Origin of the sequence: Aliikangiella sp. G2MR2-5 (genome assembly GCF_015687155.1) — a bacterium.
Lineage (GTDB): Bacteria > Pseudomonadota > Gammaproteobacteria > Enterobacterales > Kangiellaceae > Aliikangiella.
This window is the reverse complement of the sequence record NZ_JADPQF010000004.1, coordinates 461022-518692: the sequence shown is the minus strand read 5'-3', so window position 1 is coordinate 518692 and position 57671 is coordinate 461022. Positions and strand designations below refer to the sequence as shown.

Sequence of the window (57671 nt, the reverse complement as noted above, 5' to 3'; positions counted from 1 at the left end):
TTACTTCCAGGCTCAACTTCTGTCGGCTCCTGATTAACGCTGAGTTTTGGCTTACCTAGAATACCGCGCACATCCTCTACGCCGAAACTTAAATAGGCTTTTTCGACCCGGCGGACAGATTCTTCCCGAAAAAAAGCCTTTACAGATTCCAGGTTAAAGCTGGCATTCACATCTTGCAAAGATGTATAAACGGGTACCGGATAAATACCTTTTTTCAGTGTCTGGGTTCGAATATTCACGCGGGATGACTGAGATTCAGCCGCCACCGGCATCAAGACTTTATGCCACCTTTCTTCGGTTTTAAATGTACCATCGCCTAAAGCAATACGAACATTGCTTTTTTGCTCGTAGGGAATAACCAACAAAGGCCCCAGCACTTTCTGAGCACCGGTCCAGCTTCTGGCTACGCTGGTTTTAGCGGTGTCCCTTTGCATGCTGCGTTCCTCGACCTGATGCTCAATCATTTCCAATGGAATATTCAGGGCGAAAATAATGAAGAGCAACCAAAGATATTTATTCGTTAATAATGATTTCATGAAGAGCTCCTTGTAAAGAAGCCTTCAAGCTTAAAACCAGGATGGGGAGCTAATCTACTCAGAATATGGCTTTAAACAGACCAATCATGACGAAAACTTGACAGTTCGGTAGCATCCCCTTAACTTGGCAACATCAGATAAAATCCCGATAAAAGGACTTCATTTTGAGTAACCACTGCGCTAATTGTGGCTCGGCGATAACACCAGGAGCTCGCTTTTGTACAAACTGCGGAACCGCGGTTTCACCTAATAACGACAATTCCCCCTATTCAGCGCCTGCGGCACAAAACTATCAATCCCCTAATATGGCGGCAGAGTTTATTTATGCGGGATTCTGGAAACGGCTGATCGCTTATATTATCGATGCAATTGTTATCTTTATTATTACTTTCCTGATTGCAATGTTTGGCCTGGGGATCTCGCTAACTTCATTTGGTAGTTCCGATGCTGTAGCAGTGGGGCAAAAAGTCTTGCTGCTGTATTTCGGTTTTTTTATTCTTAGGTGGATGTACTTTGCGTTACTGGAAAGCTCTTCTGGTCAAGCTACTCTGGGAAAGAGAGCTCTGGGAATCAAGGTAACGGATATACAAGGACAGCGACTGAGTTTTGTCCACGCCGCAGGCAGACAGCTGGCAGGCGTAATTTCAAACATGACCTTGTTGATAGGTTATCTGATGGCGGCTTTCACCGGTCGAAAGCAGGCTTTGCATGATATGATCGCTAACTGCGTTGTTGTTAATAAACATTTCGACTCAGCGCAGATCTATAATGCAAATATGAATCCACCAAGAGGTATGGGAGCAGGTGGTATTATCGCTATCATTGCGTTAGTACTCATTATTCCAGTCGGCGGCATTTTGGCTGCAATAGCAATTCCTGCATATCATGATTACACAGTGAGGGTTCAGGTTAACGGAGCCTACTCGCAAGCAAGAGAACTGTTACCTGCAGTAACAGAATTTGCTCTGGAACAAGGAACCTGGCCATCAAGTCTTGAGCAAACCGGCCTCGATTCCAGCAATTATCAACATGCTGACTATCGAATACAGCTGGAAAGAAATGGTACGATTGCAATCTATTTGAACAAGCCTCAAGCTGTGAGTAATGGCATGATCTATCTAGCACCGGAGCTTACTTCAAGTGGTGAATACGACTGGAAATGTTTCGCACAAAACCTGAAAGACAGTTATCTACCGGTAGACTGTCGGGAATAGGAAAGATCCCGGTTTTGTGGTAAAAACTAAATAAAAAAACGTGCATTAAAAGCGCGTTTTTTTATCGATAGAGATTAGTGTGCTTGAGACGAAATCCATCGTTCCAACATTGACTTCATTTGTTCGAGCTGAACCGGCTTGTTTAAAATATCGTTCATACCCGCCTTTTCGCATTCACCATTAATCCCGCAAACCACATTGGCGGTTAGGGCAATAATCGGCACTTGCTGATTGGGCCCTTGCTCGACACGAATTTTTCTTGTGGCCTCAAACCCATCCATCACCGGCATCTGACAATCCATAAGAATCAGTGCATAGGTATTTTCGCTGGCCAGAGAGACCGCGGTTTGTCCATTCTCGGCAATATCGACCTGATAACCAAGTTTCTTAAGAAATAAAGTGGCAACCCGTTGGTTAGCAAAGTCGTCTTCTGCGACCAGGATCTTTTCAGACGATACTACTTCAGACATTGATAATCCTATAATGCTAATAAAAAACTATCGACCCTCGCCTTCTTCTGGCATCTAAACGCTTCCCTACTAGGTCAACCTCGCTAAAAGAATACCACAAAAAATGCTCGCGCCGACCCAATTATTATTCAGAAATGCTTTAAAACAATCTTCTCGTTTGCGCTTTCTACATGAATAGAGTTGCCAGACAATTAACCCCGCAGCCAGGGCAAGACCTAAATAATACCAATAGTTAAGTTCAAACCGTGCACCGACCAATAACATACCAAACAGAAAAAATCCCTGGATGGTGGCAATAATCTGCAAATCAGCCTCTCCAAAAAGAATCGCGGTTGATTTGATACCGACTTTTAAGTCATCTTTTTTATCAACCATTCCATAAAGCGTGTCATATGCCAGCACCCATAATAAGTTAGCAACATAAAGTAGCCACCCAGCCATAGGAACCTGATTTTGACTGGCAGCAAACGCCATAGGAATTGCCATCGAAAACGCAGCGCCCAGAACAACCTGAGGAAAATAGGTTACGCGTTTCATAAAAGGGTAGATGGTAGCAATCGCAATCGCGATTACAGATAGAGCAATTGAGAAGGTATTCAAAAAGAGAACTAAGCCAAATGCGGTCAGGGAAAGCCCCAGAAACAACATCAAAGCTTCTTTTTCAGTGACTCGTCCATTAGCCAGAGGACGCTCTTTAGTGCGCTCTACTTTTCCATCAAAATGGCGATCGGCAAAGTCGTTGATTACACAACCGGCAGAGCGAGTCAAAAATACTCCAAGGGTAAATATCACTAACAAACTAACCGGAGGAAAACTTTCATTGGCAAGCCAAAGTGCCCACAGTGTTGGCCAGAGTAGTAATAATGTCCCTATCGGACGATCGACACGCATCAACAGTCCATACTGTCGAAGACGTTCCTGCCAATAAGGTGAAGGAAGTAGTTTTTTACGCAACTCCCACGTCTCCTTGGTCATTTCAAGGAGCGTTCCCCAAAAGGTAATGTTTGATTTGCGCTTATTAGAGTGCATCGAAAACTCATTTTTTGATTGCCAACCAGACCAGCTTGTAATCGATTCTTAATTGAACCTATTCAAACATCATATATTGGGCAGTCAGGTAAAAATACTTCAGTAACTAATAATGGGCCACTTGCAAACTCGAAAATTGATTGGCGCTGCCATAGCGGGTGATGCAGTTCAATCCTCAATCGTTCAATTTGAACCGGTAAATTCTCGGTTAACTCGACATTCAAACTCGTACGGGATGCCCCTTGGCGCCCAAACAGAATCTTACCAATTGGAGTGTTTTTGAGTCCAATAATTCGCCTCGCGGAACCTCTCAGTGTAGAGTTCGGAACGACGGTTCGGGCGAACAACCAGTTGTTTTCACCTTTTCCCATTTTGATCTCTCTAACAAGTGCCATTTCACGTTCAGGAATACCTAAAATTTCACGCTCTTGCTTTGAGACAAACTCTCTTCCCTGGCTAAGTCGCGTAAGCCTGGGTTTTACCCCCATGACTTGTTGAAATCGCCCAGTTAAACTCCCACGATCGGAAAGTAATGCAAATATCTCTGGCTTCAAAAGTTACTAAACCTTAATTAAACTGCGCGAATTATATCAAAAGCCAGGAATTTGCTCACCCCATTTAGGCTCTCATCATTTTCCCAATTTCAAAATCTTTGCACAATTTTGATAAGATTTCTAAAAACCTGTATGAAATTACGCAAACGTCGGCTATTTTTCCTGCCTGGCTTGCAGTTTCTGAAAAAAATCTATATAAAGTCGCCTAACTCAATTCCGTGTTTAGTGAGATATTAATGAAAAAGTGGGAATGTATTGTCTGCGGCTGGATTTACGATGAAGAGAAGGGCTGGCCTGAAGATGGTATCGCCCCCGGAACTCGTTGGGAAGACGTCCCCGGCGACTGGCTATGTCCCGATTGCGGAGTTGGCAAAGAAGATTTTGAAATGGTCGAAATCTAGGTCGACCATACTATTTTTTGATACAAACAGTCCCAGGCATTATTTGATAATTTTCTATCGCATTCGCAGTTTAAAACTATGCCAGCACTTGCATAGCCCCTATTCCAACCTGGCAACGAGTTTGAAGTAAGTAGGTAGTAGCAACAAAGCTAAAAACACGGCAAAGGAAAAATTTCAGACTATACTTACAGCTAAAGACCTCGAAAATTTAAGAAAATCAAAGGGTTTGCTTCTCTGATGGATATGCTGAAACAACTTCTTATTTCGTCTTATGTCAAACTTGCCTTACTAATATTTCTGCTCACGCTAGCGGCTTCTTTTCCCCTGGTCTGTGCTGCTGAAGAAGCAGCACAGACAGAAGAAAACAGTGAGGAAGAGGGTAAACCTCAACTTCCACTACAGTACTATCTGGTAACGCCCAACGTCATGACCTTCTATCAAAACAGTGGCCGCCGCCTTGGTTATATTGTAGTTCAGGTGCAAATAGTGGTCAGAGGCGATGAAAAATATGAGCTACTGGCTACTCACCTACCATTGATTCAGGATGCCCTTACCGATTTCTTTAATCGACAAACGAAAGAAATAGTGACTGACCTTAACCAACGAGAAAATTTACGTATCCAGGCGAAAGATCGAGTCGCTTCGATTCTCGAAGCAGAACTGGGCGAACCAATCGTTGAAGACTTGCTGTTTACCCAGTATGTTTACCAATAAGACTGCACCAGATGCTTTAATTAAATCCAGGTGCAGTCCTTGGTTACCATTCAAGTATAACCTTACCTGATTTGCCTGATCGCATGATATCGAAACCCTGCTGGAAATCATCCACTTTAAATTTGTGAGTAATGATTGGAGAAATATCGAGGCCAGACTGCAATAGTGAAACCATTTTATACCATGTTTCAAACATTTCCCGGCCATAAATCCCTTTGATTACCAGGCCTTTAAAAATCACCTGATTCCAATCCACGGCCATATCAGAAGGAGGAATACCCAACATTGCGATCTTGCCACCATTGTTCATCGTTTTTAGCATTGACTGAACAGCAGAAGGCACGCCCGACATTTCCAGGCCAACATCGAATCCTTCGGTCATACCCAACTCCTTCATAACCTCTTCCAGTGATTCATTGGCAACGTTAACCGTCCGGGTAGCTCCCAACTTTGTCGCAAGCTCAAGGCGGTATTCATTAACGTCGGTGATGACCACATGGCGCGCACCAACATGGCGACAAACAGCTGCCGCCATAATACCGATTGGCCCGGCCCCGGTAATCAATACATCTTCACCAACCAGATCAAAAGAAAGTGCGGTATGTACAGCATTACCGAAAGGATCAAATATCGACGCAAGATCATCACTGATATCATCAGGCAGTTTAAATGCATTGACCGCTGGAATTACCAGATATTCCGCAAAGGCCCCTGCACGATTAACTCCGACACCATAGGTATTGCGACATAAATGGCGACGACCGGCACGGCAATTCCGGCAATGGCCACAGGTAATATGGCCTTCGCCTGAAACACGATCACCGATTTCAAATCCCTGTACTTCCTGACCGACGGCCTCAATGACGCCAACAAATTCATGGCCAACGGTCATTGGTACCGGAATAGTATTTTGTGACCATTCATCCCAATTATAAATATGAACATCAGTACCGCAGATTGCAGTCTTCTTTATTTTGATTAATACGTCATTGTGGCCAACTTCCGGAATGTCTGCCTGTTCCATCCAGATACCTTCTTTAGGATGGGATTTTGCCAAGGTCTTCATTGATTTAGCCTCATCAAATTAATTTATTATTGTATTTTTCGAACATAATTACAGTCTAGCTGATGACACCCAGCTTTTTGCCAACTTTTTCAAACGCTGCCACGGCTTTATCTATATGCGAAAAGTCATGTGCTGCAGACATCTGCGTTCTAATCCTCGCCTGTCCTTGCGGAACAACAGGGAAAGAAAAACCGATCACATAAATGCCTTCTTTTAGCATTTCATCTGCAAACTTTTTAGCTAAAGCTGCATCACCTAGCATTACCGGAATAATCGGATGTTCACCAGGTAACAAATCAAAGCCCAGTGCGCTCATTTTCTCTCTAAAATAAGAGGCATTGCTGCGCAGCTTTTCTCTAAGTTCGCCACCACTTTCCAGCAGGTCAAGGACTTTGATTGAAGCTGAAGCGATAACCGGTGCTAAAGTGTTTGAAAACAGATAAGGGCGAGATCTTTGACGAAGCCACTCAATGATTTCTTTTTTTCCAGAAGTGTAGCCACCAGATGCACCACCCAGAGCCTTTCCTAAAGTCCCGGTAATGATATCGACGCGCTCCATTACATCGCAGTGCTCATGTGTACCACGCCCTTTATCACCGACAAAGCCCACAGCATGCGAATCATCCACCATCACCATCGCATCATACTTGTCAGCAAGATCACATATGGCTTTTAAATTGGCGATATAACCATCCATTGAAAAGACACCGTCGGTAGCAATTAATTTATAACGAGCTCCGGCTTCATTGGCTGCAATTAACTGCTTTTCAAGATCCACCATGTCGTTGTTGGCATAACGAAATCTCTTTGCTTTGGACAAACGAACTCCATCAATGATAGATGCATGGTTTAGAGCATCCGAAATAATGGCATCATCTGCGGTTAGAATCGTCTCGAAAAGTCCTCCATTCGCATCGAAACAGGAAGAGTAGAGAATGGTATCTTCCATTCCCAAGAACTGGCTGATACGAGACTCGAGCTCTTTGTGCACAGCTTGAGTTCCGCAAATGAAACGAACAGAAGCAAGGCCGTATCCCCAATGCTCCAAACCTTTCTGCCCAGCTTGAATTAGCTCAGGATGATTGGCTAAGCCCAGGTAGTTGTTTGCACAAAAATTAATAACATTTTCACCGCTGGTGACATGGATATCAGCTTGCTGCTGTGAATCGATGACTCGCTCGTCTTTGTATAACCCGACTTGGTGAAGTTCATCAATTTGTGCCTGTAAATTCTCTAGAAATGATTTGCTCATGGAAGGCTTCCTGGTTAAAAGGGTGACTATCTTTTTAATTAGGGGCAATTCTACCGAAAAATAGCCAATAACCAAACTATTCAAGCTTTGGTTCAACCAGGAGCCTTACAATAAGAGTGTGTGAACACTGGAATATAAAGGTTAGGCTCTATAAACGCTATGATATTGACACGTTATCAATAATCAACAATATCTCTACCAAAAGGAGTGAATGCCAGCTTCATAAGTTTGAAATGTTGAAGACCAAATGGTATTCCGATAATGGTTACGCAGAGAGCAATTCCCCAGAAAAGATGGCTAAATACGACCCAGATCCCTCCAAATATCAACCAGATGATATTTAGCAATATATTGATACCGCCCGTTGGTGCAGACTGACGATAACGACTGGTGACCTCTGAACCAAATGGAAACAAAGCCAGAATAGCCAGTTTAAAGCACTGTATTCCCCAGGGTATTCCAATAATAGTTAAGCAAAGCGCAAGTCCGCCGGCGATGTATCCCATAAAAACAAAAAAACCACCAAAAATAATCCAAAGAATATTGAGTAGTATCGACATGTAATATTTCCCAAAAGAGCAAAGCAAACTCTTTTAGTCTATACAAAAAGCGAGCCAATTAATATCTTCCTATAACTCAAAGAGTTACCTTAAAAACAGCTCAATTACTTTTTTTAAATAATTAACAATTGAGCAAATAAATTAATAATTACGCTTTCTGACTAAGCCATTATATAGAGATCGACTTTGGTGCCGCGTACTAACTGACTTTGCGGATCGACTTTGGTGCCGCGTGCTAACCGGCTTTGCGGATCGACTTTGGTGCCGCGTGCTAACCTGTTTTGCGGATCGACTTTGGTGCCGCGTGCTAATCGGCTTTGCGGATCGACTTTGGTGCCGCGTGCTAACCGGCTTTGCGGGTCGACTTTGGTGCCGCGTGCTAACCGGCTTTGCGGATCGACTTTGGTGCCGCGTGCTAACCGGCTTTGCGGATCGACTTTGATGCCGCGTGCTAACCGGCTTTGCGGATCGACTTTGGTGCCGCGTGCTAACCGGCTTTGTGGATCGACTTTAGTGCCGCGTGCTAACTGACTTTGTGGATCAACTTTAGTGCCGCGTGCCAACTGACTTTGCGGATCGACTCTAGTGCCGCGTGCTAACCGGCTTTGCGGATCGACTTTAGTGCCGCGTGCCAACTGACTTTGCGGATCGACTTTAGTGCCGCGTGCTAACCGGCTTTGCGGATCGACTTTAGTCCCCCTGCTAAGCATATGACTAACAAATAATTCCTTATTACTGGCGAGTTCCTTCTCTAGGCTATGACTTCGTGCATCTACCGCAGCGTCGGATTGAAAACTGGCGCAAACAAGCACAACTAGTCCAGAGAGAGCTTTTTTCATGACAAATTCCTCAAATAGTGGAGTACAAAAAATAACGAATAATTGAACGTGATTAAATATTAGATTTTGCGTTATAAAAAACCATTGATCTTGATCGCGTGCGAGAAAAGATTCACAAGAATCAATAAGTTATATCTCTTATAGAGATTAGAGAGTTAGTTTAATTGAGATGGTATAGCTTTATGTTTAGCCTAACCCAAAATTGTGACATTAGATGACAACTTGGACAGATATTCTTTCTTTTGCCATTGTTTTTTAAGTAGCTCGGATACTTGCTGCTTAGGCACCGGACGACTGAAATAAAATCCCTGAACAATATAGGCTCGATTAAGCCACAAGTGTTGGCATTGCTGCTTACTCTCAACCCCTTCAATAACCACCTGCATCTCCATGGTTTTTGCAATGTCGATAATCGCCTTAACCACTTTGGCATCCTGCTGATTGGTATCAATATTATCAATAAAACTCTTATCAACTTTTAAGGTATCAAATGGCAATTTTTTAAGTTGAGCCAATGAAGAATAGCCTGTACCAAAATCATCAAGCGCCAATGAAAGTCCTAGTGACTTCAAAGCATCCATCTGTTCTCGGGTCTCTTCAATATCCTGCATACAGGCGCTTTCTGTAATTTCTAATTCGATAAACTCAGAAGACAAAGATTCGTTAACCAGTAACGCCCCGATACTATCAACTAAATTCTTGTTCCAGAACTGTACTGCAGATAAATTAACTGACGTTCTTCCCTGTAACTCATCATTATCAACCCACTTTTTGGTATCTTTTATTGCTTTGGTTAATATTAGATTTCCTAGAGGTAAAATAAGTCCGGTTTCTTCAGCTAAAGGAATAAACTCTGCGGGAGAAATGAACCCCAGGTTTTTATCCGTCCATCGGGCGAGAGCTTCAAGTCCACAGACTTTGCCGGTAGAGAGATCAATTTTTGGTTGATAATGTACTTCAATGGTCTGTTCTTCTATCGCTTTTCTTAATGCATTTTCCAGCTCAAGACGCTTGCGCGCTCTTTCGTTAAATTCAACTGAGAAAAATCGATATGAATTCTCTATCGACTTCTTCGCTTCGTACATAGCCGTATCAGCGTTGCGCATCAATCTCTCAGCGACTATAGCATCATCCGGACCAAGAGTGACACCGATAGAAAAGTTTAGCTTTAGTTGTTGCCCCTTAATAAATATGGGTTGATTTAATTCTTTCAGTAAAAGCTCAGAAAAAGCTGCTACAGCAGAAGATGAACGAATGTTCTCCATCACGATTACAAATTCATCACCGCCTATTCTTGCAACTGTATCACCTTCTTTGTTACAGTTTACTAAGCGCGACGCAACTTGCCTGATCAAAATATCGCCCACGCTATGACCTAAAGAATCGTTGATTCGCTTGAAGTTATCGACATCAATCATAAATAAAGCGAACCGACTTTTATCTCGACGAGTTTTTTCGATTGTTTGATTTAGTCGATCATACAAACAAGAACGATTCGGTAGCCCTGTAAGCGAATCATAGTTGGCTAGACGACGAAACTCTTCTTCTGTTCGTTTGTGGAAAGTAATATCGGAAAAAACGCCAACATAATACTGAATATCCTGGTTAACGTCTTTTAATGTATCGATACTAAGCTTCTGCGGAAACGGTTCACTATTTTTTCTTTCCGCCCAGACTTCCCCTTGCCAGCTCCCTTTATCGTCAATACTCATTCGAATTCTTTGCAACAAGTTTTCAGGCTGTTCTTGATAGTCAGGAAACCAAAGTACTTCTCCATATTTCTCGGATAGCGAAAATCCGCTAATCCTCTCAAAAGCCGGATTACATTGAATCAGTCGCCACTCACTATCTCGAATCCAAACACCATCAGAAGTCGAGTTAAAAGCTTTACCAAACATTTCAAATTGGGCATCGCGCTGACGCAAATCGGTTATGTCTCTTTGAGTTCCTGCCATTCGCATCGCACTACCATCGGGATTAAATGAAACCACTTTTCCTCGATCCTCAATCCAGCGCCAACCGCGAAAAGCATCAACCACTCGGTAACAGATATCAAAGAACTTAGTATTTCCAGCAATATGATTGGTCAATTTCTCCCGAACCATATCCAGATCGCTTGGATGTATGTAACTTGCCAATTCAAGCAGATTGCGTGACAGCCGATGACAATCGATATGAACTCTTTTATATTCGTTTGATCGCGAAACTTTACCTGTGTTCAGGTCCCAGTCCCAGAACTCATAACCACTGCCCCACAAACTAAGCTTCAATCGCTCTTCACTCTCCTGAAGCTTCTGGCGCGACAGTTTTTCCTGATACCTCCTCCGATAAATCATTCCGACGATAAACATCAATATCACCAGAGCAGTAATCACATAACTAACTTTGGCCTTGGTTGTAAACCACCACGGAGGATTAACACGAATTTGTAGCTCTTTAATATCGGCAGACCAGCTCCCACTTTGCGTTCCCACCTGAAGCTGAAATTGATAATCTCCTGCAGGAACATTGGTATAGATAGCTTTTCTTTCGTTGCTTTGTGCCAGCACCCATTTATCACTTAATCCAACAAGACGGTAACGAAACTGCAATTGTCGAGCATCAAAAAATTGCGGGCTGGTATAGCCAATGCTAAAAGGCAACTGCCAATGTTCAAGGGTTACTTTTTTGGTCAACATCAATGACTGGCTCAGCAGACTATTCGGGCCAATTGCAATTTTTTGATTGGCTACGGAAAACTCTGTGAGCAGAGGAGCTAGCATTACAACAGGCTCTTTCTTTACCGTTGGGAAAAAGCGATTAAAACCACTTACTCCTCCAAAATAGAGATACCCATTGCTGCTTTTTATTCCCGGCAGATTAAATTCATCGCCCTGCAAGCCATCAAGTACGGTAAAAGATTCTAGCTCCAGATTTTCAGCGTTAATTGCCGTAACTCCCTGGTTGGTTGATGCCCAGATTTTTTTGGTATTGCGATCAGCCAGTAAAACATAAACACTGTTGTTAGGTAATCCTTCTGACTCACCCAGTGAAATTGGCTTGGTATCATTTTGATAGATTTTAATTCCACTCGATTGAGTTGCCACCCACAAACGTCCCTGCCAGTCCATCGCCATATTGGTAACCTGAATATCTTCAGAACCGACTACCGACTTCAACTTTTGAAGACTGGCTCCGTTTGTTTGCGGCTGGTCATTTAACTGCAAATATTGAATTGGCTCCTGATGACCTGCAAATATCAACAGATTATTATTTGAAATTAACAAAGCTTTAGGTGAAGGCGAGGAAATAAATAACCCCTTAATAGCTTTAAGTGTTCCACCCTGCATCAAGCGATAAGCCTGTACACCTTTTTCATCAACACCTACCCAAACCCTTTGTTCTCCATCAAGAAGCAAGAACATGATATCTTGCTCCGCCATCAATAATGGATCTGCATCATCCGTGACACGAGAAAACTGTCCGTCAGTCAAGCCGTACCGATAGAGTCCATCTTCTGTACCAACCAGGAGAGTTTCTTCGGAAATTTGCAGCAAGTGACGGATGGCTGAATGGTAGTCTCTGCCTTCAAGTGTTAAAGGAAAATGCTTAAACCTTTTGCTTGAAGGATCGAATAATGCGAGCTGGCCACTTTCACTCCCAACCCATATTTTACCGTTGCTATTTTCACTTAGCGCGTAAGTGACCGGGTCGATCAAGCCTTGTTGCGAATCTCGATGGATTCCGAATGATTCAAATTGGTGACTGCTTGGATAATAGCGACTAATCCCGCCTCCATAAGTACCAATCCATATTGTTTGATCTCGGCTTTGGAAAATTTGTTGAATAGCATTGTTAAGTAGAGACCACTGATAACGATTATCTGCAATTATAGTTCTTTCAACTTCACTAGCTTGATCGACAACCAGAATCCCCATACTGGTTCCAAACCATAAAAGGCTGTCTGCATCCTGAAAAATGGTAGAGACATATTGGCTAGGTAGATTTATCTGATAGCGCGAAAGTTTACGCTCGTCGCGTTTGAGTAAGAAAACCCCTTCGCCCCAGGTTGCTACGAGAATTCTTCCAAATGAGTCCTGATAAAGATCCACGACATAATTAGCACCCTCAGAAATAGACGCTTCATCTGGTAACAAAGAAACCGGAAGAAAACTTTCTCGACTTCTATCCAGTAAAAAGACTCCTCCTCCCAAAGTCCCCACCCAAAGTTGTTTTTGCTCGTCTTCAAGTAGGGCCCTGACCTTGTGGTCAAATCCGGAGTAACTGAATATTTTGTTGGTGCTCAAATCAAGCGCATTTAATCCTGCCGCGGTGCCAACCCAGATAATGCCATCAGAAGTTTGGTATATGGTGCGGATAACGTCTGAATCGAATCGAGTCCCCGGCGCCTTTCCTGTTCCCACTCTTCGAAAGTCATCACTTTCTCGTTGATAAATGTTTACGCCGCTCTCGGTTCCGACCCATAGAGTGCCTGTTTTATCGATGTAAAGACTCCTAACCAGGTTGCTGGAAAGTGAGTTGGGTTTTTCTTTATTGTGACGATAGGTGATTAATTCCGCCCCATCATATCTTTGCAACCCATCTTCAGTTGCCAGCCAGATAAAGCCATAAGAGTCCTGAACGGTGTCGAAAACAACGCTGGAAGCCAGTCCATCTTTCTTAGTCAAAGAGTGGAATTGATAAAGAGACTCTGCTCTTAGGTAAACGGGGCTCGACAGCACAGCAAGCACAATGAGCATTAGCCCAATGAGATTGTGCTTGAAGTATTGATGCTCGGTCGAAGTTAAACCCATCAGAAAGGAGCAGGAAGAAATTAAGTTATCAGTTAGATTAAATATAACCGACCTTCTCTTTTAAGTCAGTCATTTACGACAATTATCTCAAATTTATATTAAGTTCAGCACGATTAGTGTTATATAAATACTATCGATTTCATAGTTCCATTGAATTAGACTAAATTAAATTGTTTGGTATTCTTTGCAACAACAACGCAATCACATTTAACGCGCATACTGTTAGAGGAAGTTTACGAATGAAAAAATTTACCATTTTCGGCCGCCCCGGTTGTGGTTACTGCCTTCGAGCTAAACAGCTTTGCGAGATCAAGTCTTTCGATTATCGATATGTCGATATCTGGGAAGAAGGTATCAGCAAAGAAGATTTGGCCAAGACTATTGGCAAGCCTGTTCATACCGTCCCACAGGTTTTTCACGGTGAGACCCATATAGGAGGCTTTGACGACCTGGAAGCTTATGTTTCAGCTATGGCATAGTAGGTGAGCAATAATTCTATCCATTTACCGAAAATATAATTAGCCTTCCCCAGATTAAATTTTTAGCGCCTTCGAAACTGTGATGCCGGGCACTGATTAGCCTGGCATTAACAGCACTTTTTTTGCATAATAGACCCTTTTCTGTCTCGTCAAAAGAAATCAAATTAACTTTTAAGTTTAAGTTTTTGATATTTAAGGTATTTAATTAATGAAAGCCATCGTTGAGGGCTGGCTCGAACAAGCCATAGCCGAACTCAAATCTCAAGAGGTCGTACCCGAGTCATTTTCAGCTAAAGCTCAGGTTACTCATACTAAAGACAAGTCCCATGGTGATTTCGCTTCAAACGCAGCACTAATGATGGCTAAACAAGCAGGCAAAGCACCGCGAGAAATAGCACAGTTAATCATTGACCTGATTGGTAGCAGACCGGAGATTGCCAAGCTCGAAATTGCCGGTCCTGGATTTATCAATTTTTTTCTTAGTCAGGCAGCAGCTACCCAGGTTGTTAAAGAGGTACTCGAACAAAAAGGCTTGTTCGGTCACAATAATTCAGGTGAAGGCAAAAAAGTCCAGGTTGAGTTTGTATCGGCAAACCCAACAGGTCCGCTACATATCGGACATGGTCGAAATGCCGCTTTAGGCGATTGTATTTGCCGTCTGCTGGAAGCAACTGGCTGGGATGTAACGCGAGAATTCTACTACAATGACGCCGGCGCCCAGATCGATAACCTCGCCATATCAGTTCAGGCTCGTTGCAAAGGTCTTGGACCTGATAGTGAGTCCTGGCCAGAAGACGGCTATCGCGGGGATTATATTATTGATGTAGCAAACGATTACATGAATGGCGAAAAGGTTGATGCTGAAGACAAACATGTAATAGGTAAAGGCGATCCGGAAGACCTTCAGGCTATTCGAGAATTTGCCGTTGCTTATCTTCGTAGAGAACAAGATCTGGACCTTAAGGCTTTTGCAGTTAAGTTTGATGTCTTTTTCCTCGAGTCATCCTTATACGAAAACAAGGCCGTGGATGATGCAGTCACCAGAATGATAGAAAATGGCCATACCTATGAAAAAGAAGGTGCTCTTTGGCTGAGAACAACCGAATTCGGTGATGACAAAGATCGGGTAATGCGTAAAACGGATGGCGGTTACACCTACTTTGTGCCTGATGTTGCCTATCACTTGAATAAATGGAATCGAGGCTTCGAAAAAGTCATTAACGTACAGGGAGCCGATCATCACAGTACGGTGACCCGTGTGCGAGCGGGACTACAGGCACTTGATGCCGGAATCAGTCAAGGCTTTCCAGATTACTCTTTGTATCAGATGGTTACCGTAATGCGCGGTAATGAAGAAGTAAAAATATCAAAACGAGCAGGAAGCTATGTAACTTTGCGCGATATTATTGAAGAAGTCGGTGGTGATGCAACTCGCTACTTCCTTGCAGCACGACGTGGTGCTTCGCAAATGACATTTGATCTTGAATTAGCTGCGTCGCAAACTACCGAAAATCCCGTATTCTATATTCAGTATGCGCACGCTCGGATTTGCTCAACTTTCCGCAAGCTAAAAGAATTGTCTCGCAGCCACAATAGCGACAACGGACTGGCAAACCTTTCATTACTCAAGCTAGACCATGAAATGGCATTGCTTGATCGAATGACTCAGTTTCCCGAACTGGTCAAGGTTGCTGCCAACAATCTGGAGCCGCACGTAATAGCTCACTACTTGCGCGATTTGGCTGCTGATTTACATGGCTATTATCAGATTGGTAGCGATGATGCGAGCGCGCGCTGGATTGTTGATAATGTTGATCTAAGTGACGCCAGACTCTGCCTGATTGATGCAGTTAGGCAGGTTCTTGCAAACGGGCTAACACTACTGGCTGTCAGTGCTCCGGAACAGATGTAATTAACCGGTGGCGTTGATATCACCATAGCAAATCTATTCAGGCTACTTGGTAAGGTTGTACAAGCAAATATGGCAAAAGATTACGCCAAAAAAAGAAAACCCAAAAAACGTGGTGCCAGCAGAAAGGCAGGAAACAGCGGCATACCCGCTGGTGTTTGGCTGTTGGCTATCATTTTTGTTGGCGGCTTGATCGGCGGACTGACCTATCTCAAATTAATGCCTCCACAAAAACAGTCAACAAAGTCCTCGAGTACGAGCACCAATAAAAAAAGCAACATAAGTCAGCCGCGCAAGGAAGTTGCTCAAGATAGTTCACCCGACAGCCCAGAAATTGATGATGACTTTCCGATCTATAACGTCCACGAAGATCTAGTCAATCGAAAGGTTGAAATCCCGGAAGAAGACCTAAAACCTTCAGAAGATATCAACAAATACATTTACCTGATGCCATGTGGTTCATTCCGCGAAAGAGAACGGGCAGAAGAACTAAAGGCCACTATCGCAATGACGGGAAATTCATCCGATATTAATAAAGTGAAATATAAAGGCGAGGACTGGTACCGGGTGGAGCTGGGTCCATTTAACCGTAAAAGACAAGCGGAAAAAGTAAGACACCGCCTGCAAGATAATAATGTCCATGATTGCCGAATAATACCTCGCCTCAGATCAGGCAACTAAACCGATATAGAGAGGAATAATTCTATGGAATTTTTCCTCTTTCACCTTGAAATAATCTCTTTTGTACCCACATATCCAGGATATCAATTTTGATAGCTTATTTTTAACCTGGGAGTCTCTTTTTGGAACAATACAGAGGAACAACCATATTGTCAGTTCGTCGTAACGGCAAAGTGGTGATAGGTGGCGACGGTCAAGTATCTTTGGGAAACACCATAATGAAAGGGAACGCCAGAAAAGTGCGTACTCTGTATAACGGCAAAGTTATTGCGGGATTTGCTGGAGGAACCGCAGATGCCTTCACCTTGTTTGAGCGCTTTGAAGCTAAGCTTGAAAAACACCAGGGCAAACTGATGCGCGCGGCGGTGGAGCTTGCAAAAGATTGGCGCACAGACAAAATGCTACGGAGATTGGAAGCTCTACTTGCAGTAGCGGATAAAGAACACTCACTGATTATCACCGGTAACGGTGACGTCATAGAACCGGAAGACAGCTTGATGGCAATCGGATCAGGCGGACCTTTCGCTCAGTCTGCAGCACGTGCACTTTTAGATAAAAGTGATCTCTCAGCTCGAGAAATTGTTGAAACTGGTTTAAAGATTGCCGGTGATATTTGTGTTTATACCAATCATCACCACACTATCCAAGAACTCGATTGCCAATAGATAGAGTACTAGGGTTAACCTTTGATAGTTTTGAATCATTGAAAATTTACACGCACGGCGCTAATCACATAGCGTAAATTGAAAAGTTAACTGGATTAGATTTATGTCACAAATGACCCCGAGAGAAATTGTCCACGAATTGGATAAGCATATCATCGGACAGGACGGAGCCAAAAAGTCTGTCGCTATCGCACTGAGGAATCGCTGGCGACGAATGCAGGTCGAAGACAGGCTTCGCAACGAGATAACACCTAAAAATATATTAATGATTGGCCCCACCGGGGTTGGTAAAACAGAGATAGCACGCCGATTGGCAAAGTTAGCCAATGCCCCTTTCATTAAAGTCGAAGCAACCAAATTTACGGAAGTAGGCTATGTTGGTCGTGATGTTGAATCTATTATTCGGGATCTCGCTGACTCAGCATATAAGATGCTGAGAGAGCAGGAGCATCACAAAGTTAAAATGCGGGCAGAAGAAGCAGCTGAAGAGCGTATACTGGACGTATTACTGCCCAAACCTCGAGGATTTGAAAATGAGCCTCAGGAAACCGACAGTTCTGCTGCTCGCCAGATGTTTCGTAAGAAGCTCCGAGAAGGTAGCCTTGACGAACAGGAAATTGAAGTCGATATCACCGGCCCAAGTGTCGGTATTGAGATTATGGCACCTCCGGGGATGGAAGAAATGACCAGTCAGTTGCAGGATATGTTTCAGCACTCTGCCCCTAGTAGAAAGAAAAAGCGTAAACTTAAAATCAAAAACGCTTTAAAGCTACTAACCGAAGAGGAAGCAGAAAAGCTGATTAATCAGGAAGACCTGAAAAACATGGCAGCGGAAGCAGTCGAGAACAATGGCATCGTATTCCTCGATGAAATCGATAAAGTCGCTAAGGGCGATCGCGGCTCGAGTGGTGAGGTATCACGTGAGGGAGTACAAAGGGATCTTCTTCCGCTAGTCGAAGGGTGTACTGTATCAACCAAGTACGGCATGATTAGAACCGACCATATTTTATTTATTGCTTCTGGAGCTTTCCACCTGTCAAAACCTTCCGATCTTATCCCGGAATTGCAGGGCCGCTTGCCAATCAGAGTCGAGTTGCAATCTTTGACTGCCGATGATTTCAAGCGTATTTTAACTGAACCCGACGCAGCACTAACAAAGCAGTATGTAGCATTAATGCTGACAGAAAATCGGGAAATCGAATTTACCGAAGAAGCCATCGAAAAAATTGCAGAAGTTGCATGGCAGGTTAACGAAACAACAGAAAATATTGGAGCAAGACGCCTGCATACAGTAATGGAAAAGCTGCTCGAAGAAATTTCGTTTTCCGCATCTGACTCAAGCGATAAGCTGGTCATCGATGCAAATTATGTTAGCCAGCAATTAGGAGAGCTTTCTCAAGATGAAGATTTAACGCGCTTCATTCTTTAGGTCTCAATTGATTGTTCCGTCCTGGAACAGGTTGACGGTTTTCAATAAGAAGCCAGCGATTGAACAGCTGGCTTTTTTATATTCTTTGCGCTCTAGGCGCGCTCTTTGATGTAGTGTTGCAACGATAAGAGCGAGAAAAAATAAAACCGGAGCAGTGTAGCTGAACTCCGGTTTATCGCTTAAAGCAATAGACTATAGGAAAATTCCTTTAAACATAAAGAAGAACAACATAGAAAGTATAGCGCCAGCAGGTAGGGTAACTACCCATGAAACAGCTATGTTCTTCAGAACAGCCAGATTAAGAGCGGCAATACCACGCGCCATTCCAACCCCAAGAACAGCACCAACAAGTGTATGAGTCGTTGAAATCGGCAAGCCAGTTCCTGAAGCAATAACAACCGTTGAAGCCGCCGCTAACTCTGCTGCAAAGCCTCTGCTTGGAGTAAGTTCAGTGATCTTTTTACCAATAGTCGCCATAACTCGACGGCCATAAATTGCCAGACCAACGACAATTCCGAAACCACCAACCAGCAAGATCCAGATAGGTAGTGCTGATTTCTTAGCAATTTCGCCGCCGCTTTCAACAACGCTAACAACAGCTGCTAGCGGCCCGATAGCATTGGCCACGTCATTTGAGCCATGCGCGAAGGCCATCCCACAAGCGGTCACAACCATTAATACAGCGAAAACTCGCTCTACACTGGCATAGTGAAAATCTTTATCTTCACTTGGCGTCGCTTTTTGGCGACTAATAAAATATTTGCCAACAAACATTACCAGGATACCAAAGGCGATAGCGATACCAATGCTTGTTAATGGTGATTCAAACTTAACACCTACGTGCTTTAACCCTTTAAATAAAGTAACCAAAGCAATCATAAAACCTGCAAGGAACATATAAAAAGGAACATACTTTTTGGCATTTTTAAGCGGATCGTCTGTATTAAGAATCAGCTTTTGAACGCTGGTAAACAGCATAAATGCGATAGTTCCCGAAAGTACTGGAGAGACTACCCAGCTTGCGACGATTGAACCTACTTTCCCCCACTTGACCACTTCCATACCAATACCAACTGCGGCAAAACCAACAATAGCACCGACAATAGAATGAGTGGTAGAAACAGGCCAGCCAAAGTAGGTCGCAATAATCAGCCAGATACCAGCTGCCAATAACGACGCCATCATACCGAAAACCAATAGCTCGGGAGTTCCGGTCATTGCGCCAGCATCAATAATGCCTTTTCGAATGGTTGAAGTTACCTCTCCACCAGCCAGAAATGCTCCAGCAAATTCAAATACCATAGCAATGATAATCGCTTGCTTGATAGTTAATGCTTTTGAGCCCACAGAAGTTCCCATTGCGTTGGCTACATCATTCGCCCCAATACCAAACGCCATAAGCAAGCCAAAAATACCTGCCAGGGAAATCAGGATCATATTATATTCAGTAAAAAAACTTTCCATTCTTCTTCTCTCTTATTGGTTTAGGCTTCTTATCTAGCTAGAAGTAGCTCTAAACGAGAGCCAACTTGCTGCGAAAGATCAGAAAGATCACCTATCCAATCGATGGTTTTGTACATAAAAATAACGTCAACAGGAGGTAATTCTTTTTCCAGGTTGAAAATACTACGGCGAAGTTTAATTTGCAGAACATCTGACTCGTTTTCTAAAGCATCTAATTGTTCAACCATTTCTTCAGCAATTGTTACTTCTTTACCTTTAAAGCCTGACTCAAGAAGCTCGTCTAGCTGTTGAATAGCTTTACCTGCTTGATGAGCTGTATCGACACTTTTCTGGATATACTCTTTAAATTGATTTTCAAGAGACTCTGGAAAAGACATTTGGCGACCGGTAATCAAACCTGCAACATCTTTTGCTTTATTGGCGATTTTGTCTTGTGATGCCAATAAAGCAAGTAGATCTGCTCTGGCAACAGGCATAAATAAACCTGTAGGCAAATGCAAACGCAGTGCTTTTTTCAACTCATCAGCCTCGTTTTCTAACGCGCGTATGTGTTTTTGAGTTTGTTCAACTTGTTCCCAGTTTTTAGCAAATACTGCATCAATAAAAACCGGTAGTTGATCTACACACTCCTGAACCTTCTGCATGTGAGTTTGCAATGGCTTCATGGGAGAGCTTGCAAATAAATCGAGTATTGGATTCATCGCTGTAACCTTTATGTCATATTTGTGAAGCGAATTTTAAGGATTGCTCAAAGAATAGTCCAGAATCTCAAAATCATGTCATATTACTGTCATATTTTGAAATAGTGGATTTTTTATATATTAATCAATAGATTAGAGGATTACCTGCGCATTTGGCGAGTATAAAAAGAATTGGGCTGGTGAATATATCACGCTATTAACGCTCACATGTTAATCAAATAATCGAGGTTCAACAGCAGAAAGTCTAAGCCTTTCACCAAAGAAAGGCTGAAAAGTGTGACATGAACATTCGTGTACAAAGTCAAAATGAAGCCCTAAGGCGCCAGCCGGTTTATGTCCCATCCAAACGCTGAAGGTGTATATTGAAAACGATCATGTAGTCTGGCACCGCCACCTTGCCAAAACTCAAAGAGTGTCGGCTTAATTCGGTAGCCCCCCCAAAAGTCGGGCAGGGGAACTTCACCATCAGAAAATTTCGACTTCATCTGCTCAAATGCATTTTTTAACACCTGACGAGAGCTAATAGGCTGGCTTTGATTGGAAGCCCATGCAGCAAGCTGACTATTACGCGGACGAGAAACAAAATACTTGAAGGCTTCAGCATTGCTAATTCTGCTCGCAACGCCCTGAATCTTTACCTGTCGTTCTAGCGGCAACCACGCAAAGTTAGCACTTACTTTGCTATTTGCTTTAATATCCTGAGCTTTTTTACTATTCAGATTGGTATAGAACACTAAACCATCCTGGTCCAACTGCTTAAGTAGAACAACTCTTTGACTAGGTTGGCCATCAGCATCAACGGTTGCTAATGTCATCGCGGTATTATCAGTCAATTCCAGATTAGCAGCTTCTCCCAGCCATTTTTCCAGCTGCTGTACAGGGTCTTCATCGAGCTCGCTTCTCTTTAAACCTTTTTGGAGATATTCTCTACGAACATCATCTAGTTTCATCTAACTACCTCTGAAAATTATCGAATACTTTTTAGTGCATTAAATTAATAGAACTCTCTACTGCAAACTCGAAGTAATACCACAGAACTAAAAAAGGCATCCTATGAAATTCTCATTCATCAGATGCCTTTCTCTGCACACCTCGAGTGTTCGAGATGACTTAACTTTATGAGAACTTAAGGTTGTTCGGCTGGACCGCCGATTGGGCCCTTGTTCTCTTTACTTTCCTTTTTTTCGCTTGTAGTTGGCGCTGTCGGTTTATCATTATCGTTCCAACCTTCTGGCGGTCTCGGTGGCTTGCCTTGCATAATATCGTCAATTTGCTTGGCGTCGATAGTCTCATACTTCATCAAAGCTTCCGCCATAATCTCCAGCTTGTCACGATTCTCCATTAACAAGCGTTCAGCGCGCTGATAGTTTTTAGCGATAAGATCTTTGATTTCCTGATCAATGATCTTGGCAGTATCGTCAGATACGTGTTTGGTTTGGGTTACTGAGCGTCCAAGAAACACTTCACCCTCATCTTCAGCATATGTCAATGGCCCCAGCTTTTCGGAGAATCCCCATTGAGTAATCATGTTACGTGCGATATCGGTAGCTCTTTGAATATCGTTAGATGCTCCGGTAGTAACCTGATCTGGACCATTTAACATCTCTTCAGCAATACGCCCACCATAGAGCGAAGATAGCTGGCTCTCGAGGTATTCTTTACTGTAACTAAACCTGTCCTGTTCGGGCAAATACATAGTTACACCAAGCGCTCGTCCGCGTGGAATGATAGATACCTTGTAAACCGGATCATGGCTCGGTACCAATCGACCAACAATTGCGTGTCCGGCTTCATGCCATGCAGTATTCAGCTTTTCTTTTTCATCCATAACCATAGAACGACGCTCGGTTCCCATGAGTATTTTGTCTTTAGCTTTTTCAAAGAACTCCTGGGTAACGGTTCGACTGTTGGCTTTAGCAGCAAACAAAGCCGCTTCATTCACCAGATTCGCCAGGTCTGCGCCTGAAAAGCCTGGAGTGCCTCGAGCAATAGCATTGGGATCAACATCGTCAGCTAATGGCACTTTCCGCATATGTACTTTAATTATTTGTTCACGACCTTTAATATCAGGCAGGCCAACAGTTACCTGACGGTCAAAACGCCCAGGTCTCAGTAGCGCAGGATCGAGAACATCAGGGCGGTTTGTTGCAGCGATAACAATTACACCTTCGCCACCGTCGAATCCGTCCATTTCAACCAACAACTGGTTTAAGGTCTGTTCACGCTCATCGTGACCACCACCAAGACCAGCACCACGATGACGTCCTACCGCATCAATTTCGTCAATAAAGATAATGCAAGGAGCCTGTTTTTTGGCTTCTGCAAACATATCTCTCACACGAGAAGCTCCAACACCAACGAACATTTCGACAAAATCAGACCCGGAAATAGTGAAGAACGGAACTTTGGCTTCTCCTGAAATAGCTTTGGCTAAAAGGGTCTTACCGGTTCCTGGAGGCCCCACCATGAGTACTCCTCGAGGAATTTTGCCACCTAGCTTTTGGAATTTGCCCGGCTCTCGCAAGAAGTCCACTAGCTCTGCAACTTCTTCCTTAGCCTCTTCACAGCCTGCAACATCAGCAAAAGTGGTTTTGATTTGATCTTCACTAAGTAGCTTTGCTTTGCTTTTACCAAAGCTCATTGCGCCGCCTTTTCCGCCACCTTGCATCTGACGCATAAAGAAAATCCAGACTCCAATCAACAGCAACATCGGGAACCATGAAATAAAAATGGTCAGCAAAGTACTGTCACCTTCTGGCTCTTCACCGGTGTATGAAATCCCTTTTTCTATGGCTTTTTCGGCAAGTTTCTCCTGTGCGCCATAGGGAATTTCAGAAGTAACTTCCTGACCCGAAGTCAATTTAGCTTTTATAGATAAACCTGACACCTTGATATCACTGACTCGTCCACGATCGATGTCTTTCATTAACTGGGAAAAAGCTACCTCGCCAGACTGGGTTTGTGCGCTTTCAAAATTCTTGAAAACGGAAACCAGGACTAGTCCAATTACTAGCCAGAGCAAGATATTCTTGGTCATATCGTTCAAATTCTGTTCCTCTATTCACTCTCTTTATGTCGCCATTTCAACAAGTTCGAACCTCATTCCAGGTCGATTACTAAAAAGGGGGCGATTATCCCTTCATTATCAACTTTTTAACCATCGATTCACAATAAAAACAAACTATAAATTGTTTCGCAATGTGTTATGTATCGCTTGTTTTTAATAAAAGTTTAGTCTTTTTAACATTCCTGGGCTTTGTTTAATCTTGCTTTAGAATGTAATTCGATTCATAACGCTTTGTATGGCACTTGCCATCGAGCTAACCGGTAAACCCAACGCCTAACAGATAGACCTCTCGTGAGCGAGCTCTGGAGGCTTTTGGTTTTCTCACCTTAACGACTTTAAAGCTACTGGCTACATCTTTCTTGTACTGGTCAAACCCTTCTCCCTGAAAGACTTTAACAAGAAAACTGCCGCCGGGTTTCAGTATTTGACGTGCCAAATCGAGTGCAAGCTCTACCAGATACATAGACGCAGGCTGATCTATCGCTCCTACTCCGCTTATATTGGGGGCCATATCAGAAATTACAAGGTCAGCATTTTCATTATTCATCGCATCCAAGATAGCCTCAAGTACCTCGTCTTCTCGAAAATCGCCCTGAATAAACTCGACCCCATCAAGATAATCCATTGGCAATATATCGGTCGCAATGATTTTACCCTTACCACCAACCTTTTTTGCTGCATATTCCGACCACCCGCCAGGTGCCGCCCCCAGGTCAACCATTGTAATACCAGGGGCCAGAAGTTTATCTTTCAGATCCAGCTCTTCCAATTTATACACAGCACGAGAGCGTACCCCCTCATCCTGAGCCCGTTTGACAAACTCATCGTCAAAATGTTCTTTAAGCCAGCTTTTGCTACTTTTACTTTTTGCCATAATTATCTAACAATACGTTATTTGTTCAGATTCAGATCTTCATAATAGTGGATTATTCAGTCGCTCAACTATTTTGAATTGATAACTAAACTTCGACCTCAGACTGAAATAAATTGCCGATTTCTTCCACTCACCGCAAATTATTATCTCAAATTAAACGGATAAATGTTAAAATTAGCGCTAATTTCCGTAATTTTATTATTATTAACATGAGTAAACTAACCAATAAGCAAATTCGTCACCTGCGCGGACTTGCTCACGATCTAAAACCAGTTGTAATTGTTGGCGACAAAGGGCTTACTGAATCTGTAATTGAAGAAACATTAGTAGCGCTAAACGCCCATGAACTTATTAAAATCAAAATTCGCGCCGAAGAACGAGAAGAGCGCGAACAGATGATAGAAAAGCTCACCCAAAAAACAAAAGCGAGCTTTATTCAGCGAGTCGGTCATGTGGTTACGCTTTTTAAGCGCAATAAAGATGCGAAAATTGCACTTCCCAAATAAGCCCTCTTTCAACTGATACCCAGGATTTAGCCAATGAGCGATACTATCCCACCTTGCCCAAGCTGCAACTCAGAATATGCCTACCCTGATCGTGACTTATTTGTTTGTCCGGAGTGTGGCAACGAATGGAAACCTGGTGCAGAATCAGATAATACAGAGCAGCTTATCGTAAAGGATGTTCATGGAAACCAGCTACAAGATGGAGACCATGTCACACTAATCAAAGATCTTAAAGTCAAAGGTTCTTCTTCTGTCGCCAAAATCGGTACTAAGGTAAAGATTAATCGATTGGTCGACGGAGATCACAATATAGACTGTAAAATCGACGGCATCGGCCAAATGATGTTGAAATCAGAATTTGTTAAAAAAGCCTGATTGCAGTTACGCCAGCCTTTCGCATTCTGGCTGGCGACACTCATTCACTTCAACAGTAATGTGCTCGAGTGAGGTAAAGTCGCTCAATAGCTCCTTATAGTGTTCCACGCGATTAGGTGAATGAGTCACTATCGATAATATCAAAGCATAGTGATTAGAACCGATTTGCCAAATATGACAGTCAACGACCTGATTATCGGCATCGGCTTCGATAGCAGCGACTACTGCCGACTTATCTGGTGTAGTTGCGCTCGCGTCCAGCAAAATTGGTCCCGTTTGCCTTACCAGTCCAAAAGACCAACGAGCAATAATAATCGCGCCGACAATACCCATTGTAGGATCCATCCAATACCAGCCGAAATATTTACCGGCGAACAGTGCGACAATTGCCAGAACAGAAGTAAGCGCATCAGCCAATACATGCATATAGGCAGCCCGTAAATTGTGATCGTGTGAATGACCGTGTTCATGAGCATGCTCATGATGGTGGTCCATTAACAAAAATGCACTCACCAAATTGACGACAAGCCCCAAGATAGCAACACCTATAGCTTCGTTGAATTGAATACTATGCGGTTCAACTATTCGAAAAATGGATTCGATAGCCATAACCAGGGCAACTACAGCTAACGCCACCGCGCTTGCGAAACCACCTAGCACGCTCACTTTTCCGGTACCAAATGTAAATGCAGGATTGTTGGCATTTTTACGCGCATATCGATAGGCAAATAGAGTAATCATAAATGCCGCAACATGCGTTCCCATATGCCAACCATCTGCCAGTAGGGCCATTGAACCAAACAAGCTACCAGCTAATATTTCTATCAGCATCACTACCGCAGTTAGATAAAGCACATACCAGGTTTTCCGCTCCCCTGTTTGATTATGCAAAGCGAAGCTATGATCATGTTCCCAGGATTTGATGGAATGATTGTTTTTATTCATTACAGAGTGCTACTAACGCTAGAGTATCCGGATAGTAATATATTACCTCATATTGAGAATGATTATCATTAGATCAATTAAAGTTTATCATCGCAAAGCGAAATGATACAGGTCAACTATACTCAGTGATAAACCCTGGCAAACCCAAATATATTGTATCGGAATCCCATGGAATTACTCGACTACCTAAAAATATTGACCGAAAAAGACGGCTCGGATCTCTTTCTTTCCACAGGTGCGCCACCAAGCGCAAAATTTCACGGCAAGTTAATGGCGTTAGAAAAAAAAATCATGGCGCCGGGAGAAGTCAAAGAAATGGCTTATGCTTTGATGAGCAAAGAACAAATAGAAGAGTTCGAACATAAGCCCGAAATGAACCTGGCCATATCAGAACCCAATGTTGGCCGCTTCAGGGTCAATATCTTTCAGCAGCGCAATCAAGTTTCAATGGTAATCCGGTCGATTAAGGTCGATATCCCAAATTGGCGGTCTCTCGATCTACCAGATATTCTGCCGAAACTGATCATGCAGAAACGAGGATTAATTCTGTTTGTAGGAGGAACTGGCTCCGGTAAGTCCACCTCGCTTGCTGCGTTGATTGACTATCGTAATAGCAATTCCGCCGGACATATTATTACGATTGAAGACCCGGTAGAATTTGTCCACAAACATAAAAAATCTATCGTTAATCAACGAGAGGTAGGAGTCGATACCGACAGCTACGAAGATGCCCTGAAAAATACTTTACGCCAAGCGCCTGATGTTATCCTTATCGGCGAGATACGAGATGCAGAAACCATGGAGCACGCACTTGCTTTTGCTGAAACCGGACATCTTTGTATTTCGACTTTACACGCCAATAATGCAAATCAGGCGCTGGACCGAGTAGTCAATTTTTTCCCTGAAGAAAGACATAAACAACTTTTCCTTGATCTTTCTCTAAATCTTCAGGCCTTTGTTTCACAGCGATTAATTCCTACCATTGATGGCAAACGCTGCGCAGCAATTGAAATCCTTTTGGGTACACCGAGAGTGTGTGACTTAATAAAGAAAGGTCATGTCGACGAAGTTAAGGAGGTCATGACCAAATCTGAAAACCAGGGCATGCAAACCTTTGACACAGCGTTGTTTAAACTCTTTAAGGCAGGCAAAATATCCCAGGAAGAAGCACTTAAAAATGCTGACTCGAAAAATAACCTCGCTCTCAAAATCAGACTCTCGGCAAAAGAAGGAGAATCGGAAGCGTCTTCTGAAAGGCCTGCTGCGCAACAAGTTTCAACAAACGCTAATGCTTCAACCAATGATTCGCCGCCCAAAGCGCCGCCACCAAAACTAATGGAATCAGCACCAACTCAATCTTCAAATGTGGAAACTCCTGAGGAGAAAAAACAAACCACTCCATCGCAGTCCAGTTTTTCAACTGGAGGCTTAAGTCTCGAACCTATGGAACCGAAAAAAGATGAAAAGGAGGATGAGGAAAAACAACCTGATATGTGACTTCCAGAAATCGATTTATAATCTATGTTAGAAATAAGCCTCAACAGCTGTTCGCTTAAAGTGTACTCGAGTACACTTTAAGCTTCATTTTTAGCGAATACCAACGCTATTTACTATTTCTAATTGCTTTAAACCAGGCCACCAAGTCTTTCACGTTAATTTTCTGATCTCGATAGAAATCAAACCTTCGTTTTTTTCCTGACGCATTTTGATTAAAGTGGTGAACCAGCATCAACAGATCTTTAACATCTAATCGTCCGTCATTGTTGATATCATTTTCGGGTTTGAGATCGAGCCCAACAATGACAGGGTCATGATCTGAGGCTCGATAGAAATCTGCACTATATAAACTATTCACCTGCTCACTGGACTTATACTCAATATTGTAGTCAAGTACCTTGGGCTCATCAGTATTGATATGCCACTCGGTTGCATCAACAATTTGTCGTTCCAGGTTAGGACTTGCTAGCGCATGATCAAGTGACCCTGCCTGGCCATAAAAAACATAAGAATATGCTTTATAGCCTCCGAACTTCTTAATTAGGTTAACATAGCCTTTTGCTTCAATGCTGGTAACCGGGTCTTCCATAGCGTAGGCGTTAAGATCACCGATAATCAGTACGTCTTTATCTTTAATTCCAGTGGGGCTGTTTTTCAACCAGCTAGTTAGCTGAAGCGCACCTTCTGTTCTTTTCCAATTCCAGCATCCCTGACCATCTTTCTGATCCGAGTTTTCATCACTTGAGCCACTCGGACAGCTTCCCTTGGACTTAAAATGATTGACCACAACTGTAAACTCGCCATTGGATTCGATTTCGCGGAATGAATGCGCCAGAGGTTGTCGATTTTTGTCAGCAAAAGCCCCCGAATTAAGCGTCGCAGCTTGACCTATAGGAATAACTCTGGAAGTGTTATAGATCATTCCGACTGCGATGGCATCGCCTCCTAATTGACTTTCTTGCGGACGGATATAATTAAAGACCTCCCCACTTGATTGATTGAGGGCCTCGACTAGATCAGCAATCGCACTACGCCTATCATATCCATCGTTTTCCAATTCCATCAGACCAATAATATCGGCTTCCATTGCAATCAGCGCAGCCACAATTTTTGCCTTTTGTCGCGTGAATTCTTCATAATTTGTAGCACCGCGAGCAGTAGGAAAACCGCTACCTTGTCCATCACCGTTAAAGTAATTCAGCACGTTGAAACTGGCTACTTTAAGTGGCGCGGCTTTAATCAATGCTTTGTTTGTTCGAGGATTGCTTGCAACAAAATCAGGTGTAGTTGTCGGTTGAATACGATACGCACCAAACGCATCCTGTATAACACCTGCGACATTTTCAACACTATCACCACCACGAACTGAATTAAATGCAGAAAGTTCCGGCTGGGGATGGATAATGTTTTCCGGGTTTTGAGTACGACTACCATCATCCAGGATAATACGATTGAGATCATTTGCATGTTGCATGATATTAGCTTCAGTTCCCGGTGCTACCACATTGGTCGGATTATATAGCCGGCCGTTTGAAAGCACTAACTCGCCGTAACGCCCAAGATTATAGTTTTCCGAAACCGTTAATGTTTGTGTAAAACGAACATGCATGCCCTCAACCGATTCTAAAGATTTGACCGATTGTAATGGTAAACTTAAAGTTCTGGTTTCATAAGTCATGTCATAGTCACAGACTAATAAGTCGGTTATAGATGAAACTTGGGTCATTCCGCCGTACTCGCCAGCCTTTCCAGCAACTCGAACGCGATCGCCGATATTTACATCAACCCCGAATGAATGATCATAAACAAAAATCCCTTCCGAAGTTGAATTATCATCATCGTAGTCAACAATTTCTTCCTGTAAGAAAAAACCGTGTAATTTGTCACTCCCCTGAAAATCTCCTACAACAATACCTTCAACAACAACCGATTGGCCAAACATCGTCGTCGAACTGGCATTTCCCTGAAGTTGATGAATATAATCAGCAGGTTCTCCACAAGCAAAAGTCGAGTCGCCCCCTCCACTATCGTTGTCAGAAGAGTCCAGCTTGCCAAGTCCATCAAATGTGTTTTGGCTGAAACCATGCCACTGCTGCGCTGGAATAAATGTATCAGAGGAATCAATATCACCACTGGAAAGAGGCATGACTCTTCTCAGTGTATTGTCTTTGGTGCTTTCGTTAGCCGTTCCCCACTCAGCGCCGGGATCAACACCAACCTGTCCCAAAGAGTCTACAAGCAGACCATTTTTAACCAGCTCCACAGCATCATTGCCATTAAACCAGCTTCCCCCCTGAATTTGATTTGCTATCGACAGAACTGCACTATCTGCGTTTGCATGGGCAATAACATAGGTCGTATTACGTTCCAGTACTCCATGAAGATCAATAGTCATGCCTGCGGAAGCGCTACCATTGAAATAAAATTTAACCTGATATGAAGAAAGATCAATTGGGTCATCAGATAAGTTTGCAAACTCCAACGCTTTATTGTAACTACTACCCTCGATGTACTCAGAGATGAACAGTTCATTCGGCGCGGCATTCACAACCGACGTCCACAAAGCGCCGATCAAGACCAGATAAGTTTTTTGTTTCATTCTTTTCTCCGTTTTCGATCAAGACGCTTCATTGCGTTCTTTGACACGCATACCTTGCAAGAAAAAAATGAATGGATAGTGACGGCAAATTTAAAGTTTAATGACAGTCCTGCAAAATGATGCAAAAAGTGAAGCAAACCACTGGGAGTAATTTATAGTAGATAACCTTGTTATCTTGTCATATTGCGGAAATATTGAAACGATAGCATAGCAGCGAGAATTAGCATTGAGTTATTGAAAACTGTAGAAATTGTTTTCACATAATCAACTGCAATTTATTCAAATTCTTTTTGAGACCCTCCCTTTTCGCGCAGAGCACAGCTCTGCGCATTTTTAGTTTTCGATTAAGCATCGGTGATTGTAACTTTTTGTCCATCGCTCAAACGTTCAGCTCCTCGTATTGCAACTTTGTCTCCGCTTTTAAGATCACCTTCTACGGTTACCCGATCGCCATTACCTCGACCGACTTTGACTTTTAATTTGTGTGCAGTATTGTCTGGATCTATTCTAAAAACATAAGTTCCATCGCGTCTTAAAATTAATGCATCACGATGTATCGTAACCGTATGCCGTGTTGACTCAATTGGTAAATATACCTTGAGAATCTGTCCAGACGCCCAGAATTCTCTACCTTTTTGAGGCATAGAAATACGAATTTCAAATGTTTGCGATTTGGGATCTGCGGCTGGAATAATCACACTGGCAAAAGCAGATACAGTTAAAATTTCCCCAGATTGACTTTTGCTTGCCAGAGTGAGTTGGCTACCAGGCTTGGTATAGCTCAGGTACTTTACCGGAACAAAAGCTCTAACTTCTAAATTTTCAGTATCCAGCAATTGGACCAGAGTTTCCCCTCTATTCACATCTACTCCAGCTCTCCTATTTCTATCAGTAACGACTCCATCAAAAGGAGAAAGAATAGTTGCCCTGTTTAACTCTTCATTGATTTGCTTAAGTTGTAATTGAGCAATTTCCAGATCGGATTGTGCAAGCTCAAACTGAGACTCTGTTTGTTCCAATTGATATTGTGATGCACTATTTTTCTTTCGCAAAGCTTTCTGTCTTTCCAGTTCGCGAGACAGATATTGTAAATTGATCTTAGCTCTTTTAAGTTGGGCTTTTCTCTCAGCCTGCCTTAGTTGCAATGGAAGTAGCTCTATCTGTGCAACCTTATCACCTTTGACAACAAAAGTGCCGGGCTCAGCCACCCATTCAAGTCTCCCGGCGACACCCGCAGTTACCGGAATTTGATTTCGACTATATACCGTCCCAAGCATTTCTGCTTGTGGCTGACTAACCAACTCAGACACCGATTCAACTTTTACCGGACTGGGAGGCGGTCCGTCAGCAGCATATGCGCTCATGTAGTTTGAAATCAGTGAGATCAGGATAAAGGCTTTTGTCATACTCTTCATAACGTATAATTCCTGCATATTAAATCTGGCTCGTAGACGATACAGACCGCGACTCGTCTACTCTTGTTGTTTCACTTTCACGCTGGCTATAAATTTTATTTCGACCAAATTCCAGTTGAAGCAAACTCGGCATTAGGATTAAGGTAAAAATGGCACTAATCCCCATTCCACCAACAATTACGGTTGCAAGTCCTCGATAAATTTCAGCACCAACACCTGGAATAAGCATCAGCGGTAACATACCGAAGAGGCTGGTGAGAGTACTCATGTAAACAGGTCTTGCTCTTACCCTTACCGCATGGCTCACTGCCTGCGACTTGGTCATTCCTCTCTTTTCTGCAACGCGAGTTTGATCAACGAGTAAAATAGCATTGTTGACAACCAGTCCCAGTAGAATAATGAATCCGATCATTGTTAAAAGATCGAGAGACTGAAATGTAACCAGGTTAAGTAGCGCCAATGCAATGACTCCTCCGGCCACTGCGAGCGGCATAACAAGAAGAACAAGTACACTGTCCTTGGCGGATTTAAAAAGTGCCCCCATAAGCAAAAATAGGATCAGTAATGCCAAAACAAAGTTCTGTCCCATTTCCTTAATTGCCTGCGCCATACGATTGGCATTTCCGGACAGCTGAATTGCGGCATTTTCCGGCAATAGTTTATCTATTTCAGGAATAACTTTCTGTTCCAGAGACTCTATCGCTTCTTCAAGTGACATGTTTCCAGGCGGAGAGACAATCAGACTAACGGTACGCTTGCCATCAACTCGTCGTAGTTGACTCGGTCCGACGGTTCGCTGAATATCTGTCAGCTCGCCAATCGTTTGAATTCCGGCATTGGGAGTGTAAATTGGCATACTTGCCAATTCATCAGGATTTTGCCATTTATCAGCTCGCAGGATGACATTCATCCTTTCATTACCATTAAAATATTCACTGACAAAAAGGCCACCGGTAAACGCTCGCACAGAATTGGCAACGGTTTGTCTGTCAATCCCGGCCTGTACTATACGGTGATCTTTAGGCAACAAACGAAGTTCAGGTTCTGCCAGAGCTAGTCCGGGTACTGGACGCGCGCCAACTCCTGGCAAGGCCTTGTTAATTTCTGCGAGCCCTACCCGTGCTGCATCCATCAACTTTTCAATATCGGGTCCTTGCAAATCAATAGTGATGTTGCGACCGTTACCACCACCGTTTACATTTATCATTGAACCACGAAACAAAAAGACCTGAGTATCCGGCAAGTCACTGAAAACCTGAGTTCTTATTACTTCCATCAACTCTTCAACGCGTCGAGGATCATCGGAATAGATAAATCCTCCGGAAGCACCAGGACCAAAAGCATAAAAATTATAGCTTTTAATTTTGGGCTCTTTCTCTCCCTGATAATAGGGGGCCAGTCGCTCTTTTACCCTGGAAGCTAACTCAGCTTCAATGAACTCCAGATTTCCGCCCGGAGGCATATTCAACGAGTAAAAGAAACCATCAATAGGTGCGCGCGGCATAAAGTCGGTTCTAGGTAACAAGGTTAGAGTCACCAGAGCAGAACCACCAAGTAACCCTGCTATCCAGCCGACCCTTTTCACATTGGTATTGCTTAAGCGCATAACTAACGCAGTAATTTTATCCCAATAGGAAGCAAAAGGATCAGTCGAGTTAAAACGGGTTAACCAAAAATGGCTGATTACCGGTAATAAACTGATCGCGGTAACTAGAGACGCCAAAACAGCCACTGAAAGAGTCAGAGCTAAATCAGAAAACAGTTGTCCCTCTATTCCCTGCATAAACATGATCGGTAAAAAGATCGCAATACTGGTTGCGGTCGATGCAAAGAGTGCTCCTGTGACCTGCATTGTTCCCCTTATAACGGCTTTACGATCGCTCATTCCTTCGGCGCGAAGCCGAACAATATTTTCCTGAACGATTATTGCTGCATCTAAAACTAACCCTACAGAAAATGCTAAACCGGCTAACGAAATCACATTAAGACTTCGCTCGAATAGATTCAAAACCAGGAATGCCACCGCGAGAGAAACAGGTATTGTTGTAGCGATAATTAGTGTCGGTTTAAGACCCCTTAAAAACAGCCAGAGAATACCTAGCGCCAATAAAACTCCAAGTCCAAGATTGGACTTCACCAGATTCAGCGCATTGCGAACATGAACCGAAGCATCAAAGCTCAAATCAATGGCCAACCCTACTTCCTTCAAGGGTCCCTCGTTTAACTCCTTAATCGCTCGATTAATTTCATCCAATACCACAACAGTATTGCTACCATTAGCCTGCTGCACAGTAATATAGTATCCAGGCGCGCCATTTCTTAAAGTGAATGCCACGCGATCTTGCCGAGTTTCCTCCACTGTTGCGACATCTTTTAGATAAACAGGACGATCATCACTGTATCCAAGAATCATTTCTTCAAGATTATCGACCTGAAACTGGCCCGCAAACCGAACGGTATAGTTGCGCCTGCCCACTTCTGCAAATCCACCTGAAACATCATTGGCGCGCGAAATTGTATTAGCTATTTGTCCTATTTGAAGCCCAAGAGAAGCTGCTTTATATGGGTCAAAAGTTATCCTTAGCTCCTTTGGACGTACAGAGTTCAGGTTAACTCGGGCAACACCTTGAATTCTGGCTAACCTCGGTTGGACAACATTATCAATTAGAGACTGATAAAGAGTTATATCCTCAATTTCGCTGCCTTCAGCGGGACGAATTAAAAGTGAAGCAGCATTGGGCGCCTGTGGTCCTGTACCTGCGGCAGAAACAACAGGCTCGATCGCATCCAGCGGCAGAGGAGGCGCTTGATTTAAGTTATTAATGACATCAAGCATAGCGCGTTGCATGTCTGCACCGGTTTCGAAAGTCAGCGATATATTGCCACCACCACGGCGAACATTGGTCGTGACATCAATCACTCCGGGCGTATTTTTTACCGCATTTTCAAGCGGCTCAATGATGACGGATTCAACTTCTTCTGGTGCAGCAGCTCGCCATCCCGTACCAATATTAATTTGAGGTTGTTCAATATTCGGCGTCAATTGAATTGGCAGGCTAATCATACCGATAAAGCCAAAAACCAACACCAACAGGGTAACCACTAAAACCACCGCGGGGTTATCAACAGACGAGCGAGAGAGGTTCATGCAGAAGACAATCCAGAAACTGAAAACTTAATTCTGGTTGATTTAGGGGAAATGATCTTCTCTATTGTTGTTACTTGTTATACAAAAACGTAACAAAATTATTCAAATATCTGCAGCTGCTCGACAAAACTGGAAGCGACAGCCTTGTTTCTTACCACAACTCGATTTCTTCCCAAGTGTTTAGCGTGGTAAAGCGCTTGATCACCTCTTTTAACCAAATCATAGATATCGTCGTCGTCAAACATTGATATACCAATGCTCACGGTCAGATCCCCAACGGGTCTGATTTGACTGTTTTCTATAGTTCTACGAATACGCTCACATACGAATGAGGCGTGTTTGGCATCAAAGTTTTCCAGGATAAGCAAAAATTCTTCTCCGCCCCAACGGCACATCATATCTGTGGGTCTCAAATTTTGTTCGATAATTTTACACACAGATTTAATAACCTTATCACCTATATCATGGCCGAACTTATCATTAACTCGCTTAAAATGATCGATATCCAGCATGGCAATGGAGAATACTGTCACGCTTCCTTTTTCTCGATTACATAGCCTTTCTAACTTAGCTTCACCTGCGCGTCGATTCCAGACACCGGTTAGCGGATCTATTTTGCTTTGCTTTTCAAACATAACCGCTTGCTTTTTTGAATGGCTAAATCGGCGGATAAAATATACCGTCATCAAAATAGCAATTGTTGCTACAGCAATAAAGAAGTTCTTAAACCATGCTTCTCGTTCAGCAGCAAGCGTGGCAATTTTTTTCTCTTTTTCCAATAATGCTCTTTCACTTTGTTCTTTTAAACGGGTTGTATACCGGTCCAGACGTGACAAGTTTGCCGCAATCCTTGTATTCCCCATTTCCTCAAAATAGCTTTCTGACTTTAGTTTGGCTTGATAGGCAGCTTCATAGCGACTCAACAAAGCTTCAATTTTCGCCAGTAATGCAAAACTTGCGGCTAACTGCTTTACCAGCTGGTATTTCTGTCCGATTTCGATCGAAAGTAGAACATTTTGTCGTGCCCTTTGTACTTCATTCCGAGAAACATATAGCTCCGCTATTTCTCTTCGAATTTCACTTTGCAAGTGAGGTAACTTGGCTTTTTCCGAAGTGGAAAGAGCTAACTCAAACTGTACCAGCGCATCTTCAGAGTTTCCCATCCCTAACTCAATTTTCCCGAGATTCTTGAACAACACTGGAAAATTTGAGGTTAGCTGTAGCGTTCTTGAAATATGAATAGCTTCGACAAGATCAGCTTTTGCTCTGCTATATTCTTTTTGAAGAATTCTCATAAAGCCACGATTTTGCAATAACTTTGCTAGTGTCATTTTATCGTCGGCTTTTCGGTTAAAACTGATCGCTTCTTCGAAATATGGACTCGCCAAACTGTACTCACCTAGTTCGACATAAATCAATGCAAGTCCACCTTTAACCTTTGCCTCTTCTTTTGGGTATTCCCCATTTTGCAGACTTGAGAGTGATAACAACAGTGCGTCAAGAGCCAGATCCTGTCTCCCAGATAGCGCGTATACAGCCCCCCTGTTATAATAAGCATGGCTCATGTGTCGGGCGTCGTTTAACTGACGAGATTTGTCTAACAATATTTCTGTCAACTCTAAAGTGAGCGGAATGTCTACCGTAACGGCACTTGCATAACTCAGCTTTGAAAGTAGTTGAGGAGAAAAGTCGGAAAAGGAAGCATGGGGTAACTGTTTCAGCTTATCGACTATATCTGCAGGTTTATTCTGGTTATCACGAACAAATTCCTGCAAATTTTCTGCTTTTACCAAGCCATTGGCCAACAAAATATTTGTTAACAATATCCAGAAGAAAATGGTAAAAACGCGGTCAGACAATCGCTTCCCCTAAACAACAGGTTGATTTGCTCAAATATCAGTCAATCATACCAGTAATAAAAGCTTGGGTCGATAATCGAAACTTCTGAGTATGTCATAAAACTCATTCTCAGATTGACAGCAAAAGATGCTGAAAGTATAGTTCGCGAGCTGCAGCATGGATTACCAGTCCCTAACCTTAGACATGGGAAGCCTGGCTTCATCCAATAGCAGATGTTTTCTATAGGCAAAGTAATAGATAAAATCCACTAAATATGCCCAGGTGGTGAAATTGGTAGACACGCCAGCTTCAGGTGCTGGTGACCTTCTGGTCGTGGCGGTTCGAGTCCGCCCCTGGGCACCATGTAAAGGCTCTGAGCTCAAGCCAATCATATTTACCCCTCCAGAAGTACACCTCAAAACTATCAGCACACTTCTGGAAGACAGGTTTAACCTTTGTTATTTAAATTGAGCCGGCGCAGCTGGTGCCTTAATGCTCGATCTGGGGTTTTCTTGCAACGCTTCAAGCAACTCGCTGACAGCTTTTTCAAGGCTTGGGTCTTTCCCTGCATGGATAAGTTCAGGTCGATCGATGACTTCAATATCGGGTGAAACGCCTTCATTTTCAACTACCCACTGACCTTCTGTGTTCATAATCCTGAAGGTAGAGGCTAGCAAAAGACCACCATCTGCAAGTCCTGGATTACCACTAATGCCAATTAACCCGCCCCAGGTTCGAGTGCCTATGAGCTTGCCGAGTCCCTGTTTTTTGAAATAGTAAGGCAATGCGTCGCCACCGGAACTTGAATAGCCGTTGATCAACATAACTTTAGGGCCATCATGCGCAACAAGCGGCGTTGCGTTCGGTTTTAGTCCTCTGAACTTCCAATAATTTAAAGTTTTTCTGGAAAGAAGCTCTATCATTCGGTCGGGAATAAATCCTCCGCCATTGTAGCGATCATCGATAATTAGTGCGTCTTTGGTTATCTGCGGCAAGAATCTTTTGAACAGCTCCCGATTGCCTTCCACCGCAGTGTTGGGCAAGTGTAAATATCCAATTCGCCCAGCTGACAGTTTCTCAACCATAGCAGCTCGCTCGTTGACCCAGTTCAGATAACGAAGGTTTGTTTCGCGCGCAATCGGCTTGACATAGGTTGTCCAGCTTCCTTTATTACGAGGGCTGGAATTTAGCTTTAGTTCAATAGTCCTTCCCTGCGTATCCCGCATAAGCTGATAGAAGTTATTTACTGTTTTGGTCGAAACTCCGTTAACTGCAAGAATGTAGTTTCCTTCAGCAGCTCTGACACTGGGTTCGGTCAAAGGAGAACGAAAAGCATCATGCCAGTTCTCACCTGAAAATATTTTTTCTATTCTAAAATACCCACTTTTATCTGCAACAATTTCAGCCCCTAGCAAACCATGACTGCGGCTTTCTGCTCTCGGCATATCACCATGATTTACATAAACGTGTCCAGAATTGAGCTCGCCGGCGATCTCGCTGAAAGTGTAATCCATATCCGTACGGTGAGTCGCCGCATCAACCCAGGGTTGATATTTATTTTTTACGCCAACCCAGTCCATGCCATGAATATTAGGATCATAAAACCAGTCTCTTAATATTCGCCATCCATCCACATACATTTGCTGCCATTCAACTTTAGGATTAATGAGCATAGATAAATGAGAAAGATCTAACTTATTCTCGGCAACATTCTGCTTTGCTTTTGCATCCAGAATTGCGTAATCATTTCCGGCCCTCACCAGTAATTTGCCACCGTCTTGCGCGAGAGAATAATCATTAACGCCTTCAGCGATAACCTGACCTTTTTCTTTGCTTTTCAGATCAATCAACAGCAAAGCATTTTCGTTATTGTTATTTTTAATAACAAATACTTTATCGCCCTGAGTTTGTAGGTTGGTGTAATTTCCAGCATCCCCCGGAAGAGCAATAACTCTGGAGGCAAAGCCCTTGAAATCTATTTTTACTTCTTTCGATTTTTTTTCTTTTGTATTTGGGTCATTGTTTTTACCAACTTCGTCACTTTCAAAGGGATAGAGAGGCGGAGCCAGACTATTTAACTGAGCCGCATAAACTCGAGTCGCCTGGTTGTACAAATAATCAAATTCATAGCTACTAAATTCCAGATTGTAGTCTCGATTAGATAAGAAAAATAGATATTGACCATCACTTGAAAAAACAGGTTCCTGATCGCTAGTACTTTCATCTGTTAACTGACTAGCCTGTTTACGATTGACATTTGCCAGCCAGATCGATCCGTAGCCGCTATCCTCCAGTTTGGTATAGGCAAGCCACTGACTATCAGGAGACCAGCGATAGTCCACAATATCATTAGTGTGAGACCTGTCGAGCTTGCTAAGCTTTCCAGATTTAATATCAACCACCCAGAGCGTCTGGTTTTTATCACTAAATGCAATTTTTTTACTGTCTGGAGACCAGACAGGGGCGAACCGCCAAATATTTCCGTCAGTTGTTAACCTTTTCGCTTCACTCTGTCCGTTTTGTGAGCGGATATAAATTTCATATTCGCCACTTTTATCACTCAAATAGGCAAGACTTTGTCCATCAGGCGACCAGCTCACGCTAATCTCTCTGGCTGCTGGAGACTTGCTTATATTTCTTATTTCACCTTTGCTGGCAGGTACGCTAAAGATTTCTCCTCGCGCTCCAAATACCGCTCGCTTACCGTCGTTACTTATATCCATCGACTCTATTTGGGCGGCAACATTTTTATACTGCGGCATCAAATGCTGTGAGTTTCCTTCGACCTTGATATTCAATTTTTTGCTTGTTCCACTCTCTGGATCAAATCGCCACAAAAATGCATCATTTTCATACACTATCGCTTCAGGTCCAGCTGATGCCCACAAAGAGTCATGATTTTTGTGATTGGTTACTTTCTTCGGCTTCTGTCCTTTTTGATATTGATAAAGATTCAATGTGTAATCTCGATCACTGAGAAAATATATTTGATCACCAACCCATACAGGCTGATTGTCAGTACCTTTAAAAGTAGTCAACTGCTCGCTCGAGTTCTTTTCCAGATCATAAATCCAGACATCCTGAGCACGACCTCCGCGATAGCGTTTCCAGGTTCTAAACTCTCGATCGATGGGAGTATAAATAAACTTTCTCCCATCCGGCGAAAGCATGCCACCTCCAGTCTCAGGAATTGCCAACGGCTTTGCCATTCCGCCATCGACAGGGACCAGATAAGGTTGCCCCATTCTCGGCCCCCACGGCAGTCGGTTTGCCCTGACCAAAACATGTTGATTATCTGGACTCCAGTCCATCACACGATAATCGTAGCCACCTCTAGGTGGCATTGGCCCGACATCATTGTAATAGGTCAACTGTTTAATGTTACTACCATCAATATCCATGGTATAAACCTGACGCGAACCATCAAACTCGGCGGCAAACGCGATTTTTTTACCGTCTCGGGAAAACTTTGGAAAGGTCTCGAAGCCAATATGCGAAGTTAATCGAGTTGATTTGCCACTATCAATGTCGGCTATGTAAATATCTCCAGAATAGACAAAGGTAACCTTGTCTTTATGGATATCTGCAAATCTTAATAAACGAGTTGATTCTTCAGCTTGCGAAATACTGCTCATAAAACCTAAAGAGCCAGCAACCGCAATAGTGACAAGACTATTAGGGAGCCCAAAATTTTTCATTATCCCTTCCTTTGATTTAATTGTTAATAACTGACGAGAGTCGAGCAAAACACCGTTTATAACTCGAAACTTGACAGGATACCATAGGCTTCAGCTTAAAAGGCCCCGGTTGACACAGTTCTGAGTCAGTCAGACACAATAAAGTTAACCGCGAACTCATTGCAGCGCCGCAAAAAACTACTTATACAAGTAGTTCAATTCAAACATTTGTGCTAAGCTTTGAATATGACGTCCAGTAAATATAAGACCCGGGCTACCCCGCAAAATATTCATCATCGATTTGAAAAGAACGAGACTGTTTCGCTCGATTTAGTCGAAGAACAGGATATCTGGTGGTTTACAGAAAAAGACTGTGACCAGTCAGATTTGACCGAGCTCATAAGAGAAGAAAGTAAAACCATCATATCAAGCAATCGCTCTCCCGATGTTCCATTTGAATACAGCATTAATCCGTATCGAGGATGTGAACACGGTTGCATCTATTGCTATGCCAGACCTACACATGCTTATTGGGATTTTTCCCCAGGCTATGATTTTGAATCAAAAATCATTTACAAATCAAATGCAGTCGAATTATTGAAAAAAAGATTTCAGTCAAGGGGCTATCAATGCAAGCCCATATGTATCGGCGCAAACACCGACTGCTATCAACCCGCTGAAAAAAAACTGGAAATAACCAGAAACCTGTTGAAGTGCTGCCTCGAATATCGGCACCCTGTTTCGCTCATTACTAAAAGCCAGTTAATCTGTAGAGATATAGATTTACTTTCAGAACTTGCAAAACAAAACCTGGTCTCTGTAGCTGTCAGCATGACTACACTGAACAATAATTTAAAAAGAAAGCTTGAGCCCAGGACAGCGAGTCCAAACTCGAGGCTGGCTACTATTCAAACCCTTGCAGCTGCAGATATCCCTGTCACCGCATTAATCGCTCCAATAATTCCAGCGATTAACGATCATGAACTGGAATCAATTATTCAAATAGTTGCTCAGCAGGGAGCATCAAAAGCGGCCTATATTATCTTGCGCTTACCGCATGAGGTTCGCCCCCTGTTTTTAGAATGGCTCGACAATCACTACCCTTTGAAAAAAGGAAAAGTATTAAACTACCTGAAGTCATTGCGTAAAGGTCAGCTAAACCATACCGAATATGGCAAACGAATGTCCGGTGAAGGCATTTTTGCCAAACTCATTGAAAAACGCTTCTCTCTGGCCTGTATAAAACATGGCATAGAGAGAAGACAAAATGAAATATTAAACACTGCACAATTTTCTGCTGAGCTTAACCACAACCAGTTAACTTTGTTTTAGCTAACTTCAGAAGGCTGGCAAGATATTATTAGGTAATCACAGATTAATATTGAACAAACAGATAACCCTAGTTTGAGTTGATACTAATCTGTTGGGAGTGGTAACGACCTTTTCGATCGACTTCTCCTTTATTCAGACTTAATTGAAAATCGAAGCAGGGTGCGTCATAAACCAGTGTATGAAACTCACCGTCTTCACCGCAGGGATCAATGTTATCGGGAAGCTTGTTGAGAAACGATGAATCATATTCACAGCCAACAAAGTTTCCATCAAGATGTTTTGTGTCTACCGTTGAAAGAAAAGTCTTGATATTTCTTTGAATAATTTCCTGTGCCAGATCCAAAGGCTTTTCACCTAGCAATGGAAATATACATTGCCATCCGGCCGGTTCGATATAGCTACGCCGATAGTCAGCGATTCCATTATGAAACATATCTCCGAAAGCTACAGCTTCTACATCTAATCCGCAACATCTTATTGCGTCAACGACTAATGATTGATAAATGTCATTTGAAGGAAAAACTTCTGGCAGCTCCTGAAGTATCAGAGGTAATCCAACTGCTTTGGCTTGTTCTTTTACCACATCGACTGGTGTCGCCTGAAACGGAATGCTCTCACCTACATGAGTTGTAAGAAGAGCAACAACTTCTATTTTTGAATTCTCGAGTAATCTAAGCAAGGTCAAAGTAGAATCTTTTCCCGATGACCAGCTAACGACTGTTTTCAATTTTTTCATAAAATATTTCAATAAAGTTAATCGATTTTTGCACGCATTCTTACAATATGTTCGTAAAACCCTGCCTTTTTATAGGCCCGGATAGCGGCCTCATTTTCAGCATAAACTTCCAGTCGAATCTCGCTGATATCTCTGGATTTAGCCCATTGAGTCAGTCCGTCAATTATCATCTGATTGACCCTTTTTCCTCTAAACTCCGGCAAGACAAACATAAAGCCAAGAAAAGCGTGACTTTCATGCTCGACGTAATCTTTAGATTGTTTGATCTTGGCATAACCTGAAGCAACAATATTATCTTCTGCGGTAACAACCAGCACTTCGGCTGTATCACTGACTATCATTTCACCAATGTCGTAATAATTGATGTGCCCATTTTTTAAAGTTGGGTCAAAGGGCCTCTCAGCGGCAATAATCCCCTGTTCAAACTGCAACAAAACTGGCATGTCGGAAGGTTCTGCTCTTCTTAAGATTAAGTTATTCATAGAACACCTGGTAAAAATAGATATCACTCAGATTAATTCAGCACCTTCCCAAAATCAACGGCTATCAGAAGTTCTCATATCAGATATAAGTATTCTGTCGTTGTATATAAAATCAGCTCTGCTAAGCTTTTAGGCAATCATCCTTATTGGAAAAAAGTATGAAAATAGTAGAAATACTTCTCGTTGAAGCCCCTCATCAACCAGGGAATATGGCCAAAGTCTTAGCCATCGTTGGAAGCTTTGGTATTACTGTTGAAGGTTTGAACGCGGTAAGACGCCTTTATCGAGACACAATTTGGGAGATCACTATTGAGTATGATGATACCTTTGATATGCAACTTCTGGTGGATGAAATAAACAAGTTGCCTGAGACCCAAATAGTCGGTAAATCTGACCGAGTATTTAATCGCCACAAAGGCGGAAAGATCAAAACCCAGTCAAGCATTGAGCTTTCTTCACTAGATGTTCTACGTGATGTGTATACACCCGGCGTTGCCCGAGTTTGTCAAGCAATTCAGGCCGAACCCGATAAAATTAAAGATTATACGAATCGACAAAATACCGTTGCTATAGTAACAGACGGCTCAGCAATTTTAGGCCTTGGAAATATCGGACCAGAAGCAGGATTACCGGTAATGGAAGGCAAGGCAGCAATCTTTTCAGAGCTGGTTAATATTTCAGGAGTTCCCATTTTACTTAAAGAAAATGATCCCCTGCGTATTATAGAAACAATCGAAGCAATATCTCCTTCTTTTGGGGCCATTTTGCTTGAAGATATTAAGGCCCCGGAATGCTTTCAAATTGAAGAAGAATTAATGCAACGTCTGAACAAACCTGTTTTTCATGATGACCAACATGGCACAGCAATCGTTGTTCTTGCGGCATTGTTAACGGCAACGAGAAGACTAGGAATAGATATTAAGGATAAGGTTTTTGGTCAAATAGGCCTTGGCGCCGCGGGAATGGGAATTTGTAATTTGCTTCTCGACTATGGCGTTAAAGATGTCATGGGCGCAGATATCAGTGAGGATGCAAAAAAGAAACTTCGCGGTCAGGGAGGCACACCGAGTAGTCTTGAAGAGATAATGGCAAAAGCAGATATCGTCGTCGCCACCACTGGAGTTAAAGGACTAATCAAGCCTGAAATGGTACGAAAGGGCCAAATAATAATGGCACTTACCAATCCGGATCCGGAAATTGAACCTGAACTAGCGCTTGAAAACGGCGCAGCTTTCGCAACAGACGGTAAAACGGTTAATAATATGCTCGCTTTCCCGGGGCTTTTTAGAGGCGCTCTCAATGCTGGCGCGAGAACGATTACTCATCAAATGAAGATAGCTGCCGCGGAAACTTTGTCCAGTTTGGCAAAGGAGCATGCGCTGGTACCGTCAGCCTTAAACAAAGAAGCACACCAGGCAGTTGTGGACTCAGTCTACGCGAAAGCTATACAGAATAAATAAATCACGCCGGAAAAAGCTGTTTGAAGAGTGTCGACATTTCAGTTTGAAGAACTGGTTTACCCCACCAGTTCTCTTCCCCACTTCTCAATAAGATTCTTGATTTTTTCCAGATTAACCGGTTTCAATAATATGTCCTGAATGAATTTTCTCGAAGCGATGTAGTCTTGAGAAATAAAGTCTCCGGTTATTAAAATGATTGCTACCTGATCGTTAACTTCTTCATGAATTTTCATCGCCATCGAAATCCCATCCAACTCAGGCATCTGACCATCGGTCATTATCAAGTCATAATGCTTTGTGGACGCACGATTTAATCCCTCAAGACCATCTGAGGCAATATCTACCGAATAGCCCAGTTTTTTTAAAATGTGACGCAGCACTTGTTGATTAACTGCATTATCTTCAACGACTAAAATTTTTAACGGGTAAGCTTTGGCTAGCTCAGAAGGTAGTCTGGAAAGTATTTTCGTATTAGCTCCCGTTTTCAGATTAAGTCCCTGACTGATAGTTGCAATGACATTATTTCTCTTAAGCGGCTTAACGATAGTACGAATACTTTCTAATCCAGCTACTTCTGGGTGCTTATTGATAAATTGATAACTACACATCAAAACCAACATTTTTTGCGTTTCAGCTAAATAGAAACTTTCATCGTCAATTAAATGAAGCTTTTTTCCGCAGCAATATCTTGAATCCATCAAAATCAAATCGACGCTATCATTTGAGACAAACATTTTTTTTATCTCTACAGAGTTTTCAAGCTTGATACATCGCGCGCCCAATTGCTGACACATCAGAGATAGTGCCTTAGCACATAGCTGGTTCTTGCTGGCGATGGCAATAGTCTTTCCTTTCCAGTCAGGTAATGCAATTTCGCTATCAGGAAGTAGTTCCTTTGCCATGTCAACGGTAACGGAAAAGGAAAACTGAGTTCCTTTGTCTGGTTCACTTCTCGCTTGTATCTGCCCTCCCATCATTTCTACGATTCGCTTACTAATATTTAATCCCAGCCCTGTTCCTCCATACTTGCGGGTTATGCTGGCATCGGCCTGTTCAAATGCTCGAAATAATCGCATCAGTGTTTGTTGATCCATCCCCATTCCGCTATCAATGATACAGAAGGACAAAATCACTTTCTCCTTAGCTAAAATTTCATGTCCGACACGAATAACGATTTGACCTTGCTTGGTAAACTTAAGTGCATTTCCCACCAGGTTAACAAGCACCTGCCTTAAGCGTGTAGAGTCTGCGTGTATATACTCCGGTGTACCTTCTTCCAACAGATAAAGCAGTTCAATATCTTTATCTTGAATCTCGTAGCAAAAGAGTTCAAATACTCCTTCAATACATGACACCAGATCGAAGTCGTGATTTTCCAGACTTAGTTTACCGGCTTCAATTTTCGAGAGGTCGAGAATATCGTTAACAATCGATAGTAAATTTTCACTGCTAGTCTGAATCATATCAAGAAATTCTTTTTGCTCTTTTGATAGCTGGGAGGTTTTTAAAAGCTCGGTAGTACCTATTACGCCATTTATAGGAGTTCTTAACTCGTGACTCATAGTCGCTAGAAATTCAGACTTAGCCTGATTCGCTTTATCCGCAGAACGCTTTTCCTCAAGCGCACGTCGATACCAACTATATAAAAGAGTCACCACCAAAATGCCTGTAATAATGAAACTAAAAATCATCCAACGCTGAATAACCTGCGCAGATTGCAAACTATCGATGGAGGCGTTCTGCCTGGCTATTTCAGCATCTCTTGCAGCAAGCTGAAATCGGTTCTCCAGAATATCCAACCTCGCCTGGCGCTCATCGGCTTTGATAGCCTTTTCAAGTAGATTAAGCTCGTTTTGCAACCTGAAAGCAGCTTCATAAGCTGTCAGTTTTTCCTGAATTTCAATATAGATTTTCAACAACTCCAAACCGATAATTTGATTTCCTTCGGCTAGTTTAAATAACTGATAGGCTTTTTCCGCCTGCGCGGAAGCAACAAACAGGTTTCCCTGTAGTACTTCTATTTTTGCACGATTCAAATAAGGCAACACCGAATAATCAATTTTATCGTTATCTCTGACAAACTCCTTCACCTTGGAATTGAAGTGAAGTGCTTTTACAGTATCATTACTTTGAAGGTATATCTGGGTTAGTCCATTATAAACTTCAATATATGTTTCACGCCTTTCCTGACTTTTAACCAGACGAAGTACCTGCTCATAATCTGGAATGGCCTCCTGATACCGCCCCTGAGCCTGTAAAGTCTCAGCACTTGCCGTAAAAACAAAAATTTTCGCCTGAGCATAAGAGACTTGATGCACTATTTTTTTCATAGCTTCTACATGCTGCCATGCTTCTTCGTGCAGTCCCATTTTGTTCAATACAAATATCAGATTACGTCCTACAAGTATTCCCGGGTAAGACTCAGGTACAAAATACAAAGAAGCTTTTTGGTAAGCGGCTAACGCTTCATCTGCCAGGCCTGCATTAATAAGGACATTGCCCAATGCTATGTAGCTATTGCCCAGCCAGTTGGGCTGACTGGGATCAGGGTTGGGAGTACTTTCGGGTAGATCCAGTTGAAGCTTTATCGCATCTTGTAAAAAAGAAAATGCCGGCCCCTGCTTTCCCATCAGGCGATGAGCTTGTCCACGACAATATAAGCCTCGAGCTTTGTAGAAGTCATTTTTAGCTATACTGGCCCGTTCAACAATAACCTTTCCTATCGCATCTTCTTCATGATAATTTCCAACAAAATAGTGTAGCCTGCATATTCTCGCCGAGAGTTCCAGTTCATAGCGAGTGACATTTTTTTTAGAAAGTGCGCCGAACACCGCAATATGACTCTCGAGAGCACCAGCCATTCCACTTTTAGTCTCGCGCCAGAGAGTATCTAAAGTTTCAACTTGAGCTTTGGTAAGCGGCAAAAGCTCATGGCCTACTTCCGAATCACCGTTAGCATTGAATGCAAAGGCTATAAAAGTAAGACAGAAAATTAACCATAAACTTACTGTTTTGTTTTTCACTAGCAAGGCCACCTCTATCCCACCGCAGGTTTGACCCAACGAGAAACTGTTATTTAAGTGTAGTTAGTCATATCAACTCATTTAACATCTATTAGTCATAAAGAGAATCTTAGAAATACAATTTAGCTATAAAAATACTGGCTGGTGTAATCTGCGCGAAATAACGCGCCATATCACGGGTATAATTGACAAACCTTAACAATCTGAATACAAGAACGGTAAAGAAATTAGCATCAATTATCTTTTACTTATAGACAGTATCATTTTTAATGAGTATGCTAGCGCATCATTTCATTCAAAAGAGCAGGCCAATGAACAACTCAATCATCTGGAAATTCGCAGATAATGTTCGTATTTGCATTGCCGCGTTGCTCTTGTTCTCAAAAGTAAGCATCTGCTAATCCAGCTGCATACTGCTCGAAGACCAACTCGGCTTCTTTTTCCACCAAAATATTTTTCAGTTCGGTTTACTTCCGTCGATTTTGACTTTCACTTTCGGTGACACTGCATTTTAGCCCGGATAAACTATCTCGTCGACGATTAGAGCCTCTCTGAATTACGCTTATCTCTTTGATTAAGGTACTCACTGCTTATAACAGTTCGAGTGTTTTTCACTAGTCATCTTTGACTCAAATTGAAGAAATTATTGGCAACAAATATATAAGTGATTAGACGTGAGTACCTTCTGTTATGAAAGGATTATCAAGTGAAAAAAATATCACAATTTATTAAGTTATTTAAACAAGCATTATCGGGTAATGACAAACAGGATTTTACCCAGGGCTCTATAGGCAAAGCAGCATTTTTGTTGGCTGTTCCAATGGTATTGGAAATGGTCATGGAGTCTATATTTGCGGTGACAGATATATTCTTTGTCGCTGCGCTTGGTGCGGACGCAATTGCAGTCGTAGGACTGACGGAAGCAATAATTACACTACTTTATGCTGTAGCGATTGGGCTTAGCATGGCGGTAACCGCTACCATCGCTCGTCGAGTAGGAGAAAAAAATATTGAAGGAGCAAACCTGGTTGCAGGCCAGACAATCTGGCTAGGTTTCGTTGTCGCCTCGATGGTAGCACTTATCGGAGTGTTCTATAGTGAAGATATACTGACAATGATGGGCGCCAGCGACTCGGTGATTGAAGGCGGAAAAAACTTTACCAGTATTATGCTGGGCGGTTCTATCACAATATTATATCTATTTTTATTCAACGCAATCTTTCGAGGAGCCGCTGACGCCAGTGTCGCAATGAAGTCATTGTGGCTGGCCAATGGTCTAAATATTTTTCTCGACCCCATGTTAATTTATGGTATAGGACCATTTCCAGAACTGGGAGTTACTGGCGCAGCAGTGGCGACCAATATTGGTCGCGGAGTAGGAATATTATATCAACTCTACCATTTAACTAATGTTGGAAACCGAATTAAGCTTGAAATCAGTCACCTTAAAATCGATTGGGAAGTTTGTCTAAAGTTATTAGGTACCTCGGCGGGAGGAATCTCTCAATTTTTGATAGCTACTGCAAGTTGGATCGTGCTGGTTCGGATAGTTTCAAGTTTCGGTAGTGAAGCTGTAGCGGGTTATACTATCGCAATACGAATCGTGATATTTGCCATTTTACCCGCGTGGGGATTGAGCAATGCGGTCGCCACCCTGGTTGGTCAGAACCTTGGGGCTGGTGCACCGGACCGAGCAGAAAAATCGGTATGGACTATCGCCAAATATAATGTATTTTTTATGGTAAGTATTGCATTAATTTTCATTATATTTGCGCAGGAAATAATACAGTTATTCACTCAGACTACATCAGTGATTATCTATGGTGTAGATTGTCTACGCTATGTGTGCTACGGCTATGGCTTTTACGCGATAGGAATGATTGTGGTTCAGGCTTTCAATGGTGCAGGAGATACAATAACTCCGACGAAGATCAATTTCTTCTGCTACTGGTTATTTCAAATTCCGCTAGCTCTTGCTTTGGCAATTGCATTTGAACTGGGTCCAAATGGAGTGTTCCTTGCAATAACAATCGCCGAAAGCCTGATAGCACTGGTCGGTATAATCTATTTTCGGAGAGGCCACTGGAAAACTGTTAACGTTTAAATTTACCATCATGTATATACTAAGTCTTCATTAGTCCTGAAGACTTAGTATTTTCGAGCATTTGTCGACTCAAATACTCGACCTGGGGTTTAGCAGTAATTTTTCATCGATCGGATAAAAACGACTAGCCGCTTTAACAAGTAAATTAGCGGTCAATGATTCAACACCAAAAACATCGACAGGAATTTGATATTTATTCTGGATTCTGTCCACTAAAACTTCAAAATCACCATCACCAGAAACAAGAACCACTCGATCGACTTTTTCAGCCCAATCCATCGCATCAATGGCAAGACCAACGTCCCAATCACCCTTAGCCGACCCGTCTCGCCGTTGAATAAATGGTTTGAGTTTTACTTCGAAGCCAATGGCTCTAAGAATATTTTGGAATTGTTTTTGCTTTTCGTCTCCTCGATCAATCGCATAGGCAAAAGCGCATTCAACCTCGCGTCCATCTGAAACTTTCGTCCAAAAAGCGTTATAATCGAAGTTTCGATTAAACGCCTGATTTACCGTGTAAAAAACGTTCTGAACATCAACAAAGATGGCAACTTTCGGTAGTTTTTTAATCAAATTTAATCCTGAATATCAGAGCTTTTGACTGACCTTTTCAGCCAGAGTTTTTAATCCATTCATATCACAAAAAGGCTTCTCTCTTTTGCTATGCTGATATTTTATCTCAACAAAACTGTTACCTTTTCTCAATCGAACCACTGAGCGCTCACCTGTAACTTTGTCACTGGTATGAAATGCAAAGCCACCATCGGCAACAGCAAGCTTTTCTGCAACAGCTTTGTTCTTATCAGATATCATCGCATTCTTTTCGTAGCTATCTGCTTGATTCTTTTCAGAGTAGCGGGCCAAATTAAATCCCAGACGGTTAGCAAAAGACAGTCTGAACTCTCGTACGCAAAACATGTCTTTCTTACCATTCTCAAATGGCGACTTCTTGTACTCTAGATTCGCTTTGCTACAAGCACTCTCGATATCAGCCAAAGTTAATAATGCTTCGCAATCGGGAGAGTCAGCATATACATTTGATATATTTAGTATGACTAGTATCCATGCAGAAACTATTTTTTTTACACCCATAGCACTCTCCAAATTGTCGGAATAATGCCAGACTATCCCTAATCAATTGTGAATAGCAAGATTTAAACAGCAATTTTTATTTAAAACTGATGATGTCTGCTCAACAAAAATCAAAATTTGTCCTTAAAAGGTCCTCTCAGGTAAAATAGGGTAAATTTATCCGGGTTGTAACTATCAATTTAATGCCGACTCTATTTCATCACACATTAACTCGATCTACGCAAACCGACAATTCTTCGGAGGCTCTGCTTCATAAAGACAAGGTCAAGAGTTACCAGGAATTAATCAGCGAATCGGACCAGATTTCTGCCCACCTGACTAATCTCGGTGTTTTAAAAAGCGACAGAGTAGCGGTCTATCTCCCCAAACAGTTCGAGACAGTCGTTAGCTTTTATGCCATATCAATGGCTGGAGGAGCTTTTGTTCCAGTAAACCCTTTGCTAAAAGCACAACAGGTAGCTTACATATTAAATGATTGCGGTTGTAAAATTCTAATCACTTCTCTAAGCCGCTATAAACAGTTAAAAAGTTCGCTTGACGAAATCCATTCGCTGCAAACGGTGATCTTGACTGACTGCCCTTTAGAGCAAACCCCAAATAATTGCATGAACTGGATACAACTTGCCGAAGCGCGAGCTGCAACAGGAGGAGAGCCACCAACAATCATTAGCAAAGATATTGCGGCGATTCTCTACACTTCCGGTAGCACCGGTAATCCCAAAGGGGTGGTGCTATCACACTCGAACCTGATCGCCGGCGCCAAAAGTGTCAGTGAGTATTTGGAAAATCACTCAGGAGACAGGCTACTTGCGGTTCTGCCTTTTAGTTTTGATTATGGGTTATCCCAGATTACAACCGCCCTACTTAGCGGCGGAAGCGTCGTCCTTATGGAGTACCTCTTTCCCAGAGATGTTGTTAACGCTGTAGCGACCTATCAAATAACCGGGCTAGCTGCGGTGCCTCCACTGTGGGTTCAGCTGGCTGAACTTGAATGGCCTCAGGAAGCTGTCGATTCTTTACGATACTTTACTAATAGTGGAGGAGCCATGCCATTGGCAACTCTTGCTAAACTACGAACAAGCTTGCCTAAGACATCTCCCTATTTAATGTATGGACTTACAGAAGCTTTCCGAAGTACCTATCTACCACCAGCAGAAGTTGACAGAAAGCCAGGCTCAATGGGGAAAGCCATTCCGGATGCTCACATTTTGGTCATCAATGAACAAGGCGAAGAATGTGCCGCTGGAGAAGAAGGCGAGCTTGTACATCGCGGCCCCCATGTTGCGATGGGTTATTGGAACGCTCCACAGAAAACTGCCGAAAGATTTAAACCAGCTCCGCAAAAACATTGTGATGGTTTGACTTCAGAAATAGCCGTCTGGTCCGGCGATACGGTTGTAAAAGATGAAGAAGGATATCTCTATTTCATTGGACGAAAAGACGATATGATTAAATCCAGTGGTTATCGAATTAGTCCCTCGGAAATTGAAGAGATTGTCTACCAATTTCCTTCGATAAAAGAGGTCTCAGCTATTGGCGTACCCCATCCGCAATTAGGCCAGGCCATTGTTCTGGTTATAAAAACCGAGTACGAAGAATTTAGCGAGGAAGCTCTCCTAAAGCACTGCCAAAAGCAAATGCCAAACTTTATGCAACCTAAAGCAATAAAAGTTGTTGCGGATTTACCAAGAAACCCAAATGGCAAAATTAATCGCAAACAATTAGTTAAAACCTACAATGATCTTTTTGCCTGGTCACGTTAGGTAATCGATCTCTTCGCAAGTAATGTATTTCACATTGACAGGACGAATCACCAAAGTTGAAGTAAAATAGTGTTAAATACATAAATAATATGGGCACTTAAGTGACAACAAAGACCAGGCCAATGCATGCTCCAATGACTCAGTTTCAGACAAACGGAGACCAGCTCTTAGTCAATGGGCACCCGATAAGCCTATTGGCTCTCCGCGCCGGGCAGACACCATTTTATGTGTACGACAGGAGTGTCATTCATCGTAATATTGAACGACTGCGCCAAAAGATGCCGGAAAGCTTGAAAATTCATTATGCAATGAAAGCAAATCCAATGCCTGCGCTGGTTAATTTTATTCGACCACTTGTTGATGGTCTGGATGTTGCGAGTGGCAGAGAGTTGAGAGTTGCACTCAATTCGGGAATGGATGGGCACCAGATAAGCTTCGCTGGTCCAGGCAAACAGGAAAACGAATTAATTGCAGCAGTGGCATCTCAAACAACTCTGAACGTTGAATCTTTTACCGAACTTGAAAAGTTACGAGATATCAGTGACCAGATAGGTGTTCGTGCACGAGTTGCTATACGAGTAAACCCTGACTTCGAACTCAAAGGTTCAGGCATGAAAATGGGCGGGGGAGCTCAACAGTTCGGCATTGACGCCGAGCAAGTTCCTGATGCGTTAGATAAAATAAACCATTACGGCCTGCATTATCGAGGAATGCATTTATTTACCGGTTCACAAAACCTGAACGCTGATGCAATCTTAACTGCACACAAAGGGATATTTGAATTAGCAAACAGATTACAGAAGCACGCTCACTCAGAGATTGAATCATTAAATATTGGCGGAGGACTCGGAATCCCTTATTTCCCAGGAGAAAAACCAATAGTATTGGATGCAATTGGCGAACAACTTGCTGCTCTAATTAGTCAATTTCAGGCTGAACACGGGGACTGCGAAATTGCCATGGAGCTGGGACGATACCTTGTGGGTAATGCTGGACTCTATGTTTGTGAAGCTATTGACATCAAACAAAGTCGTGGCAAAGAATTTATCATAGTCAACGGGGGACTACATCACCACTTGGCAGCATCCGGTAATTTCGGCCAAGTTATTCGTAAAAACTACCCTGTTGCGGTAGGCAATAAAATGCAACAACCTGTTGTCAGGCCGGTTCAAATTGTTGGGCCTCTGTGTACACCACTCGACCTGCTAGCTAATCAATACGAATTACCGCAGGTGAGCGTGGGCGATCTGATTGTCATCTATCAGTCTGGCGCGTATGGTTTTTCTGCTAGTCCGCAGGGTTTTCTCAGCCATCCAGAACCGGTTGAACTCCTTGTTTAAAAAATGGTCATAAGTTATTCATTTTTAAGCAATAATCTAGTACTCGGCAGCACTACTGGCAAGTGAATGAGATATTGCTTAAAATATGCGCCTTTTTCCGCACACTCGATAGTTGGCGGCTATAGTTATAAATATTCACATAGCTGGAAGCTTGGACTTTCGGCTACCAGCAACTGCTGACAGATGGTTGTCTTTTATGCTTTTAAATCAGCTTTACCAAAAAATCGTTTCAGTTCCTCTAAAGCTACTTGTTAGTAGCCGCTTACTTCCTGATGATCCGGTAAAAGAATTGGAAATCGACAAGAGTCAGCCTATTTACTATGTACTTCAAAGACGCTCTACCAGCAGTTTTTTAATGCTTAAAGAGAAAGCAAGACTGCTTGGACTGCCAAATCCCAGCCTAATGAAAAGCGATTCGGAAGAGATTCAGGATGGGGCAGTTTTTTTTCTCCAGAATAAAACACTCTTTGGCATCGGTGGAAAACTGGTTAATAAATACCAAAAGCGTCTAGCTCGATTGATCCATGAGCAAAGAAAAAATACTGACAAGAAATTTCAACTGATTCCGGTTTCAATATATTGGGGCCGAAATCCCGGAAAAGAAAATTCGCTACTCAGACTAATATTCACCGATACAGAAAGTGCGACACCTTTTAGAAAATTTTTTCTATTCCTGTTTCAAGGTCGAAATTCTTTTGTCCGCTTTGCAAAACCTGTAGACGTTAACCGTGTAGTCACTCCGGAACAATCAGATCAATCTTTAGCAACAAAAATCACACGGACATTAAGAGTACATTTTCATAGAAGACGCCAGGCTGCAATGGGACCTCTCATCAGCAATCGCCGTCAGGTTATTACAAATCTTGTGGTGAGCGATAATATTAAAAAGGCGATTGAGCGAGAAGCCAAGTCAAAGAACATTTCACTGCAAAAAGCCAAAAAGCAGGCAATCAAATATGCGGATGAAATAGCGTCAGCTTATTCATACAAAACGGTCAGGATTTTGGAATCTGGACTCACTCATCTTTGGAATAGAATTTACGATGGAGTGAAAGTTCGAAATGTTGAAATGGTTAGAGAACTGGCGACTACGCATGAGATCATCTATGTTCCGTGTCATCGTAGTCATATAGATTATTTGCTTTTATCTTACACTCTTTACCATGAAGGCCTGGTTCCTCCCCACATTGCAGCTGGTATTAACCTCAACTTTTGGCCAGCAGGCCCTATCCTGAGGCGCGGAGGGGCATTTTTCCTGCGTCGTAGTTTCGGCGGAAATAAACTTTACACAGCAGTTTTTAATGAATATATATTCCAGTTGATGGATAGAGGAATACCTCTGGAATTTTTTCCGGAAGGTGGCCGTAGCCGAACTGGGCGACTACTACCTCCTAAAACAGGTTTGCTAGCCATGACAGTTCAAGCCTGCTTGAGAGGGACCCGAAGACCGGTAGCACTGGTCCCGGTCTATATAGGTTATGAACGCATGTTCGAAGGTAAGAGTTACCTGAATGAGCTACGTGGTGCAGAGAAGAAGAAGGAGTCATTTGGACAACTGCTGGGAATTCGAAAAACGTTAAAACAGGCTTTTGGCAAGGTTTATCTCAACTTTGCAAAACCATTAATGCTCAATGAATATTTAGACGAAAAGCAACCTGACTGGCATGAGTATAGAGGCCAGGCTGGCGCGAAACCAAGCTGGCTAACACCACAAATTGGCGAGATATCGATTGAGCTTATGGAGCGTATTAACGCATCTGTAACACTTAACTCTGTGAGCCTGGTCTCCCTAATTTTACTCTCGACGGAAAGGGTTGCACTTGGTAGAAAAGAATTAGCGGAACAACTTGAACTGCTACTATCAATTCAAAAAGGTGCTCCTTTTAGCGAGCAAACATATCTTCCTGATGAATCACCCGCGCAAATTATTGCACAGGCGGAAAAGTTAAGAACGATATTCAGTGTTGATAATCCAATGGGAGAAATAGTTACCACCGATGAACAAACAGCAATTCTCCTTACATACTATCGCAATAATATTTTACATATTTATATCACTTCATCATTAATAGCCAGCTGCTTTTTAAATACTGAATCTTTAACCAAGAATGAGCTCATTTCTGAGCTAACAAAACTATTTCCGTTCCTAAAGAAAGAGTTATTTATCGACTGGGAAGAAAAGGAATTTATCGAACAAATCGAGAAGAATTTGTCTGTCTTTATAGACAATGAGATTCTATTTGTTAATGGCGATTTAATTACTCGTGCAGACGAATCAATGCCGGCGTTTGACAAACTTTTTACTCATGCACAGATAGCTCGACCGACGTTACTTCGTTACGGCATTATTTTGACCTTATTGACAACTCAGGCAGGCCGCGAAAACCTATCTCGACAAGATCTGGAAAAAAGAAGCCAGCAAATGGCACAAAGATTTGCGGCACTATACAGTTTGAACGCACCCGAATCTTTTGATAAGAATTTATTCCGAAATACGGTTAGCGTATTAAGAGAAGGAGATTTGATAAAAGTAAGTGAAGATAACCGGTTTGAAATCAATCCGGAACTTTCAAACCTTTACGATACTATATTGTCAAAGCTCAATAATCACTCTCGCCATATCATGCTGAAAACTGCAGCGTGGGCAAGCCGGTACTGGGATGAAAAATAGTTTTCATCCCGGTCGTTATTCGTCAAAACACTCGAAAGGAATGGTAAAACTTGCTAATAAACCACCTTCTGGATGGTTTTCAAGATTAATTTGACCACCGTGCATCTCTACAATACGTGAAACAATAGCGAGCCCTAGTCCAGACCCTTTTCCGCCACGTGCCTTATCACCTCTGGCAAATGGCTGAAATAGTCGTTCCTTGTCTAAATCAGGAATTCCATTACCATAATCTCTTACACTTACAGTAATTCTCGTATCATCCGCACTGGCAGAAACAATTACCGGAGCTTTTCCGTAACGATAGGCATTTTCGATAAGGTTGCTCACTAAACGTTTCATTGCCATTGGTTTGAAGTCGATCTCAGGAAGCTCTCCTATTTGTGTAGAAATTCCATCATGCTGCTTACTGGCAGCATCAACAACCTGCTGTATCAGTTCAGCCAAATTACCAGTTTCCATCTTTTCTTCGCTACCATACCTGACATAACCAATAAACTGGTCAATGATATCGTCCATATCCTGTGTATCAGCGATAATACCGGCTTTTATTTCTTCATCTTGATCAGATAGAAACTCTGATGCCAGTCTAATTCGAGTAATTGGTGTTCTCAAATCATGGGAAATGCCGGCAAGTAAAAGTGTGCGATCTTCTTCTAACTGGTGAACATCAGAAGCCATCTGATTAAAAGCCGCGGTCACCGAGACCATTTCTTGAGGCCCGGTTTCTTTAAGCTTTCCGGGATAGTCACCTCGTCCAATTTCTCGCGCCGCAAAAGCAAGTCGCTTTAGTGGACGGTGTAATTGAATCACCAGAATCCACGCACCTGCCAGACTAAGAAAAAGCAACATTCCGGTAAAGATAAAAAGCTCCATCGGATTACTTCCCTCATACTCCCCGATGGGCATTCTGATCCAGAAGTTCGGATGTGCAGGCTCGCTAATCCATAGATATATCCCATCCGAAATCTCC

43 protein-coding genes and 1 tRNA gene (2 of these 44 cut by a window edge) are annotated in these 57671 nt (G+C 42.6%); 18 read left to right on the top strand and 26 right to left on the bottom strand.

Translation table 11 applies throughout. The annotated features are described in order from the left end of the window. A protein-coding gene (gene creD / locus IYN84_RS15345; RefSeq protein ID WP_196140117.1) for a cell envelope integrity protein CreD crosses the window boundary here: on the bottom strand, positions 1-536 show its 5' end (the start). 793 nt of this gene lie to the left of the window's left edge; 536 of the gene's 1329 nt are visible here — the first part of the coding sequence; it begins with the start codon at positions 534-536; its stop codon lies off the left edge, out of view. A 164-nt stretch (positions 537-700) separates the two neighbouring features. On the opposite strand from creD, the gene IYN84_RS15340 reads away from it, so the two are divergent. After that, positions 701-1750, top strand: coding sequence for an RDD family protein (locus IYN84_RS15340; protein ID WP_196140116.1), 1050 nt, complete (start codon positions 701-703; stop codon positions 1748-1750). Between the two features lie 74 nt (positions 1751-1824). Here IYN84_RS15340 and IYN84_RS15335 read toward each other — a convergent pair whose 3' ends face one another. From IYN84_RS15335 to IYN84_RS15325, 3 genes are all read right to left on the bottom strand, one after another. Then, positions 1825-2220 carry a response regulator gene (locus tag IYN84_RS15335; RefSeq protein WP_196140115.1) on the bottom strand — a complete coding sequence of 132 codons (396 nt, stop codon included), beginning with the start codon at positions 2218-2220 and terminating at the stop codon, positions 1825-1827. Positions 2221-2289: 69 nt separating this feature from the next. Next, on the bottom strand, positions 2290-3195 hold the full coding sequence (gene ubiA, locus IYN84_RS15330) for a 4-hydroxybenzoate octaprenyltransferase (RefSeq protein ID WP_196140114.1): 906 nt from the start codon (positions 3193-3195) through the stop codon (positions 2290-2292). 116 nt (positions 3196-3311) lie between these two features. Further along, positions 3312-3803, bottom strand: coding sequence for a chorismate lyase (locus tag IYN84_RS15325; protein WP_196140113.1), 492 nt, complete (start codon positions 3801-3803; stop codon positions 3312-3314). A gap of 236 nt (positions 3804-4039) precedes the next feature. Here IYN84_RS15325 and IYN84_RS15320 point away from each other — a divergent pair, with 236 nt between their 5' ends. After that, positions 4040-4204 carry a rubredoxin gene (locus IYN84_RS15320; RefSeq protein WP_196140112.1) on the top strand — a complete coding sequence of 55 codons (165 nt, stop codon included), beginning with the start codon at positions 4040-4042 and terminating at the stop codon, positions 4202-4204. A gap of 237 nt (positions 4205-4441) precedes the next feature. After that, positions 4442-4918 carry a flagellar basal body-associated FliL family protein gene (locus IYN84_RS15315; RefSeq protein WP_196140111.1) on the top strand — a complete coding sequence of 159 codons (477 nt, stop codon included), beginning with the start codon at positions 4442-4444 and terminating at the stop codon, positions 4916-4918. A 43-nt stretch (positions 4919-4961) separates the two neighbouring features. On the opposite strand, the gene tdh is transcribed toward IYN84_RS15315, so the two are convergent. The 5 genes from tdh to IYN84_RS15290 form a co-directional block, all read right to left on the bottom strand. After that, the gene (gene tdh / locus IYN84_RS15310) at positions 4962-5984 is read right to left on the bottom strand and encodes an L-threonine 3-dehydrogenase (protein WP_196140110.1); all 1023 of its coding nucleotides are present in this window, start codon (positions 5982-5984) and stop codon (positions 4962-4964) included. 55 nt (positions 5985-6039) lie between these two features. Beyond that, on the bottom strand, positions 6040-7236 hold the full coding sequence (locus IYN84_RS15305; protein ID WP_196140109.1) for a glycine C-acetyltransferase: 1197 nt from the start codon (positions 7234-7236) through the stop codon (positions 6040-6042). A 176-nt stretch (positions 7237-7412) separates the two neighbouring features. Next, positions 7413-7796 (bottom strand): YccF domain-containing protein, encoded by a 384-nt coding sequence (locus IYN84_RS15300; RefSeq protein ID WP_196140108.1) that lies wholly within the window; start codon positions 7794-7796, stop codon positions 7413-7415. A gap of 161 nt (positions 7797-7957) precedes the next feature. Continuing rightward, positions 7958-8635, bottom strand: coding sequence for a hypothetical protein (locus IYN84_RS15295; RefSeq protein ID WP_196140107.1), 678 nt, complete (start codon positions 8633-8635; stop codon positions 7958-7960). A 191-nt stretch (positions 8636-8826) separates the two neighbouring features. Next, positions 8827-13428: an EAL domain-containing protein gene (locus IYN84_RS15290; RefSeq protein ID WP_196140106.1), complete on the bottom strand. Its 4602-nt coding sequence runs from the start codon at positions 13426-13428 to the stop codon at positions 8827-8829. 239 nt (positions 13429-13667) lie between these two features. Between IYN84_RS15290 and IYN84_RS15285 the strand changes: the two genes are divergently transcribed. The 5 genes from IYN84_RS15285 to hslU all read left to right on the top strand — a co-directional run bounded on the left by IYN84_RS15285 (position 13668) and on the right by hslU (position 18591). Further along, positions 13668-13907 (top strand): GrxA family glutaredoxin, encoded by a 240-nt coding sequence (locus IYN84_RS15285; RefSeq protein ID WP_196140105.1) that lies wholly within the window; start codon positions 13668-13670, stop codon positions 13905-13907. Positions 13908-14115: 208 nt separating this feature from the next. Continuing rightward, the gene (gene argS, locus IYN84_RS15280; RefSeq protein WP_196140104.1) at positions 14116-15819 is read left to right on the top strand and encodes an arginine--tRNA ligase; all 1704 of its coding nucleotides are present in this window, start codon (positions 14116-14118) and stop codon (positions 15817-15819) included. A gap of 69 nt (positions 15820-15888) precedes the next feature. Further along, positions 15889-16497: an SPOR domain-containing protein gene (locus IYN84_RS15275; protein ID WP_196140103.1), complete on the top strand. Its 609-nt coding sequence runs from the start codon at positions 15889-15891 to the stop codon at positions 16495-16497. A gap of 122 nt (positions 16498-16619) precedes the next feature. After that, on the top strand, positions 16620-17162 hold the full coding sequence (gene hslV, locus IYN84_RS15270; protein WP_196140102.1) for an ATP-dependent protease subunit HslV: 543 nt from the start codon (positions 16620-16622) through the stop codon (positions 17160-17162). 103 nt (positions 17163-17265) lie between these two features. Next, a complete protein-coding gene (hslU, locus tag IYN84_RS15265; protein ID WP_196140101.1) occupies positions 17266-18591 on the top strand; it encodes an ATP-dependent protease ATPase subunit HslU in 1326 nt (441 codons plus the stop codon). Between the two features lie 192 nt (positions 18592-18783). Here the strand turns inward: hslU and IYN84_RS15260 are convergent, their stop codons facing one another. The 5 genes from IYN84_RS15260 to rlmE all read right to left on the bottom strand — a co-directional run bounded on the left by IYN84_RS15260 (position 18784) and on the right by rlmE (position 24697). Then, positions 18784-20055, bottom strand: a complete 1272-nt coding sequence (locus IYN84_RS15260) for an inorganic phosphate transporter (protein WP_196140100.1) — start codon at positions 20053-20055, stop codon at positions 18784-18786. A gap of 29 nt (positions 20056-20084) precedes the next feature. After that, complete coding sequence (locus IYN84_RS15255) at positions 20085-20756, bottom strand: TIGR00153 family protein (RefSeq protein ID WP_196140099.1); 672 nt, start codon at positions 20754-20756, stop codon at positions 20085-20087. 314 nt (positions 20757-21070) lie between these two features. Then, positions 21071-21706, bottom strand: coding sequence for a pyridoxamine 5'-phosphate oxidase (gene pdxH, locus IYN84_RS15250; protein ID WP_196140098.1), 636 nt, complete (start codon positions 21704-21706; stop codon positions 21071-21073). A 176-nt stretch (positions 21707-21882) separates the two neighbouring features. Continuing rightward, positions 21883-23793 carry an ATP-dependent zinc metalloprotease FtsH gene (gene ftsH / locus IYN84_RS15245; protein ID WP_196140153.1) on the bottom strand — a complete coding sequence of 637 codons (1911 nt, stop codon included), beginning with the start codon at positions 23791-23793 and terminating at the stop codon, positions 21883-21885. A 283-nt stretch (positions 23794-24076) separates the two neighbouring features. Further along, a complete protein-coding gene (rlmE, locus tag IYN84_RS15240) occupies positions 24077-24697 on the bottom strand; it encodes a 23S rRNA (uridine(2552)-2'-O)-methyltransferase RlmE (RefSeq protein WP_196140097.1) in 621 nt (206 codons plus the stop codon). Between the two features lie 209 nt (positions 24698-24906). Between rlmE and yhbY the strand changes: the two genes are divergently transcribed. Next, a complete protein-coding gene (gene yhbY / locus IYN84_RS15235; RefSeq protein WP_196140096.1) occupies positions 24907-25203 on the top strand; it encodes a ribosome assembly RNA-binding protein YhbY in 297 nt (98 codons plus the stop codon). 33 nt (positions 25204-25236) lie between these two features. Then, the gene (locus IYN84_RS15230; protein WP_196140095.1) at positions 25237-25578 is read left to right on the top strand and encodes a zinc ribbon domain-containing protein YjdM; all 342 of its coding nucleotides are present in this window, start codon (positions 25237-25239) and stop codon (positions 25576-25578) included. Between the two features lie 6 nt (positions 25579-25584). Here the strand turns inward: IYN84_RS15230 and dmeF are convergent, their stop codons facing one another. Continuing rightward, positions 25585-26523 carry a CDF family Co(II)/Ni(II) efflux transporter DmeF gene (gene dmeF, locus IYN84_RS15225; protein ID WP_196140094.1) on the bottom strand — a complete coding sequence of 313 codons (939 nt, stop codon included), beginning with the start codon at positions 26521-26523 and terminating at the stop codon, positions 25585-25587. A gap of 168 nt (positions 26524-26691) precedes the next feature. Between dmeF and IYN84_RS15220 the strand changes: the two genes are divergently transcribed. Then, positions 26692-28020, top strand: a complete 1329-nt coding sequence (locus IYN84_RS15220) for a PilT/PilU family type 4a pilus ATPase (RefSeq protein WP_196140093.1) — start codon at positions 26692-26694, stop codon at positions 28018-28020. Between the two features lie 106 nt (positions 28021-28126). Here the strand turns inward: IYN84_RS15220 and IYN84_RS15215 are convergent, their stop codons facing one another. The 4 genes from IYN84_RS15215 to IYN84_RS15200 all read right to left on the bottom strand — a co-directional run bounded on the left by IYN84_RS15215 (position 28127) and on the right by IYN84_RS15200 (position 37041). After that, positions 28127-30619, bottom strand: coding sequence for an ExeM/NucH family extracellular endonuclease (locus tag IYN84_RS15215; RefSeq protein WP_196140092.1), 2493 nt, complete (start codon positions 30617-30619; stop codon positions 28127-28129). Between the two features lie 344 nt (positions 30620-30963). Further along, positions 30964-32034: an efflux RND transporter periplasmic adaptor subunit gene (locus IYN84_RS15210; RefSeq protein WP_196140091.1), complete on the bottom strand. Its 1071-nt coding sequence runs from the start codon at positions 32032-32034 to the stop codon at positions 30964-30966. A gap of 19 nt (positions 32035-32053) precedes the next feature. Further along, a complete protein-coding gene (locus IYN84_RS15205) occupies positions 32054-35182 on the bottom strand; it encodes an efflux RND transporter permease subunit (protein ID WP_196140090.1) in 3129 nt (1042 codons plus the stop codon). 98 nt (positions 35183-35280) lie between these two features. Further along, a complete protein-coding gene (locus tag IYN84_RS15200) occupies positions 35281-37041 on the bottom strand; it encodes a diguanylate cyclase (protein ID WP_196140089.1) in 1761 nt (586 codons plus the stop codon). 256 nt (positions 37042-37297) lie between these two features. Between IYN84_RS15200 and IYN84_RS15195 the strand changes: the two genes are divergently transcribed. Beyond that, a tRNA-Leu gene (locus tag IYN84_RS15195) sits at positions 37298-37384 on the top strand. Between the two features lie 95 nt (positions 37385-37479). Here the strand turns inward: IYN84_RS15195 and IYN84_RS15190 are convergent. Further along, positions 37480-40719 carry a S41 family peptidase gene (locus IYN84_RS15190; RefSeq protein ID WP_196140088.1) on the bottom strand — a complete coding sequence of 1080 codons (3240 nt, stop codon included), beginning with the start codon at positions 40717-40719 and terminating at the stop codon, positions 37480-37482. Positions 40720-40944: 225 nt separating this feature from the next. Between IYN84_RS15190 and IYN84_RS15185 the strand changes: the two genes are divergently transcribed. Then, positions 40945-42030, top strand: a complete 1086-nt coding sequence (locus tag IYN84_RS15185; RefSeq protein ID WP_196140087.1) for a PA0069 family radical SAM protein — start codon at positions 40945-40947, stop codon at positions 42028-42030. A gap of 67 nt (positions 42031-42097) precedes the next feature. Here IYN84_RS15185 and IYN84_RS15180 read toward each other — a convergent pair whose 3' ends face one another. Further along, positions 42098-42766 (bottom strand): adenine nucleotide alpha hydrolase, encoded by a 669-nt coding sequence (locus tag IYN84_RS15180; protein WP_196140086.1) that lies wholly within the window; start codon positions 42764-42766, stop codon positions 42098-42100. 17 nt (positions 42767-42783) lie between these two features. Beyond that, a complete protein-coding gene (locus IYN84_RS15175) occupies positions 42784-43248 on the bottom strand; it encodes a GNAT family N-acetyltransferase (protein WP_196140085.1) in 465 nt (154 codons plus the stop codon). A gap of 158 nt (positions 43249-43406) precedes the next feature. On the opposite strand from IYN84_RS15175, the gene IYN84_RS15170 reads away from it, so the two are divergent. Beyond that, positions 43407-44708, top strand: coding sequence for a malic enzyme-like NAD(P)-binding protein (locus IYN84_RS15170; protein ID WP_196140084.1), 1302 nt, complete (start codon positions 43407-43409; stop codon positions 44706-44708). Positions 44709-44764: 56 nt separating this feature from the next. Here the strand turns inward: IYN84_RS15170 and IYN84_RS15165 are convergent, their stop codons facing one another. After that, a complete protein-coding gene (locus IYN84_RS15165) occupies positions 44765-47731 on the bottom strand; it encodes an ATP-binding protein (RefSeq protein ID WP_196140083.1) in 2967 nt (988 codons plus the stop codon). A gap of 706 nt (positions 47732-48437) precedes the next feature. Between IYN84_RS15165 and IYN84_RS15160 the strand changes: the two genes are divergently transcribed. Continuing rightward, positions 48438-49835: an MATE family efflux transporter gene (locus IYN84_RS15160; protein ID WP_210330550.1), complete on the top strand. Its 1398-nt coding sequence runs from the start codon at positions 48438-48440 to the stop codon at positions 49833-49835. 69 nt (positions 49836-49904) lie between these two features. Here the strand turns inward: IYN84_RS15160 and IYN84_RS15155 are convergent, their stop codons facing one another. Together IYN84_RS15155 and IYN84_RS15150 are read right to left on the bottom strand one after the other, a co-directional pair. Beyond that, positions 49905-50408, bottom strand: coding sequence for an NYN domain-containing protein (locus IYN84_RS15155; protein ID WP_210330548.1), 504 nt, complete (start codon positions 50406-50408; stop codon positions 49905-49907). Positions 50409-50423: 15 nt separating this feature from the next. Then, positions 50424-50927: a hypothetical protein gene (locus tag IYN84_RS15150; RefSeq protein ID WP_196140082.1), complete on the bottom strand. Its 504-nt coding sequence runs from the start codon at positions 50925-50927 to the stop codon at positions 50424-50426. A gap of 182 nt (positions 50928-51109) precedes the next feature. On the opposite strand from IYN84_RS15150, the gene IYN84_RS15145 reads away from it, so the two are divergent. The 3 genes from IYN84_RS15145 (at position 51110) to plsB (ending at position 56701) form a co-directional block, all read left to right on the top strand. Continuing rightward, the gene (locus tag IYN84_RS15145) at positions 51110-52690 is read left to right on the top strand and encodes an acyl-CoA ligase (AMP-forming), exosortase A system-associated (RefSeq protein ID WP_196140081.1); all 1581 of its coding nucleotides are present in this window, start codon (positions 51110-51112) and stop codon (positions 52688-52690) included. Positions 52691-52791: 101 nt separating this feature from the next. Beyond that, positions 52792-54030, top strand: a complete 1239-nt coding sequence (locus tag IYN84_RS15140; RefSeq protein WP_371734901.1) for a pyridoxal-dependent decarboxylase, exosortase A system-associated — start codon at positions 52792-52794, stop codon at positions 54028-54030. A gap of 196 nt (positions 54031-54226) precedes the next feature. Beyond that, entirely contained in the window at positions 54227-56701 is a 2475-nt protein-coding gene (plsB, locus tag IYN84_RS15135; RefSeq protein WP_196140080.1) for a glycerol-3-phosphate 1-O-acyltransferase PlsB, read from the top strand. 15 nt (positions 56702-56716) lie between these two features. Here the strand turns inward: plsB and envZ are convergent, their stop codons facing one another. Next, positions 56717-57671, bottom strand: the 3' portion of a protein-coding gene (gene envZ, locus IYN84_RS15130; RefSeq protein ID WP_256435623.1) for a two-component system sensor histidine kinase EnvZ. 344 nt of this gene lie beyond the right edge of the window; only the last 955 of its 1299 coding nucleotides appear in the window; its start codon lies beyond the right edge, outside the window; its stop codon occupies positions 56717-56719.

Excerpts from the sequence above, each read along its gene's own strand:
- IYN84_RS15335 (WP_196140115.1), bottom strand. The coding sequence starts at position 2,220 with ATGTCTGAAGTAGTATCGTCTGAAAAGATCCTGGTCGCAGAAGACGAC.
- ubiA (WP_196140114.1), bottom strand. The coding sequence starts at position 3,195 with ATGACCAAGGAGACGTGGGAGTTGCGTAAAAAACTACTTCCTTCACCT.
- IYN84_RS15320 (WP_196140112.1), top strand. The coding sequence starts at position 4,040 with ATGAAAAAGTGGGAATGTATTGTCTGCGGCTGGATTTACGATGAAGAG.
- IYN84_RS15315 (WP_196140111.1), top strand. The coding sequence starts at position 4,442 with ATGGATATGCTGAAACAACTTCTTATTTCGTCTTATGTCAAACTTGCC.
- tdh (WP_196140110.1), bottom strand. The coding sequence starts at position 5,984 with ATGAAGACCTTGGCAAAATCCCATCCTAAAGAAGGTATCTGGATGGAA.
- IYN84_RS15305 (WP_196140109.1), bottom strand. The coding sequence starts at position 7,236 with ATGAGCAAATCATTTCTAGAGAATTTACAGGCACAAATTGATGAACTT.
- IYN84_RS15300 (WP_196140108.1), bottom strand. The coding sequence starts at position 7,796 with ATGTCGATACTACTCAATATTCTTTGGATTATTTTTGGTGGTTTTTTT.
- IYN84_RS15295 (WP_196140107.1), bottom strand. The coding sequence starts at position 8,635 with ATGAAAAAAGCTCTCTCTGGACTAGTTGTGCTTGTTTGCGCCAGTTTT.
- IYN84_RS15290 (WP_196140106.1), bottom strand. The coding sequence starts at position 13,428 with ATGGGTTTAACTTCGACCGAGCATCAATACTTCAAGCACAATCTCATT.
- IYN84_RS15285 (WP_196140105.1), top strand. The coding sequence starts at position 13,668 with ATGAAAAAATTTACCATTTTCGGCCGCCCCGGTTGTGGTTACTGCCTT.
- argS (WP_196140104.1), top strand. The coding sequence starts at position 14,116 with ATGAAAGCCATCGTTGAGGGCTGGCTCGAACAAGCCATAGCCGAACTC.
- IYN84_RS15275 (WP_196140103.1), top strand. The coding sequence starts at position 15,889 with ATGGCAAAAGATTACGCCAAAAAAAGAAAACCCAAAAAACGTGGTGCC.
- hslU (WP_196140101.1), top strand. The coding sequence starts at position 17,266 with ATGTCACAAATGACCCCGAGAGAAATTGTCCACGAATTGGATAAGCAT.
- IYN84_RS15260 (WP_196140100.1), bottom strand. The coding sequence starts at position 20,055 with ATGGAAAGTTTTTTTACTGAATATAATATGATCCTGATTTCCCTGGCA.
- IYN84_RS15255 (WP_196140099.1), bottom strand. The coding sequence starts at position 20,756 with ATGAATCCAATACTCGATTTATTTGCAAGCTCTCCCATGAAGCCATTG.
- pdxH (WP_196140098.1), bottom strand. The coding sequence starts at position 21,706 with ATGAAACTAGATGATGTTCGTAGAGAATATCTCCAAAAAGGTTTAAAG.
- ftsH (WP_196140153.1), bottom strand. The coding sequence starts at position 23,793 with ATGACCAAGAATATCTTGCTCTGGCTAGTAATTGGACTAGTCCTGGTT.
- rlmE (WP_196140097.1), bottom strand. The coding sequence starts at position 24,697 with ATGGCAAAAAGTAAAAGTAGCAAAAGCTGGCTTAAAGAACATTTTGAC.
- yhbY (WP_196140096.1), top strand. The coding sequence starts at position 24,907 with ATGAGTAAACTAACCAATAAGCAAATTCGTCACCTGCGCGGACTTGCT.
- IYN84_RS15230 (WP_196140095.1), top strand. The coding sequence starts at position 25,237 with ATGAGCGATACTATCCCACCTTGCCCAAGCTGCAACTCAGAATATGCC.
- dmeF (WP_196140094.1), bottom strand. The coding sequence starts at position 26,523 with ATGAATAAAAACAATCATTCCATCAAATCCTGGGAACATGATCATAGC.
- IYN84_RS15220 (WP_196140093.1), top strand. The coding sequence starts at position 26,692 with ATGGAATTACTCGACTACCTAAAAATATTGACCGAAAAAGACGGCTCG.
- IYN84_RS15215 (WP_196140092.1), bottom strand. The coding sequence starts at position 30,619 with ATGAAACAAAAAACTTATCTGGTCTTGATCGGCGCTTTGTGGACGTCG.
- IYN84_RS15210 (WP_196140091.1), bottom strand. The coding sequence starts at position 32,034 with ATGAAGAGTATGACAAAAGCCTTTATCCTGATCTCACTGATTTCAAAC.
- IYN84_RS15205 (WP_196140090.1), bottom strand. The coding sequence starts at position 35,182 with ATGAACCTCTCTCGCTCGTCTGTTGATAACCCCGCGGTGGTTTTAGTG.
- IYN84_RS15190 (WP_196140088.1), bottom strand. The coding sequence starts at position 40,719 with ATGAAAAATTTTGGGCTCCCTAATAGTCTTGTCACTATTGCGGTTGCT.
- IYN84_RS15185 (WP_196140087.1), top strand. The coding sequence starts at position 40,945 with ATGACGTCCAGTAAATATAAGACCCGGGCTACCCCGCAAAATATTCAT.
- IYN84_RS15180 (WP_196140086.1), bottom strand. The coding sequence starts at position 42,766 with ATGAAAAAATTGAAAACAGTCGTTAGCTGGTCATCGGGAAAAGATTCT.
- IYN84_RS15175 (WP_196140085.1), bottom strand. The coding sequence starts at position 43,248 with ATGAATAACTTAATCTTAAGAAGAGCAGAACCTTCCGACATGCCAGTT.
- IYN84_RS15170 (WP_196140084.1), top strand. The coding sequence starts at position 43,407 with ATGAAAATAGTAGAAATACTTCTCGTTGAAGCCCCTCATCAACCAGGG.
- IYN84_RS15150 (WP_196140082.1), bottom strand. The coding sequence starts at position 50,927 with ATGGGTGTAAAAAAAATAGTTTCTGCATGGATACTAGTCATACTAAAT.
- IYN84_RS15145 (WP_196140081.1), top strand. The coding sequence starts at position 51,110 with ATGCCGACTCTATTTCATCACACATTAACTCGATCTACGCAAACCGAC.
- plsB (WP_196140080.1), top strand. The coding sequence starts at position 54,227 with ATGCTTTTAAATCAGCTTTACCAAAAAATCGTTTCAGTTCCTCTAAAG.